The organism is Actinacidiphila epipremni (assembly GCF_012034175.1).
GTDB classification, from domain to species: Bacteria; Actinomycetota; Actinomycetes; order Streptomycetales; family Streptomycetaceae; genus Actinacidiphila; species Actinacidiphila epipremni.
In genome coordinates, this window is record NZ_JAATEJ010000008.1 from 57,393 (window position 1) to 115,063 (window position 57,671).

Annotated in this window: 46 protein-coding genes and 1 pseudogene (2 of these 47 cut by a window edge); 25 read left to right on the forward strand and 22 right to left on the reverse strand. The window is 74.8% G+C overall.

Annotated elements, in window-relative coordinates:
• Window positions 1-569, reverse strand: the 5' portion of a protein-coding gene (locus HCN08_RS12925) for a tyrosine-protein phosphatase (protein WP_322974428.1). Its footprint begins 292 nt before the window's first position; only the first 569 of its 861 coding nucleotides appear in the window; the start codon lies at window positions 567-569; its stop codon lies off the left edge, out of view.
• Between the two features lie 230 nt (window positions 570-799).
• Here HCN08_RS12925 and HCN08_RS12930 point away from each other — a divergent pair, with 230 nt between their 5' ends.
• Window positions 800-3,091, forward strand: coding sequence for an alpha-galactosidase (locus tag HCN08_RS12930; RefSeq protein WP_167983167.1), 2,292 nt, complete (start codon window positions 800-802; stop codon window positions 3,089-3,091).
• 78 nt (window positions 3,092-3,169) lie between these two features.
• On the forward strand, window positions 3,170-4,183 hold the full coding sequence (locus HCN08_RS12935; protein WP_407648759.1) for an SGNH/GDSL hydrolase family protein: 1,014 nt from the start codon (window positions 3,170-3,172) through the stop codon (window positions 4,181-4,183).
• 110 nt (window positions 4,184-4,293) lie between these two features.
• Here HCN08_RS12935 and HCN08_RS12940 read toward each other — a convergent pair whose 3' ends face one another.
• Window positions 4,294-4,752, reverse strand: a complete 459-nt coding sequence (locus HCN08_RS12940) for an ATP-binding protein (RefSeq protein WP_322974414.1) — start codon at window positions 4,750-4,752, stop codon at window positions 4,294-4,296.
• 179 nt (window positions 4,753-4,931) lie between these two features.
• Between HCN08_RS12940 and HCN08_RS12945 the strand changes: the two genes are divergently transcribed.
• The 5 genes from HCN08_RS12945 (at window position 4,932) to HCN08_RS12965 (ending at window position 8,653) form a co-directional block, all read left to right on the forward strand.
• On the forward strand, window positions 4,932-5,756 hold the full coding sequence (locus HCN08_RS12945; protein ID WP_206318735.1) for a helix-turn-helix domain-containing protein: 825 nt from the start codon (window positions 4,932-4,934) through the stop codon (window positions 5,754-5,756).
• Between the two features lie 3 nt (window positions 5,757-5,759).
• Window positions 5,760-6,041 carry a DUF397 domain-containing protein gene (locus HCN08_RS12950; protein ID WP_167983170.1) on the forward strand — a complete coding sequence of 94 codons (282 nt, stop codon included), beginning with the start codon at window positions 5,760-5,762 and terminating at the stop codon, window positions 6,039-6,041.
• Window positions 6,042-6,092: 51 nt separating this feature from the next.
• Entirely contained in the window at window positions 6,093-6,911 is an 819-nt protein-coding gene (locus HCN08_RS12955) for an SAM-dependent methyltransferase (RefSeq protein WP_167983171.1), read from the forward strand.
• Window positions 6,912-6,993: 82 nt separating this feature from the next.
• Window positions 6,994-7,812, forward strand: coding sequence for an SAM-dependent methyltransferase (locus HCN08_RS12960; RefSeq protein WP_240970045.1), 819 nt, complete (start codon window positions 6,994-6,996; stop codon window positions 7,810-7,812).
• A gap of 34 nt (window positions 7,813-7,846) precedes the next feature.
• The gene (locus HCN08_RS12965; protein WP_167983285.1) at window positions 7,847-8,653 is read left to right on the forward strand and encodes an SAM-dependent methyltransferase; all 807 of its coding nucleotides are present in this window, start codon (window positions 7,847-7,849) and stop codon (window positions 8,651-8,653) included.
• A gap of 125 nt (window positions 8,654-8,778) precedes the next feature.
• Here the strand turns inward: HCN08_RS12965 and HCN08_RS12970 are convergent, their stop codons facing one another.
• Complete coding sequence (locus HCN08_RS12970) at window positions 8,779-9,807, reverse strand: saccharopine dehydrogenase family protein (protein ID WP_167983172.1); 1,029 nt, start codon at window positions 9,805-9,807, stop codon at window positions 8,779-8,781.
• Between the two features lie 103 nt (window positions 9,808-9,910).
• Here HCN08_RS12970 and HCN08_RS12975 point away from each other — a divergent pair, with 103 nt between their 5' ends.
• Window positions 9,911-10,162, forward strand: coding sequence for a DUF5302 domain-containing protein (locus HCN08_RS12975; RefSeq protein ID WP_167983173.1), 252 nt, complete (start codon window positions 9,911-9,913; stop codon window positions 10,160-10,162).
• 595 nt (window positions 10,163-10,757) lie between these two features.
• Here HCN08_RS12975 and HCN08_RS12980 read toward each other — a convergent pair.
• The 6 genes from HCN08_RS12980 to HCN08_RS13005 all read right to left on the reverse strand — a co-directional run bounded on the left by HCN08_RS12980 (window position 10,758) and on the right by HCN08_RS13005 (window position 17,892).
• Window positions 10,758-13,469 (reverse strand): fumarate reductase/succinate dehydrogenase flavoprotein subunit, encoded by a 2,712-nt coding sequence (locus HCN08_RS12980; protein WP_167983174.1) that lies wholly within the window; start codon window positions 13,467-13,469, stop codon window positions 10,758-10,760.
• 88 nt (window positions 13,470-13,557) lie between these two features.
• Complete coding sequence (locus HCN08_RS12985; RefSeq protein WP_167983175.1) at window positions 13,558-14,361, reverse strand: ABC transporter ATP-binding protein; 804 nt, start codon at window positions 14,359-14,361, stop codon at window positions 13,558-13,560.
• Window positions 14,362-14,366: 5 nt separating this feature from the next.
• Window positions 14,367-15,356, reverse strand: a complete 990-nt coding sequence (locus HCN08_RS12990; RefSeq protein ID WP_322974416.1) for an ABC transporter permease — start codon at window positions 15,354-15,356, stop codon at window positions 14,367-14,369.
• Window positions 15,353-16,774: an ABC transporter substrate-binding protein gene (locus tag HCN08_RS12995; RefSeq protein ID WP_167983176.1), complete on the reverse strand. Its 1,422-nt coding sequence runs from the start codon at window positions 16,772-16,774 to the stop codon at window positions 15,353-15,355. Before HCN08_RS12995 ends, HCN08_RS12990 begins: the two co-directional genes overlap by 4 nt.
• Window positions 16,775-16,785: 11 nt before the next feature.
• Complete coding sequence (locus HCN08_RS13000; RefSeq protein ID WP_167983177.1) at window positions 16,786-17,013, reverse strand: 4Fe-4S dicluster domain-containing protein; 228 nt, start codon at window positions 17,011-17,013, stop codon at window positions 16,786-16,788.
• Between the two features lie 108 nt (window positions 17,014-17,121).
• Window positions 17,122-17,892 (reverse strand): GntR family transcriptional regulator, encoded by a 771-nt coding sequence (locus tag HCN08_RS13005; protein ID WP_167983178.1) that lies wholly within the window; start codon window positions 17,890-17,892, stop codon window positions 17,122-17,124.
• A gap of 255 nt (window positions 17,893-18,147) precedes the next feature.
• Here HCN08_RS13005 and HCN08_RS13010 point away from each other — a divergent pair, with 255 nt between their 5' ends.
• The gene (locus HCN08_RS13010) at window positions 18,148-19,029 is read left to right on the forward strand and encodes a GNAT family N-acetyltransferase (RefSeq protein ID WP_167983179.1); all 882 of its coding nucleotides are present in this window, start codon (window positions 18,148-18,150) and stop codon (window positions 19,027-19,029) included.
• 51 nt (window positions 19,030-19,080) lie between these two features.
• A complete protein-coding gene (locus tag HCN08_RS13015; protein WP_167983180.1) occupies window positions 19,081-20,304 on the forward strand; it encodes an MBL fold metallo-hydrolase in 1,224 nt (407 codons plus the stop codon).
• A 21-nt stretch (window positions 20,305-20,325) separates the two neighbouring features.
• On the opposite strand, the gene HCN08_RS13020 is transcribed toward HCN08_RS13015, so the two are convergent.
• The 4 genes from HCN08_RS13020 to HCN08_RS13035 form a co-directional block, all read right to left on the reverse strand.
• Window positions 20,326-20,931, reverse strand: a complete 606-nt coding sequence (locus HCN08_RS13020) for a GNAT family N-acetyltransferase (RefSeq protein WP_167983286.1) — start codon at window positions 20,929-20,931, stop codon at window positions 20,326-20,328.
• 74 nt (window positions 20,932-21,005) lie between these two features.
• On the reverse strand, window positions 21,006-23,963 hold the full coding sequence (locus tag HCN08_RS13025) for a glycoside hydrolase family 2 TIM barrel-domain containing protein (RefSeq protein ID WP_167983181.1): 2,958 nt from the start codon (window positions 23,961-23,963) through the stop codon (window positions 21,006-21,008).
• 196 nt (window positions 23,964-24,159) lie between these two features.
• Window positions 24,160-24,783, reverse strand: coding sequence for an RICIN domain-containing protein (locus HCN08_RS36130; RefSeq protein WP_167983182.1), 624 nt, complete (start codon window positions 24,781-24,783; stop codon window positions 24,160-24,162).
• Window positions 24,784-24,871: 88 nt separating this feature from the next.
• On the reverse strand, window positions 24,872-25,531 hold the full coding sequence (locus HCN08_RS13035; protein ID WP_167983183.1) for a hypothetical protein: 660 nt from the start codon (window positions 25,529-25,531) through the stop codon (window positions 24,872-24,874).
• Window positions 25,532-25,705: 174 nt separating this feature from the next.
• Between HCN08_RS13035 and HCN08_RS13040 the strand changes: the two genes are divergently transcribed.
• Together HCN08_RS13040 and HCN08_RS13045 are read left to right on the forward strand one after the other, a co-directional pair.
• Window positions 25,706-26,524 (forward strand): helix-turn-helix domain-containing protein, encoded by an 819-nt coding sequence (locus HCN08_RS13040; RefSeq protein ID WP_167983184.1) that lies wholly within the window; start codon window positions 25,706-25,708, stop codon window positions 26,522-26,524.
• Between the two features lie 58 nt (window positions 26,525-26,582).
• Window positions 26,583-27,149 carry a nitroreductase family protein gene (locus HCN08_RS13045; protein WP_322974417.1) on the forward strand — a complete coding sequence of 189 codons (567 nt, stop codon included), beginning with the start codon at window positions 26,583-26,585 and terminating at the stop codon, window positions 27,147-27,149.
• A 64-nt stretch (window positions 27,150-27,213) separates the two neighbouring features.
• Here HCN08_RS13045 and HCN08_RS13050 read toward each other — a convergent pair whose 3' ends face one another.
• The 3 genes from HCN08_RS13050 to HCN08_RS13060 all read right to left on the reverse strand — a co-directional run bounded on the left by HCN08_RS13050 (window position 27,214) and on the right by HCN08_RS13060 (window position 33,206).
• Window positions 27,214-28,767 carry a discoidin domain-containing protein gene (locus HCN08_RS13050; RefSeq protein WP_167983185.1) on the reverse strand — a complete coding sequence of 518 codons (1,554 nt, stop codon included), beginning with the start codon at window positions 28,765-28,767 and terminating at the stop codon, window positions 27,214-27,216.
• Between the two features lie 345 nt (window positions 28,768-29,112).
• A complete protein-coding gene (locus tag HCN08_RS13055; RefSeq protein WP_167983186.1) occupies window positions 29,113-32,154 on the reverse strand; it encodes a hypothetical protein in 3,042 nt (1,013 codons plus the stop codon).
• Window positions 32,155-32,429: 275 nt separating this feature from the next.
• Window positions 32,430-33,206 carry an esterase/lipase family protein gene (locus HCN08_RS13060; protein ID WP_167983187.1) on the reverse strand — a complete coding sequence of 259 codons (777 nt, stop codon included), beginning with the start codon at window positions 33,204-33,206 and terminating at the stop codon, window positions 32,430-32,432.
• Window positions 33,207-33,537: 331 nt separating this feature from the next.
• Between HCN08_RS13060 and HCN08_RS13065 the strand changes: the two genes are divergently transcribed.
• The 4 genes from HCN08_RS13065 to HCN08_RS13080 all read left to right on the forward strand — a co-directional run bounded on the left by HCN08_RS13065 (window position 33,538) and on the right by HCN08_RS13080 (window position 41,442).
• Window positions 33,538-34,368 (forward strand): DUF1206 domain-containing protein, encoded by an 831-nt coding sequence (locus HCN08_RS13065; protein ID WP_322974418.1) that lies wholly within the window; start codon window positions 33,538-33,540, stop codon window positions 34,366-34,368.
• A gap of 345 nt (window positions 34,369-34,713) precedes the next feature.
• Window positions 34,714-37,485, forward strand: coding sequence for a ricin-type beta-trefoil lectin domain protein (locus HCN08_RS13070; protein WP_322974419.1), 2,772 nt, complete (start codon window positions 34,714-34,716; stop codon window positions 37,483-37,485).
• Between the two features lie 76 nt (window positions 37,486-37,561).
• On the forward strand, window positions 37,562-38,683 hold the full coding sequence (locus HCN08_RS13075; RefSeq protein WP_167983189.1) for an SGNH/GDSL hydrolase family protein: 1,122 nt from the start codon (window positions 37,562-37,564) through the stop codon (window positions 38,681-38,683).
• An 83-nt stretch (window positions 38,684-38,766) separates the two neighbouring features.
• Entirely contained in the window at window positions 38,767-41,442 is a 2,676-nt protein-coding gene (locus tag HCN08_RS13080; protein WP_167983190.1) for a glycoside hydrolase family 97 protein, read from the forward strand.
• Window positions 41,443-41,571: 129 nt separating this feature from the next.
• On the opposite strand, the gene HCN08_RS13085 is transcribed toward HCN08_RS13080, so the two are convergent.
• Both HCN08_RS13085 and HCN08_RS13090 read right to left on the reverse strand, forming a co-directional pair.
• The gene (locus HCN08_RS13085; protein WP_167983191.1) at window positions 41,572-42,054 is read right to left on the reverse strand and encodes a nucleoside deaminase; all 483 of its coding nucleotides are present in this window, start codon (window positions 42,052-42,054) and stop codon (window positions 41,572-41,574) included.
• On the reverse strand, window positions 42,051-42,890 hold the full coding sequence (locus HCN08_RS13090) for an LLM class flavin-dependent oxidoreductase (protein ID WP_167983192.1): 840 nt from the start codon (window positions 42,888-42,890) through the stop codon (window positions 42,051-42,053). Before HCN08_RS13090 ends, HCN08_RS13085 begins: the two co-directional genes overlap by 4 nt.
• Before the next feature lie 92 nt (window positions 42,891-42,982).
• Here HCN08_RS13090 and HCN08_RS13095 point away from each other — a divergent pair.
• Together HCN08_RS13095 and HCN08_RS13100 are read left to right on the forward strand one after the other, a co-directional pair.
• Window positions 42,983-43,435, forward strand: a pseudogene (locus HCN08_RS13095) (Lrp/AsnC family transcriptional regulator); the annotation flags it as partial.
• 167 nt (window positions 43,436-43,602) lie between these two features.
• Window positions 43,603-43,980 carry a DUF2255 family protein gene (locus tag HCN08_RS13100; RefSeq protein WP_167983194.1) on the forward strand — a complete coding sequence of 126 codons (378 nt, stop codon included), beginning with the start codon at window positions 43,603-43,605 and terminating at the stop codon, window positions 43,978-43,980.
• On the opposite strand, the gene HCN08_RS13105 is transcribed toward HCN08_RS13100, so the two are convergent.
• A complete protein-coding gene (locus HCN08_RS13105; protein ID WP_167983195.1) occupies window positions 43,967-44,899 on the reverse strand; it encodes an NAD(P)-dependent oxidoreductase in 933 nt (310 codons plus the stop codon). The two genes, HCN08_RS13100 and HCN08_RS13105, sit on opposite strands and share 14 nt — an antisense overlap.
• Before the next feature lie 58 nt (window positions 44,900-44,957).
• Here HCN08_RS13105 and HCN08_RS13110 point away from each other — a divergent pair, with 58 nt between their 5' ends.
• Window positions 44,958-45,332: a MerR family transcriptional regulator gene (locus HCN08_RS13110; RefSeq protein WP_167983196.1), complete on the forward strand. Its 375-nt coding sequence runs from the start codon at window positions 44,958-44,960 to the stop codon at window positions 45,330-45,332.
• 348 nt (window positions 45,333-45,680) lie between these two features.
• A complete protein-coding gene (locus tag HCN08_RS13115) occupies window positions 45,681-46,721 on the forward strand; it encodes an ABC transporter substrate-binding protein (protein WP_167983197.1) in 1,041 nt (346 codons plus the stop codon).
• 9 nt (window positions 46,722-46,730) lie between these two features.
• Here the strand turns inward: HCN08_RS13115 and HCN08_RS13120 are convergent, their stop codons facing one another.
• Together HCN08_RS13120 and HCN08_RS13125 are read right to left on the reverse strand one after the other, a co-directional pair.
• The gene (locus HCN08_RS13120) at window positions 46,731-47,513 is read right to left on the reverse strand and encodes an AraC family transcriptional regulator (protein ID WP_167983198.1); all 783 of its coding nucleotides are present in this window, start codon (window positions 47,511-47,513) and stop codon (window positions 46,731-46,733) included.
• 284 nt (window positions 47,514-47,797) lie between these two features.
• The gene (locus HCN08_RS13125) at window positions 47,798-50,245 is read right to left on the reverse strand and encodes an ATP-binding protein (RefSeq protein WP_167983199.1); all 2,448 of its coding nucleotides are present in this window, start codon (window positions 50,243-50,245) and stop codon (window positions 47,798-47,800) included.
• Between the two features lie 243 nt (window positions 50,246-50,488).
• Here HCN08_RS13125 and HCN08_RS13130 point away from each other — a divergent pair, with 243 nt between their 5' ends.
• The 5 genes from HCN08_RS13130 (at window position 50,489) to HCN08_RS36135 (ending at window position 55,118) form a co-directional block, all read left to right on the forward strand.
• On the forward strand, window positions 50,489-50,947 hold the full coding sequence (locus HCN08_RS13130) for a hypothetical protein (protein ID WP_167983200.1): 459 nt from the start codon (window positions 50,489-50,491) through the stop codon (window positions 50,945-50,947).
• 130 nt (window positions 50,948-51,077) lie between these two features.
• On the forward strand, window positions 51,078-52,226 hold the full coding sequence (locus HCN08_RS13135; RefSeq protein ID WP_167983201.1) for an inorganic phosphate transporter: 1,149 nt from the start codon (window positions 51,078-51,080) through the stop codon (window positions 52,224-52,226).
• A gap of 70 nt (window positions 52,227-52,296) precedes the next feature.
• On the forward strand, window positions 52,297-52,527 hold the full coding sequence (locus tag HCN08_RS13140; RefSeq protein ID WP_167983202.1) for a hypothetical protein: 231 nt from the start codon (window positions 52,297-52,299) through the stop codon (window positions 52,525-52,527).
• A gap of 109 nt (window positions 52,528-52,636) precedes the next feature.
• The gene (locus tag HCN08_RS13145; RefSeq protein WP_167983203.1) at window positions 52,637-53,431 is read left to right on the forward strand and encodes an SDR family NAD(P)-dependent oxidoreductase; all 795 of its coding nucleotides are present in this window, start codon (window positions 52,637-52,639) and stop codon (window positions 53,429-53,431) included.
• A 127-nt stretch (window positions 53,432-53,558) separates the two neighbouring features.
• A complete protein-coding gene (locus HCN08_RS36135) occupies window positions 53,559-55,118 on the forward strand; it encodes a glycoside hydrolase family 88 protein (RefSeq protein ID WP_167983204.1) in 1,560 nt (519 codons plus the stop codon).
• Between the two features lie 347 nt (window positions 55,119-55,465).
• Here the strand turns inward: HCN08_RS36135 and HCN08_RS13155 are convergent, their stop codons facing one another.
• Window positions 55,466-57,671 carry the 3' portion of a helix-turn-helix transcriptional regulator gene (locus HCN08_RS13155; protein ID WP_265738201.1) on the reverse strand. Its footprint extends 626 nt past the window's final position, so the window shows 2,206 of its 2,832 coding nt (coding positions 627-2,832); the start codon falls outside the window, past its right edge — the gene reads right to left on this strand; it ends in the stop codon at window positions 55,466-55,468.

Genomic DNA, 57,671 nt, shown 5'->3' on the forward strand with positions numbered 1-57,671 from the left:
ATGATCGCGATCGACGTGCCCGCCCGGTCCTTGCCCGCCGCGCAGTGCAGCAGCGCCGGGACGGCCGGCTCCTCGGGGTCGGTGAGCAGCTCCAGCATCCGGGAGTGCTCCTTGGTGCGCTCCAGGATCAGCCGCCGGTAGGAGGCCGTCATCCTGGCCGCGGCATGGCCCTCGCCGAGCAGCTCCCGCAGCGCGGGCACGTCGCCGTCCCGTACGGTCGCCCAGAAGGTGGCGCCCTCGGCCGGGTTGCTCAGCGGCAGGTTCAGGTTGCGGGTGCCCGGGAGAGCGGTGTCCGGGCCCTCCAGAGCGATGTCGTCGGCGTTGCGGAAGTCGAAGACGGTGTGCAGGCCGAGGCTCTCCAGGAACGCGGTGTCCTGCGCCGTGGCGTGCGCGAGATGGCCGCTGCGGAACAGCACGCCGTTCCTGACCCTGCGGCCGTCCGTGGTGGGCAGACCGCCGACGTCGCGGAAGTTGCGCACGCCGGTCAGCCCGGGCTCGGGCAGCGGCACCTGCCCGGTGGCCGGGCCCGGGCTGACCGGCTCGGCATCCGGCTCGGGCTCTGGGGGGATCGTCTGCCGCACGTCCTGCGTCACCGGCGCTCCTTCTCGGTCGGTCCGTCGTCCGCCCGCTTGTGGCTCATGCTGGGGCACTCCCGACGATACGGCAGCCCGGGTAACGGCGTACCGAGCGGTATGTGTCCGCTGGACCACTCCTGGGGGTGCAACCATTGCCCCTCCGCCGGACCTGGCCGATGATGTCCGGACCTGACCGCACCTGGTCGGCAGTGGGGGAGCACATCATGATCGAGACGGGCGGCTCGGGGCGGCTGTGGCTGCTGACCGGACCGGCCGGCGGCTACGCGCTGCACCTGACCGAGCGCGACGAGCTGCTGCATCTGCACTGGGGCGCCCGGATAGCGCTCTCCGACGCCGAGGCGCTGGCCGCCGACCCGCTGCCCGGCGAGCGTCCCGGCGAGTCCGCGCTCGACGGCCACGGCGAATACCCCCTCGACACCGACCCGCGCGCCGTCCGGCCGGCGCTGTCCGTCCGGCCGGGGGACCCGCGCGGCCCGGAGTGGTGCTTCGAGGAGTACGAGATCGTGACCGGCGGGCAGGCGCGGGCCGGCGAGGGCGCTCCTCGGGGCGGCGGGCAGGGTGGCGCGCGGGAGGGCCAGCAGGGCGGCGGGCAGAAGGGTCGGCAGGAGGGCGGGCAGGGCGGCGGGGGCGAGGAGCTGCGGCTGCACTTCCACGACTCGCGCCACCACCTGGACCTGACGCTGCACTACCGGATCCGGCCGGGCAGCGACGTCGTGGAGCGCTGGAGCAGCGTCACGCACGTGCCCGGCGGCCCCGGCGGGCGGCTGGAGCTGCTGCGGGCCGACGCGGCCACCTGGAGCCTGCCCTACCGCGACGGATGGCGGCTCTCCCGGCTGCACGGCCGCTGGGGCGCCGAGTCGCGGCTGGTCCGCGCCCCGCTGCCGCCCGGGGAGCAGCTGCTCGCCGGCCACGGGCACGCGGGCCAGCGGCACCTGCCGTGGTTCGCCCTGGACGCCGGCGACGCGGGGGAGGAGCACGGCGAGGTGTGGACCGGCGCGCTGGGCTGGTCAGGGCCCTGGCGGATAGCGCTCTCCCACCTCCCCGGCGGCCTGCTCCAGGTCGGCGGCGGGGCGGACGGCGGCGACCCGGGCCTGGCCGTGCTGGAACCCGGCGCCCGCTACACCAGCCCCGTCTTCGCCGCCCTGTGGACCGCCGGCGGCTTCGGCGCCGCCAGCCGCGCCTGGCACGCCCACCAGCTCGCCCACATGGTCCCGGACGCCAGGGCGGTCCGCCCGGTCGCCTACCACGCGGGACCGGTGGGCGGCCGAGGCGCGGCCTTCGGCACGCAGGCGCCTGCCGCCGGCGGCTCCTACGGCGGCGGCGCGCCCGCCGGCCCGTACCGCGGGGAGCGGCGGCACCGGGAACTGGCCCGGCGCGCCGCGGCGATGGGCGTCGAGCTCTTCGTCGTCGACGACGGGCCGCCCGGCGCGCGGCTCAACGACGCCGCGGGCCACGGCGACCGCGAGCCCGGCGCGGCGGCCCTGCCCGACGGCCTGAAACCGCTCTCCGACGAGGTGCACGCCCTCGACATGCGCTTCGGCGTCCGCGTCGACGCCGAGACCGTCGGGCCCGACAGCGACCTGTGCCGCGCCCACCCCGAGTGGATCACCCGAGCCCCGGGCGGCCGGGCCGCCGGGCGCCCCGGCCGGCTGCTGCTCGACCTCGCCCGCGCGGACGTCCGCGACCACCTCGCCGGCACCCTCGGCGCCCTGCTGCACGGCGCCCCCGTCGACCACCTGGTCTGGGAGTCCGGCCACCACGGAGCCGGACCGGGCCTGCCCGGCGAGCCGGGAGAGCGCTGTCCCGCGCCGCCGGGCACCGCCCATGTCGCGGGCCTGTACGCGCTGATGGACCGGCTGCGCGCCGACCACCCGGGCGTCACCGTCGAGTCGTCGGCCGGCGGCGGCCGGGTGGACCTCGGCATGCTGGAGCGCACCGGCGTGCTCGCCGCCTCCCGCAACAGCGACGCCCTGGACCGGCTGCACATCCAGCACGGCTTCGGCCAGCTGCTCCCGGCCCGCGCCCTCGCCACCTGGGTGACCGGCGGCCCCGCCCCCGGCCCCAACCACCGCCGCAGCTCGCTGCGCTTCCGCTTCGTCAGCGCGATGTCCGGCGCCCTCGGCATCGGCGGCGACCTGCTGGCGTGGGGCGCCGAGGAGTGCGCCGAGGCCGCGAGCTGGATCGCGCTGCACGCCTCGGTCCGCCCGGTCGTCCAGGCCGGCGCCCTGTACCGCCTGCGCCCGCCCGGCGACGGCGGCCTGACGGCCGTGCAGTACGTCCTCGGCCCCGACACCGTCGTGCTGGCCTGGCTGCCCGCGCAGGGCTTCGGCACGCCCGTGCCGCCGCTGCGGCTGCGCGGCCTGGACCGCGGCGCGAGCTACCGCGACATGGCCACCGGTGTCGTGCAGCGCGGCGCGGTCCTCGCCGAGCGCGGGCTGCGCACGACCCTGGCCGGCGACCTGGACGCCGCCGTATTCCATCTGCGGCGGGTATGACCCGGTGGGATGAATCACGTGCCGTCACCGCCTCCCTACGGTCGCGTAGGTCACAGCCGGAGGAGAAAGATGCTGCGCGTGGCTGACGACGCGCAGGGACGACGGGAACGGCAGGAGCGGCACGCAACGGCAGGCGGGCACGCGGGCGGGCTCGGGTCGTACGCGGCGGTGGGGGACAGCTTCACCGAGGGCGTCGGCGACCCGGCCCCGGACGGTACGTTCATCGGCTGGGCCGACCGCCTCGCCCTGCTGCTGGCCGCACAGCACGAGAGCCGCCGCCGGCCCGCGGCGCACTCCGCCGTCACCCCCGGCCCGGACTTCACCGCGAGGCCCGGTGCGGACTTCACCGCCAGGCCCGGCGCGGACCCGGCCGTCGACCCCGGCGCGGACCCCGCGGAAAGCGCCGTCACCGCCGGGCCGCCGGCGCCCGCCTTCCGTTACGCCAACCTCGCCGTACGCGGCCGGCTGCTGGACAGGATCGTCGCCGAGCAGGTCCCGCGGGCCGTCGAACTCGCCCCGGACCTGGTCACCTTCTGCGCCAGCGGCAACGACATCCTGCGCCCCGGCAGCGACCCCGACGCCATCGCCGAGCGCTTCGAGGCGGCGGTCGCGGAGCTGACCGGCGCGGTCGGCACGGTCCTGGTCTGCACGGGCTTCGACACCCGCGGGGTGCCGGTGCTGCGCCACCTGCGCGGCAAGATCGCCACGTACACCGCTCACGTACGGGCCATCGCCGACCGGCACGGCTGCCCGGTCCTGGACCTGTGGTCGCTGCGGGCGGTGCAGGACCGCAGGGCGTGGAGCGAGGACCGGCTGCACCTGTCGCCCGAGGGCCACACCCGGGTGGCGCTGCGGGCCGCGCAGGTGCTCGGCCTCGACGTGCCCGCCGATCCCGACGAGCCGTGGCCGCCGGAGCAGTTGCGACTGCCCTCGCAGGTGCGGCGGGAGAACATCCAGTGGGCCAGGGCGCATCTGGTGCCGTGGATCGGCCGCCGGCTGCGCGGCGAGTCCTCCGGCGACCACGTCCGCCCCAAGCGCCCCGACCTGCTGCCGCTCGCCGGCACCTGCACCTCGCGCACCCGCGCGTCCTAGGAACGCGGAAACGCACGGAAACGCGCGGGAAAAACGTACGGAAACCGCCCGGAAAACCGTGCGGGAAAAGGGGAGAACCGGCGCCCGCCGGACCCGGCGGAGGCGGTACGTCAGCGGGGCGGGCGGTGCGCGGCGAGTTCCGCCCACACCACCCGCCCCGTACCGTCCTCCGCCGGATCCGACCCCCATGCCAGCGAGAGCACGCTGACCAGCAGCAGCCCCCGCCCGCCTTCTTCGTCGGCCCCGGCGGTCGCGGGCGCCGGCACGCCCGTTCCGCGGCCCTGGTCGGTCACCTCGACGCGGACGACGCTGCCCGAGTCGTACACCACGCAGGTGATCTTCTCGCTGTCGGTGTGCCGTACGGCGTTGGTGAAGAGTTCCGTCACCACCAGGCTCGCGTCCTCGCGCAACTCGGCCCCGGCGCCCCATTCCCTCAGGCGCGCGCGTATCCGCCCGCGGGCGTCCGCCACGGACGCGCTCAACGCGGGCAGCCGGAACACGTCGCGGCGGCCGGAGTCGCCGACACCGTCGCGGCGCTCGCGCCGGAGGGCATCAGGTGAAGGAACCACTCTGTAACTATGAGGCTCGTGTGGGACACCTGGCAAGGTCCGATCTGTAATTTACAGATTCGGGGCTACATGCTGTTGCGTGCGCTGACAACATGACAGACTGTTGCTCAGTCAAGGAAGTTGGAGGAGGAGCCGTCGTGATGGACCCCCGGCCGGGTGGAGCCCCGACAGTCCTGCGCATGGTGCTGGGCAAGCGCCTACAGGACCTCCGGGAGCAGGCCGGTATCACGTATGAGCAGGCCGGCCGCGAACTGGACGTCACCCACGCCACCATCCGCCGGATGGAGAAGGCGGAAGTCGGCTTGAAGATCCCGTACGTGGAGAAGCTGCTGCACGTCTACGGGGTGACCTCGCCCGAGGAGGTCAGCGGCTTCCTCGCGCTCGCCCGCGAGGCCAACCGGCCCGGTTGGTGGCACAGTTTCCGCGATGTGCTGCCCGACTGGTTCAGCGCCTTCGTCAGCCTCGAAGGAGAGGCCGCGGTCATCCGCGCGTACGAGCCGCACTACGTGCCCGGACTGCTGCAGACCCCCGACTACGCCCGCGCCACGCTGCGCGCCGGCCAGCCGCACGCCGCGCCCGCCGAGATCGACCGGCTGGTCACCCTGCGGACGGAGCGCCAGGCCCTGCTGAGCAAGCCCGAGGCGCCGCTGCTGTGGGTCGTCATGGACGAGACCGTGCTGCGCCGCCCCATCGGCGGGCGCAAGGTCATGCGCGAGCAGGTGGACCGGCTCATCGAGGCCACCGAGCTGTCCAACGTCCGGCTGCAGATCATGCCGTTCGCCGTCGGCCCGCACCCGGCGATGTACGGACCGTTCCACATCTTCCGGTTCCAGCTCCAGGAAATCCCCGACATCGCCTACTCCGAGCACCTCGTGGGCGGCGTCTACTTCGACGAGCGCGACGACGTCTCGTCGTTCCTGGAGGCACTCGACCGGATGTGCGCGCAGGCCGCGCCAGCCCAGAGCACCAAAGCCATCCTCGATGGCATGCGCAAGGAGATCTGAACGATGGATCGCGTCGGCAATGACCGCATACGTGGCTACGAGGAACGCTACGACGGCATCTACAACGGGATGCCGGCCAACGAACTCGGTGCCGACGGCTGGCGCAAGCCCTGGAGCGGCGGCAACGGCGGCTCGTGCGTCGAGGCGAAGAAGCTCAACGACGGCCGGGTCGCGATCCGCCAGTCCACCGACCCCGACGGACCGGCGCTGATCTACAGCAACCACGAGATCACCACGTTCATCCTGGGCGCCAAGGCCGGCGAGGCCGACTTCCTGCTCGGCTGAACACCCGCACCACCCGCACCACCCAGCAGCACCATTGACCGGAGGAAGGCGTTGACCGAGCAGGGATTTCCCGTCGTGGAGATCGACACCAGCAGGCCGCACCCGGCCCGCATGTACGACTACTACCTCGGCGGCCGGGACAACTACGAGGTGGACCGGGACGCTGCCCAAAAGGTGATCGACCTCTTCCCGGACATCGTCCCCATGGCGCAGGGCAACCGGCGGTTCATGCACCGGGCCGTGCGGTTCCTGGCGCAGAGCGGTGTGCGGCAGTTCATCGACATAGGCACCGGCATCCCCGCGCCGCCCAACACCCACCAGGTGGCGCAGCAGGTGGCACCGGACGCCCGGATCGCGTACGTCGACAACGACCCCATCGTGGCGACCTACGCGGGCGCGCACCTGCTCGGCTCGGGCAACACCGGCTTCTTCCTGGGCGACCTGCGCGACCCCGAGAGCATCCTGGGCCACCCCACCATCAGCGAGCTCATCGACTTCGACCAGCCGGTCGGGCTGATGCTGGTGGCCATCCTGCACTTCATCAGCGACGACGAGGACCCCGCGGGCCTGGTCGCCGCCTACCGCGACGCGCTGCCCGCCGGCAGCCACCTCATCCTCAGCCACACCACCGGCGACTTCCACCAGCTGGACGGCGACGCGGGGGAGGCGCGGGACGTCTACGAGACCAAGGGCGCCACCGCCACCTTGCACCTGCGGTCCTACGAGCAGGTGCTGGCCTTCTTCGACGGCTTCGAGCTGGTCGACCCGGGCCTGGTCCAGCCGCCGCTGTGGCGCCCGGACGGTCCCGTACCGACGCACCAGGAACTGGCGCACAACGGCTTCTACGGCGGCGTCGGCGTCAAGAGATGACGCACGCCGTCCCGGCGCACCCGCCCGCACCGCACAGCCACAGCCGCAGCCACGACGCCATGAAGCCACCGGAGGACCCACGTTGACCGAGCAGGGATTCCCCGTCGGGGAGATCGACACCAGCCGGCCGCACCCGGCCCGTATGTACGACTTCTACCTCGGCGGCCGGGACAACTACGAGGTGGACCGGGAAGCGGCCCAGCGCGTCATCGACTTCTTCCCGGACATCGTGCCCACCACCCGGGCCAACCGGCAGTTCATGCACCGCGCGGTACGGCACCTGGTGCGGGCCGGGATCCGGCAGATCATCGACATCGGCACCGGCATCCCCACCGCGCCCAACACCCACCAGGTCGCCCAGGAGGTCGCGCCGGACGTCCGGGTGGCGTACATCGACAACGACCCGATCGTGGCCACCCACGCCGGGGCGCACCTGCTCGGCACCGGCAACACCGGGTTCTTCCTGGGCGACATGCGCGACCCCGACGCGATCCTGGGCCACCCCACCATCGGCAAGCTCATCGACTTCGACCAGCCGGTGGGGCTGCTGCTCGTGGCCGTCGTCCACTTCCTCCCGGACGACGCCGAGGCCGCCGCCCTGATCGCCGCCTACCGCGACGCGCTGCCCGCGGGCAGCATGTTCGTCCTCACCCACGCCACCGAGGACTTCCACAGCGTGGAGGCCGGCATGGGCGAGGCCCGGGACGTCTACCGGCAGCGCGGCGCCACCGCGACCGTCACCACCCGCAGGTACGAGCAGATCCTGCCGTTCTTCGACGGCTACGACCTCGTCGACCCCGGCCTGGTGCAGATCCCGCTGTGGCACCCGGACGGCGAGCTGCCCACCGCCGAGGAACTGAGCCACGTCGGCACGTACGGCGGCATCGGCGTCAAGCTGTGACCACGCGCACCACCCAAGGAACCGGAGGACGGTGTTGACCCCACAGGGCTTCGACGTCGAAGAGCTCGACACCAGCAGGCCGCACCCGGCCCGCATGTACGACTTCTACCTCGGCGGCCGGGACAACTACGAGGTCGACCGGGAGGCGGCCCAGCAGGTGATCACCGCCTCGCCCGAGGTCGTCGACAGCGCACGCGCCAACCGCGACTTCCTGCGGCGGGCCGTCGCGCACCTCGCGCGCGGCGGGGTGCGCCAGTTCCTCGACATCGGCACCGGCATACCGACCTCCCCCAACACCCACGAGGTCGCCCAGGCGGTGGCGCCCGACGCCCGGGTGGCGTACGTCGACAACGACCCGATCGTCGCCGTGCACGCCGCGGCGCGGCTGCTCAACACCGGCAACACCGCGTTCGCCCTGGGAGATTTGCGCGACCCGCGGGGCCTGCTGGAGAACCCGGAGATCGCCCGGCTCATCGACTTCGACCGGCCGGTGGCCCTGCTGCTGGTGTCCGTGCTGCACTTCGTCGGCGACGCGGACGACCCGGCCGGCATCGTCGCCGTGCTGCGCGACGCGCTGCCCGCCGGCAGCCACCTGGTGCTCTCGCACGGCACGTACGACTTCCACCCCGAGAAGGTCGGCGAGGCCGTCTCGGTCTACCGCAAGGCCACCGCGGCGCTCAGCCTGCGCTCGCACGAGGCCGTCCTGCCGTTCTTCGACGGCTTCGAGCTGCTCGACCCCGGACTCGTACGGGCGCCGCTGTGGCGCCCCGACGGCCCGGAACCGGAGCCCGAGGAGCTGGAGCCCATCGGCGTCTACGCCGGGGTCGGCCGCAAGGCCTGAGCCCGCCGTACGCCCCGCAGACCAACCATCACCGGGGAAGAGAAAGAGGGAAGACGGCGGCCGGGCGGTATCTCGTGCCACCCGGCCGCCGTCCGACCGGCACCGGCCCCGCTGCGTACGGCCGCTCAGCGCAGCGCGGCGACCGACACCGTCACCCCGTCCAGCGTGCCCGCGAAGTCCGCGCCGAGCGCGCGGGAGGGCGTCTGGAAGCCGGCCGGCAGCGACCGCAGCAGCGGCATGATCCGCAGCACGGAATCCACCGTCAGGCGGTACGGGTTGGGGCCCGTCAGCGTCGCCGTCACGGTGTTCCCCGCGGCGTCCCGGGCCCGGCCGAACACCTCGCAGCCCGAGCCGTTGAGCGCCCGCTCGCCCGGCCCGCGCACCAGCCGGCCCGCCGCCCCGCCCAGCACCCCGCGCAGCGGCCCCACCCGCAGCACCTTCGTCGCCGCCAGCGCGGGGGAGGGCACCGCCGTGTACGTCGTCACGTCCGGGATGCCCGTCGAGTGGTACGCGGTGCTCACGTCGCCCCACGGCACCGACACCACCGTCCGGGCACCCGACGGAAAGGCCGCGCGCAGCCGGCGCGAGCCGAACGGCACGGTGCGGATCTCGCCGCCCGACCTGATCCGGCCGCCGTCCGCCGCGCTCTCCACGACCGTGCGCACCGTGCCGGGGCTCGCGCCGCCCGCCGTCAGGAACGCCAGGTCCAGCTGGGTGGCGTCGGGCAGCCGGGCCGCCAGCAGCGCGGCCACGCAGTCCGTCGGCACGACGTCGAAGCCGGCGCCCGGCAGCAGCGTCACGCCCGCGGCCCGCGCGCGGGCGCCCAGGGCGTGCAGCGCCTCGAAGACGTCGATCTCGCCGGTGATGTCCACATAGCCCGTGCCGGTCTCCACGCAGGCCCGCGCCATCGGCAGCGCGGTGCGGGCGAACGGCCCCGCGCAGTGCGCCACCCCCTCCACCCCGGCCAGTCCGCGGCGCACCGCGCCCGGCTCGTCCAGGCCGAACACCCGGTGCTCCAGGCCCAGTTCCGCGGCCAGCGGCACCACCTTCGCGGCACTGCGGCCGGCCAGCACCGGGCGCACGCCGAGGGCGACGGCGCGGCGGGCGATGAGGCGGCCGGTATAGCCGGTGGCGCCGTACAACAGCCAGGTCATGGATCCGATCCTCCTTGCGAGGGCGTGACCGGAACCGTACACGCGCCGCCTGTCGCGGCGATATCGGGTGGGCTCGGCGGCCCCGGCGTGCCACCCTGGTGGCATGACCGATCAGCAGCAGGCCGCTTCCGCGGCGGAAGACGCGCCCGAGACGCTTCTTGAGGAGCCGTCCTCCGCGGAGGAGGTTCCCGAGGCCGAGGACGACGTGAAGCGGAAGTTCCGCGAAGCGCTCGAACGCAAGCGCGGGGCGAGCCGCTCCGCGGGGGCTTCGGGGGGCGGGCCCGACCAGTCCAAGATCCACGGTGCGCATGGCAGGGCGGGGGGCGCCCGCGAATTCCGCCGCAAATCCGGCTGACCGCCCCCTTACGCCCGGGGGCCCACCCCCCGGGCTTCCGCCCCCCGGACGCCCCGGGCTGCCCCCTGCTGCCGCCCCGCGACCTTCCGCCGGTGGGTGGCTTGTCGCTCCGTTCTCCCCCAGCGCTTCGCCTGGGGGTACCCCCACGCGCCCCTTGCGCTCCGGGGTGCCCCTTGCTGCCGTCCCGCGACCGTCCGCCGGTTTGTGGCTTGTCGCGCCGTTCCCCGCGCCCCTTGCGCCCCGGGGTGCCCCTTGCTGCCGTCGCGCGACCGTCTGCCAGTGGGTGGCTTGTCGCGCAGTTCCCCGCGCCCCTGTTGTGGTGGCGGTTCGTCGCCATGCCGGGGCCGGGGCGTCCGAGGTGGTGGCGGTCCTGGATTGGGCTCACTCCTGGCTCTCGGGTCGGCACTCACCCGCAGAGGTGGACTTTGCGCGTGAGGGTGCTTTTCAGGGGCGCGGGGAACTGCGCGAGAAACCACCCGCCCGCGGAAGATCGCACGGCGGCAGCAAGGGGCAGCCCGGAGCGCAAGGGGGCGCGGGGAACTGCGCGACCAGCCACCCACCGACGGAAGGTCGCGGGACGGGGCAGGGCGGGGCGTTAGTGGGGGAGGGCGTGGCGGGCGGAGGCGCGGACTTCGGGGTCGGGGTCGGTGGTGGCGGTGTGGAGGGCCGCGGTGGTGGCCGGGGTCGCGGGGTGGGAACCCAGCGCGGTGACGGCCGCGCGGCGGACGTCGGGGTGGACGTCGCGGGCCGCGCGCAGGAGCGGAGGGAGAGCGGCCTCCGGAGAGGCCGAACCGAGCGCCATGGCCGCCGCGCGGCGGACCCGCCAGGCCGGATCGGCCGCGGACTCCGCCGCCACCGCGTCGAGCGGCGCCGGGCAGCCGACCGCCGCGGCGGACTCCAGGGCCGCGGCCCTGACCAGGGGGTCGGGGTCCGCCGCCAGGCGGGAGAGCAGCGGGGCCGGGGGGACGGCGAGCGTCGCGAGCCCCTTGGCGAGGGCGACCCGCACCTCGCGGGAGGCGTCCCCGGCGACGGGGGCGAGCTCCGGCAGCGCGTCGAGGGCGACCAGCGCCCGTACCGCCTCGATCCGCACCCTCGGCTCCGCGTCCCCGAGCAGCGCAGCGTACTGCGCTGCTCCGCCCAGCCGCAGCGCCCGCAGCGTGCCCGCGGCAGCCGCCCGCGCGGCGGGGTCCGCCGACCCCGCCGCGACGCCCAGCGCCGCCGCCAGCTCCGCGTCGGCCGGCAGCACCTCGACGAGCTCCAGCAGCCCCGCCCCGGCCGCCGCCCGTACGCCGGGGTCGGGGTCGGCGAGCGCGGCGGCCAGCGCCGGGCCCGTACCGTCCGGCACCGTCTCGGTGAGGACGCCGACCGCCGCCCGCCGCACCGCGGCGTCACCGTCCGCGAGGTAACCGGCGAGCTGCGCCAACCCGGGCGCCTCCTCGGCCAGTTCCAGCAGCGTCACGATCCGCGGCGAACCGCCGCGCACGGCGACCGGCCCCGCGGGCGTACGCGCCGCCACCGCCCCCGGGTCGACCGGCGCGACCTCGCGCGGCCCCGCCGTCGCCACCTGTTCGGGCCGCACCTCCCCGAGCACCCGCACACCCCCGCCGCCCGGCGCGTAACCGTCCACCGGCACCACGTACGGCGTCACCGGCCGGGTCAGGAACTCCATCGAACCCCCCGGCCCCTTACGGAGGTTGAGGTGCCGCAGCCACCCCTCGTCGTCCCGTACGGGGTGGTCGGTGCGCTCGTGGTAGAGGCCCCACCGGCTCTCGGTGCGGGCCAGCGACGACCGCGCCGCCATCTCCGCGCAGTCCCGGATGAAGGCCACCTCCGCGCACCGCATCAGCTCGTGCGGCGTACGCGCCCCCATCGCCGCGATCTCGCCGTGCATCCGCTCGAACGCCTCCACCGCCAGCGACAGCCGGGCCCCGCTCTTGGGCGGCGCCACATAGTCGTTGACGAAGCGCCGCAGCTTGTACTCCACCTGCGGCTGCGGCGGCCCGTCCGGCTGCCGCAGCGGCCGGTAGACCAACTCGTGCGCCTCGGCCACCTGTTCGGCCGGCAGCGGCCCGGCGTACCGCGGCAGCCCCGCCGCGTCCGCGCCGGCCAGCTCGCCGTACACGAACGCCCCGATCATGTAGTTGTGCGGCACGCACGCCAGGTCCCCGGCCGCGTAGAGCCCCGGCACCGTCGTGCGCGCGTGCTCGTCGACCCACACGCCGGAGGCCGAGTGCCCGCCGCACAGCCCGATCTCGGAGATGTGCATCTCCACGTCGTGCGTGCGGTAGTCGTGCCCGCGCCCGGCGTGGAAGGTGCCGCGGGTCGGCCGCTCGGTGGAGTGCAGGATGCCCTCCAGCGCCGCCACCGACTCCTCCGGCAGGTGGCTGAGCTTGAGGTAGACCGGGCCGCGCGGCGAGGCGACCTCCGCCGCGAACTCCGCCATCATCTGCCCCGACCAGTAGTCGGAGTCCACGAACCGCTCGCCGTGCCGGTTGACCTGGTAGCCGCCGAAGGGGTTGGCGACGTAGGCGCACGCGGGCCCGTTGTAGTCCTTGATCAGCGGGTTGATCTGGAAGCACTCGATGCCGCTCAGCTCCGCGCCCGCGTGGTAGGCCATGGCGTGCCCGTCACCGGCGTTGGTGGGGTTCTCGTACGTGCCGTAGAGGTAGCCGCTGGCCGGCAGCCCGAGCCGGCCCGCGGCGCCGGTTGCGAGGACCACCGCGCCGGCCCGTACCGTGACGAACGCCCCCGTGCGGGTGTCGAACCCGGCCGCGCCGACCGCCCGCCCGCCGGCGGTGAGCACCCGCACCGGCATGACCCGGTTCTCGATCCTGATCCGCTCGCGCATCTCACGCCGCCGCAGCACCCGGTAGAGGACCTTCTTGACGTCCTTGCCCTCGGGCATCGGCAGCACATAGCTGCCCGACCGGTGCACCCGCCGTACCGCGTACTGCCCTTGCTCGTCCTTCTCGAACTTCACGCCGTAGCGCTCCAGCCGCCGCACCATGGCGAAGCCGCGGGTCGCGGTCTGCCGCACGGTGCGCTGGTTGACGATGCCGTCGTTGGCGCGGGTGATCTCGGCGACGTAGTCCTCGGGCGTGGCGCGGCCGGGCACGACGGCGTTGTTGACGCCGTCCATGCCCATCGCGAGCGCGCCGGAGTGCCGTACGTGCGCCTTCTCCAGCAGCAGTACGTCCGCGCCGCGTTCGGCCGCGGTGAGGGCGGCCATGGTCCCGGCGGTGCCGCCGCCGATCACCAGCACGTCGCAGGCCCACTCGTCGGCGGCGGTCAGCTCGGGGATGTCCATCGAAGGCCCTTCGGGGTCCAAGGGGGCAGGAAAAGCGGGGGGAGCAGGGGAAGCGCGGGAAGCGGGGGAGACGGAGCGCGCCGGGAGGTCAACCGCCCAGCGATTGCAGGAGGTCACGGCGTACGGCCGCGGTCGCGGGTGTCTCGTGGGCGGCCCGGTCGCGGGGCCGCGGCACGGCGAACAGCCGTACAGGGGCGTCCGGTGCGGCGCCGAGCAGCGCGACCCGGTCGCCGAGGAAGAGCGCCTCGTCCACGTCGTGCGTGACGAAGACGACGGTCGCCCGAGTGGTCGCCAGCACCTCCACGAGCAACTGCTGCATCCCGGCGCGGGTCTGGGCGTCCAGCGCCCCGAACGGCTCGTCCATCAGCAGCGCCCGCGGCTGCCCGGCCAGCGCCCGCGCCAACTGCACGCGCTGCCGCTGCCCGCCGGAGAGCCGATGCGGCAACCGGCCCTCGTAGCCGGCCAGTCCGACCCTCGCGAGCCATTCGGCGGCCCGCCGGCGCCGCTCGGCGCGGCCCACCCTGCCGATGGCGAGCGGGAGTTCGACGTTGGCGCGGGCGGTGCGCCACGGCAGCAGGCCGTCCTCCTGGAAGACCAGCGCCCGTCCGCCGCCCGGCCCGCCGAGCGGTCGCCCGTCCGCGGTCACCTCGCCGCCGAGCGGCGGCAGCAGCCCGGCCAGGGTGCGCAGCAGCGTCGACTTGCCGCACCCCGAGGCGCCGACCACCGTCAGCACCTCGCCGGGCCGTACCTCCAGCCCCACCCCGGAGAGCACCGGGGCGCCGGGCCGCCCCAGCACCGCGTCGCGCAGCGTGAGCCCGGCGCCTTCGGCCGAACCGGGAGGCGCGGCGGCGGAGTTCACGGACGTCGTGGGGGATGTCGGGGAGAGCGTCATGGCGGTCACCTGCCGTGCGTCACGGAGTCGGGTACGGTCACGGGCCCGTCGCCCGCCGCGCTCTCGGCGCCGGGGGCGGAACCGGGGGCGGAACCGGCCACCGGCGTGCCGCCCGCGGGCGTACCCGGCCGTACGGCACCGGCAGGCGCGAGGGCCCGCCCGAAGGGGAGGCCGCCCCGCGTACGGCGGCCCGACGCGCCCCGCTCCGCGGCCTGTTCGGCGCGCGGCAGCCAGCGGGTGGCCCGGCGGCCGGCCAACTCCACGGCGGACGAGGTCAGATGGCCGAGCAGGCCGATCGTCACCATGCCGACCAGCACACCCGGGTAGTCCACCACCGTGTAGTCCTGCCATGTGCGGTAACCGACGCCGTAGTCACCGGAGATCATCTCCGCGGAGATCACGCAGATCCACGCCACCCCGATGCCCACCGAGAGGCCGCCGAAGATCCCCGGCAGCGCGCCGGGCAGCACGACCTGCGCCAGCACCCGCCACCGGCCGCCGCCCATCGTGAGCACCGCCTCCTCCCACACCGGCGTCAGCGCCCGCACCGCGTGCCGGGTGCTGACCAGGACGGGGAAGAAGGCGGCGCAGAAGGTGATGAAGACGATGCCCTGCTCATTGCCGGGGAAGACCAGGATCGCCACCGGCACCAGCGCGATCGCCGGTATGGGCCGCAGCAGTTCGAGCACCGGCCCGAGCAGGTCGGCCGCGAGCCGGGACCGCCCGATCGCGACCCCGGCGGCCACCCCCAGCACCGCGGCGAGGCAGAAGCCGGTGAGGATACGGCCGAGGCTGTCGCCCAGGTCCTGCCAGTAGACGCCGGTGCCGAGCCGCTGCCGGAACTCGCGGGCGACGTCCACGACCGTCGGCAGCTGGTCGAAGTGCACCCACGCCCGCACCCGCAGCGCGGTCAGCAGCTGCCACAGGCCCAGGAAGCCCAGCAGCGACACCGCCCGCAGCAGCCGGCGGTACGCCCGCTCCCACCGCCCGGTCACGCGGCGCCCGCCACGGCCTGCGCGAAGTCCACCAGATGCGCGCCCGGGTGCTTCGCCAGCCAGCTCCTGGCGTTCTCCCGGGTCACGAACGGCTGGTAGCGGGCGTCGGGCGCGGCCGACGGGTCCACCGCCCACACCGCGTGGCCGGCGAACCAGCGGGTGCCGGTGAGCGCGTCCGGCACGTACGCGGCCCCGATCCCGGACGCGGGGTGCGCGGCGAGGTAGCGCAGCAGGCAACTGGGCGTCCGCAGCGGCACGGTGGCGGTCGCGCCCTTCGGCCACACCTCGCTCGCCGTCGCCGGGTCGGTGACCGCGCCGCCGCACACCGGGTCGGTGCCGGCGACCGGTGCCGGGTTGGCCAGCGACGCCACCTGCCGGTCGTAGTCCGCCCCGACCGCACGGCGGATGAAGGTGTCGTTCGCGAAGTGGCTGATGTCGATCTTCCCGACCAGCTTCTCCGAGGCGAGCACCGGCACGTCCTGCGCGAAGGCGGCCAGCAGTTGCGGCTTGAGCGTCGGGTCGAACGTCGCGATGCCGCCAGGCCCGTTGTAGAGGTAGACCACCTCCGGCGGCAGGCCGGTGGCGGAGGCGACCTTCCGCGCGGCCTCCAGCGGGTGGGCGTGCAGGTAGTCGGTGGCCTGGATCTGCGCGGCGAGGAAGGCGTCCACGACCGCGGGCCGCTCGGTGGCGAACGCCGTGCGCACGGTGACGCCGTGGAAGGTCGGCAGGTCCAGCGCCGAACCGTCGTAGAGCGCCGCCGCCTTGCCCTCGAAGACCAACTGGCCGGGCCACGCCACGAACTGCGACAGCGCGTCCACGCTGCCCGCCTGGAGCGCCGAAGCCCCCACCGCGGGCTGCTGGTTGAGCTTGTGCAGGTCCTTGTCCGGGTCGATGCCGCGCTGCTGCAGGGCCCGCACCAGGGTGCCGTCGGCGGCCGAGCCGATGCTGGTGGACACCTTCTTGCCGCGCAGCCCGCCGAGGTCGGTGAGCTGCGAACCGGGCGCGGTCACCACGGTGTTGAGCCCGCCGCGCAGGTTGTAGCCGGTCACCGACACCATCTCGGTGGGCTGCCGCAGCTGCGCGCCGCGCGCGGCGTTGATCAGCAGCGGGTAGTCGCCCATCGAGCCGACGTCGATCTTGCCCGCCACCATCTGCGCGGTGATCGGCGCACCGGTCGCGTAGTCCTGCCAGTCGACCTTGTACGTGTGCCCGTCGCGCCGCCCCAGCGCGTCCAGTTGCCGCTCGAAGTAGCCGAGCGAGCGCAAGAGGGTGCCGGCGGTGACGGTGTTGATGGTCTTGGACTGGTAGCCGACGTGCACGGTGACGGTGCCGCCGCTGCCGCCGTCGGTGCCCGAGCCGCAGCCGGCCAGCGGCAGCAGCAGCGCGGCGGCGCCCGCCGCCACGAGGAACTTGCGCATCACAGGGCCTCTCATCGCAGCAGGTAGGGCATGTTGACGGTCACGGCGCCGGTCGGGCAGCGGGCCGCGCACGGGCCGCAGTACCAGCACTCGTCGACGTGCATGTACGCCTTGCCGCTGTCCTGGTCGATCGCGAGGGAGTCCAGCGGGCACATGTCGACGCACAGCGTGCAGCCGTCGATACACAGGGACTCGTCGATGGTCACGGGAACGTCGGCGCGCTGCGGCACGACGGGCATGGCGGTCTCCTGGGAGGTCGGAAGGACGCGTGGGCGCGGGGGACTTCGGGACGTGCCGGACCCGCGCGGGGCGGGGGAGGAGGGGACTCGGGGTGCGGGGGGTTGCGGTCAGGCGCTCCGGTGCAGCAGGCCGCGCATGGTGATCCGGTCGCCGCGGAAGCGCACGAACTCCAGGTCCACCGGCCGGCCGTCGGACAGATGGCTGAGCCGCTCCAGCATCAGCAGGGCGGCGCCGCGCGGCGCCTCCAGCACCGCGGCGGAGTGCAGGTCGGCGCTGACCGCCTCCAGGGTGATCTCGGCGGTGCCGAGCGGCTGCCCGGAGATCTGCTCCAGCAGCCGGAAGACGTCGGTGTTCTCCAGGTCCGCGGTCAGCAGCTCCACGCCGAGGTCCATCGGGATGTAGGTGAGGTCGAGCGAGAGCGGCAGGCCGTCGAGCCGCCGCAGCCGCTCGACGTAGAGCACGTCGTCGTGCTCCCTGACGCCCAGCCGCGAGGCCACCGCGGCCGGGGCGCGCACCGGGCCGAGGGCGCGCACCTCGTTGCTGACCCTGCCGTGCCCGTGCAGGGTCTCGGCCAGGCCCATCAGCCGGTCCAGCCCGTGCGGGTACTTCTGGCCCACCACGACCGTGCCCAGGCCCGGCACGCGCTCCACCAGCCGCTCGGCCCGCAGCAGGTCCAGCGCCTGCCGCACGGTGTTGCGGGAGACGCCGTATTCGGCGCCGAGCGCGTCCTCGTGCGGCAGCACACCGTCGCCGTAGCCCCGCGCCAGCACCTGCCGGCGCAGCAGGTCCGCCAACTGCCGGGCCTGGTCCGCGCGCAGCCGGCGCCGGCGCGCGGCGGCCACCGGCGCGGTGCGGTCACGCGTGCGCTCGGCTGCCATGACGGTGCTCCTGCGTCGGTTCCGACCCGGTCCGTTCCACGGCGACCTCGCCGCCGCACACGGACCATACCGACGCCCGGCCGGCAATGGTGTTGCCGCATTGTTGCGCCATCTGACGCCCGCTCCGCACCCTCCTGACCAGGCGTTCCGCCGCCGGCGCGGGCAGTTCCGCCACTGCCTGCCGGCGGGGCCCGGCAGCGGCGGGGCCGGAAAGACAGGTGCGCGGCGCACGGCCGGCATGATCAGGTAGGGCGTATGGGATGGACCTTCAGCAGCGACCCGGACGACTTCCTGCGCGCGGCAGAACCGTTCCTGCACCGCCGGCCGGTCGAGAACTCCATCCACCTCACCGTCAGCGCCAAGCTCCGCCGCCGGGGCCTGACCGCGTACGGCCCCACCCCGCCCGCCTTCGGCTGGTGGCGCCCGGCCGAGGGCGGCAGCGTTGAGGCCGCGTTCCTGCACACGCCCCCGCTCCCGCCGCTGCTCACCCGCGCCCCCGCCGCCGCGGCCCGGGAGCTCGCCGAGCAGTGGCCCGGCCGCCCGCCCGGCGGGGCCCGCGGCGACCACGAGGCGGTCGCGGCCTTCGCCGCCGCCTGGACCGCGCGCACCGGCCAGCGCCACCACGTCGCCGTGCGCACCCGCATCCACGCACTCGGCGAGCTGACCCCGCGCCGCCCGGGACCGCCCGGCCGCCACCGCGTCGCCGACTCCGCCGACCGCGCGCTGCTGCTGCGCTGGGAGCAGGCCGCCCGCGCCGAGCTCGGCGACCCGCTGTCCGGCGCCGCCGATGCGGTGGACGACGCGATCGTCGGCGGCCTGCGCACCCTGTGGCTGACCCCGGACGGCACCCCGGTCGCGATGGCCGGCCGCACCACCGAGGCCGCCGGCTCGATACGGGTGGTGGGCGTCTACACCCCGCCCGAACACCGCGGCAAGGGCTACGCGGGCGGCGTGGTCACCGCCGTGTCGCAGGCCGCCCTCGCCACCGGCGCCCGGCACGTCCTGCTGGTCACCGACCTCGCCAACCCGGTCAGCAACGGCCTCTACCACCGGCTCGGCTACCGCCCGGTGCGCGACGGCCTGCACGTCGCCTTCACGCCGGGCGGTGCCCGGCACGACGGGACCGGCCCCGCATAATGGAACGGGCGGATATTCCGCCGACCAAACGATTGTGTGCCTGGAGGACCCGTGACCGGCGCCGCCCGCCAGCCGTCCCGCCTCGTGAAAGCGCGTCCCGCGCCCTTCGGGGCCGACCCGACAGGCGCCCGCCTGGAACGTATCCTCGCCTCCCCGAACTACGCGGACGGCGCGTTCGTGAACCCCACCGCCGCCCGCCAGGGACCCGGCGGTGAATTCTTCAAGTCGCTGCCGGCCGCCCTGCGCAAGGAGGCCCGGCTGCCGCGCAAGCCCGCCCGCCGGGTCCCCGTGCATCCCACCACGCTCGCCGACATCGCCGTCCCGCCCGCCTCGGGGCTGCGGCTGACCTGGACGGGCCACTCCACGGTGCTGGCCGAGATCGGCGGCCGGCGGGTGCTGTTCGACCCGGTGTGGGGCGAGCGCTGCTCACCCTTCTCCTTCGCCGGGCCCAAGCGCGTGCACCCCGCGCCCTTCCCGCTCTCCGCGCTCAACCGCCTCGACATCGACGTCGTCGTGATCTCCCACGACCACTACGACCACCTCGACATGCCCACCATCGTCGAACTGGTCCGCAGCGACGTCGTCTTCGCCGTCCCGCTCGGCGTCGGCGCGCACCTGGAGCACTGGGGCGTGCCCGCCGCCCGGCTGCGCGAACTGGACTGGCACGAGTCCACCGAGGTCGCCGGGCTCACCCTCACCGCCACCCCGGCCCGGCACTTCTGCGGTCGCGGGCTGCGCGGCCGGCAGCAGACGCTGTGGGCGTCCTGGGCCGTCACCGACGGCACCCACCGGGTCTTCCACAGCGGCGACACCGGCTACTTCCCCGGCTTCGCCGACATCGGCGCCCAGCACGGCCCGTTCGACGCCACGATGATCCAGATCGGCGCGTACAGCGAGTTCTGGCCCGACATCCACATGACGCCGGCCGAGGGCATGCAGGCGCACGTCGACCTGTCCGGCGGCACCCCGCGCGGGGTCATGCTGCCCATCCACTGGGGCACCTTCAACCTCGCGCAGCACACCTGGGCCGACCCGGCCGAGGGCACGGTGGCCGCCGCGCGCAAGGCCGGGGCGCGGATCGCGACGCCCCGGGTCGGGGCGCCCTTCGAGCCGGCCGAGCCGCAGCCCGACGACTGGTGGTGGCGTGAGGCCGCGCTCGTCCCGCCCGGCGGCTGGCCCGCTCACCCCGAGCCCGTCCCGGCCGGTGCCGCTCCGGCCGGCCCCGCCGCCGACCCCGTACGCCCCGGGCCCGCGCCGACCGCCGAACCCGCCTGACCGGCAGGCCGGGAGAGCGCTCTACGAGGTCGCCCGGCCGAGGTAGGTGAGGACGCCCGCGTCGGGGACGTCGATCTCGTGGAAGCCGAGGCGGTCGTAGAAGGCGCGGGCGGCGGTGTTCTCGGTGAGCATGCCGAGGTGCACCGCCGGCACGCCGCGGGCGGCGAGCGAGCCGAGGAAGGCGGCCATCAGCGCCCGGCCGAGGCCGCGGCCCTGGTACCGGGGCAGGACGTCGATGTGCAGGTGGGCCGGGTAGCCGGCGACCGCGGGGACGATCATCCGCTCCGGGGTGTGCAGCAGCACCGCCATCACCTCGCTGGGCGTCCGCGGCTCGCCCTGCGGGGCGGGCCAGCGCTCGGCGACCGCCGGCAGCCACTCCTTGCGGAAGCGCTCGACGAAGGCCGGGGTGTCGGCGGTGCCGAGGACGTAGCCGACCGCGCGGCCGTGCCCGTCGTCCACCACGAACGCCGACTCCGGCTCCAGCACCGCGTAGGGCGCGGCGAACAGCGTGCCGAGCAGGTCGCGGTCCTGCTCGGGGTAGTCGCCGGAGGCGTCGCCGCCGGCGGCCCCGGTGAGCAGGCAGATCTCGTAGAGCGCCGGCAGGTCGGCCGGGCGGTAGGGGCGTATCGAGGGCGTGCCCGCGGGCTCGGCGGCGGGCTGCTCGGGCGCGGGCTGCTCGGCGGCGTGGTGCTCGGCGGTGCTCACTGCTGCTCCAGGTCGGTCGGCGCGGTGGGCCCGGCGGTGCCGCCGAGCGGGACGAAGGTGAAGGAGAAGGCGGCCGGCCGCACGTCCAGCCGGTGGGCGGGCAGTACGCCGGGCCCGCAGGAGGCGCTGCCCAGGCCCTGGAGAGCGTGATCCAGGGTGACCCACAGCCGCCCCGAGCGCACCAGGTCGCAGGTGTGCGCGGCGGCGTCCAGCGCCTCGGTGGTCCACGGGCGGGCGGTCAGCCAGAAGGGCTCCCCCTCGATCCGCAGGCCGGAGCCGTCGGGCCGGGTCAGCTCGGCCCAGCGCACACCGGCCCGCGCGCCGTTCTCCTGCGGGCGGACGTACGGGGTCTGGAGTTCGTCCACCGTCGCGCTCCAGCGGCCGATCCGGGCGGCGGCGCGGCTGTCCGGGTAGGCCTCGCCGGGCCCGGCGCCGTACCAGGAGACGCGCTCCAACTGCCCGGGCAGGCCCAGCCGCACGCCGAGCCGGGGCAGCGGGACGGACCATGCGCCCTCGGGGGTGACGGCGACCTCAAGCCGCAGCCGGTCGCCGGTCGCGGTCCAGGTGAAGACGGTGTGCAGCGCGTGGTCCGCGGCGGCCGGCGCGACCCGTACGGCGACGGTCAGCATGTCGCCGCCGACCGCGACCCGCGCCACCCGGTGCCGCATGCGGTGCAGGCCCGCCGTGCGCCACGCGCGGTCCAGCCGGGACTCGGCGAACCAGTCCATGCCGCGGTCGTTGTCGGTCGGCGCCCGCCACACGTCCAGCCGCGGGCCCTCCACCGGGGTGCCGGCCAGGGTGCGCAAGGCGCCGGTGGCGGCGTCGAAGACGGCGGGGCCGAGCGTGATCAGGCCGCCGCCGGCCCGGCGCGGGGAGTGCGGCCGGCCCCGGTGCGCCCGCCCGGCCGGCTGCCGGGGCGCCGCGAACTGCGCCCAGGCCACCTCGTGCCCGGCCGGCGCCCACGCGGTGTCCTCGGCGAGCACCGCCCGCACCGTCCACCACGCCTCGTCGCCCGCGCGGTCTGCGGGCAGCCGCGGCAGCTCCAGGAGAGCGCTCTCCCCGGGGCCGGTCGCGGGCACCTCGAACCGCCCGGAGTCGGCCGGCTCGCCGTCCACCTCGTAGGTCCAGCGGAAGGACAGCCCGCCGAGGTCGGCGACGTCGTAGAGGTTGGTGACGGTCACCTGCCCGCGCTCGGCGTCACCGGTGATCCGCACCGGCTCGATGACCTTCTTGTACTCCACCAGCCCCGGCGAGGGCGTGCGGTCGGGGAAGAGCAGCCCGTCGCACACGAAGTTCCCGTCGTGCAGCTCCTCCCCGAAGTCCCCGCCGTAGGCGAAGTAGTGGCTGCCGTCCGGGGCCGTGCGGCGCAGCCCGTGGTCGATCCACTCCCACACGAAGCCGCCCTGGCAGCGCTCGTAGGTGTCGAAGATCCGCTGGTACTCCGACAGCCCGCCGGGCCCGTTGCCCATCGCGTGCGCGTACTCGCACAGGATGTACGGCATGGCGCGCCGCCGCTCGTCCAGCCCCGCGTCGGCCAGCGGCGCCTCGGTGCGGCGGCCGATCAGCTCGGACTCGGCGTGGTCGGCGTACATCCGCGAGTAGACGTCCGTGTCGGCGCAGCTGAGGTCGCCCTCGTAGTGGATGGGCCGGGCCGGGTCGCGCTCCCTGATCCACGACGCCATCGCCGACAGGCCGGCGCCGGTGCCGCACTCGTTGCCCAGCGACCACATCACCACCGACGGGTGGTTCTTGTCCCGCTCCACCATCCGCGCCGCCCGGTCCAGCAGCGCCGGCGTCCAGCGCGCGTCGTCCACCGGGTTGCCGCGCCAGCCGACCTCCTGGAAGCCGTGCGTCTCCAGGTCGCACTCGTCGATCACCCACATGCCCAGCTCGTCGCACAGGTCCAGGAAGGCCGGGTGCGGCGGATAGTGGCTGGTGCGCACGGCGTTGACGTTGTGCCGCTTCATCAGCAGCAGGTCCTCGCGCATCGTCTCCTGGTCCAGCGCCCGCCCGCGGTCCGGGTCGAACTCGTGCCGGTTCACCCCGCGGAAGACGATCCGCCGCCCGTTGACCTTGAGCACCCCGTCCTCGACGGCGACGCTGCGGAAGCCGATCCGCAGCGGAATGCGCTCTCCCTCGGTCGCCAGCTCCGCGTCGTACAGCCGCGGTCGCTCGGCCGACCACGGCTCGACGGGGACGATCACCGGTTCGCCGGTGGGGATGTCCAGGCCCAGCTCGGGCACGGTGAGGGTGCCGCCGGGCTCGCAGTCCACCCGCAGGGTGCCGGTGCCGGTGACGTGGTCGTAGCCGCAGTGCACGAAGAAGTCGGTGACCGCGCCCTCGGGCCGCTCGATCAGCGTGACCTCGCGGAAGATGCCGGGCATCCACCACATGTCCTGGTCCTCCAGGTAGCTGCCGGACGACCACTGGTGCACCCGCACCGCCAGGACGTTCCCGCGCGGAAGCAGCAGTTCGCCGACCTCGAACTCCACCGGCAGCCGGCTGCCCTTGAACGTCCCCAGCTCCGTGCCGTTCAGCCACACCCGCGCGCAGGACTCCACCCCGTCGAAGCGCAGCACCGCCGCGCCGCCCGGCCAGTCGTCGGGCAGGTCGAAGGCCCGCAGGTGGTCGCCGGTCGGGTTCTCCGTCGGCACGTACGGCGGGTCGACGGGGAAGGGGTAGCGCACATTGGTGTACGCCGGGCTGCCGTGCCCCTGGAGCACCCAGTGCGACGGCACCGGCAGCAGGTCCCAGCCGGAGGCGTCGTAGCCGGGCGCGGCGAAGCCGTCGTCGTAGGTGTCGGCCCGGTCGCCGAGCCGGAACCGCCACTGCCCGCCGAGCGCGACCCGGCGGGCGTCGGAGGCCGCCCACCACGCCCGCGGCGGGAGCGCTCCCGTGCCCGGCCCGGGGTCCTCGTAGTACGCAAGCGCCTCGGCCGGCTCCGCCTCGTGCATCGTCCCTGCTCCTCGCTCCACCCGCTGCTCGCCGCGGACCGCTCCCGGATGGCGGGGCGCGGTGATCCGCACCCCCGATTCAATCCGAGCCGCCCCCTCGAACGCCAGATGTAACGACCACCGATGTCCCGGCGCGCCCGCGCCCGGCCCGCGGGCGTACCCCCGCGGACCGGGCGCGACGACTTCCGCGGCGGGCTCAGGCGGGCGACATGGTGAACACGCCCGCGTGGTCGGCGTACTGCACGAGGTTGGCGCGCGACACGCTGTACTGCCCGAGCACGACCGACACCCACGAGTGGGAGTTGAGGACCTGCATGCCGAAGGAGTTCGTGCCGGGGATGTAGTTCAGCCAGAACATCTGGTCGTTGTAGATCCAGCCGTTGCAGTCGCCCTGGATGAACCAGGCGCCGTCACCGGTGGCCTTGTCCCAGATGGTCAGGCAGTAGCCGTTGATGCGGTTCTTGAAGATGTACGGGCTGGTCGCGGAGGAGTCGGCGCCCCAATGGCACACGCGCCACTGCTGGTTGGCCAGGCCCAGGTACTGGTACTGCACGACGGCGCCCTTGTTGTCGGGGCCCTGGGAGAGGTCGAAGACCATGTTGCGCGAGGTGTTGATGCGGTAGTAGCCGGGGTTGCAGGCCCAGCCGTCCTTGGTCGGGTCGGAGGAGGCGGACGCGGAGGCCGGGGCGAGCGTGAAGGCGGCGAGCGCGAGCGCGGCGCCGGCGGCGGCCGTACGGGCGGTGCGGGCGGTGCGAGCCGTACGGGCGGTGCGGGCGGCGGCGGGCGGGGTGCGGCGGCGGGTGCGCCGGAGGGTGATCACGGGCGGGCTCCTTCTGCGGAATCTGCGAGCTTCACGGGACCTGCGGGATCTGCGCAATCCATGGCGGGCGGTCGGGGGCGCGTGGCGCTCAGCAGGCGCCGAGCCGGTCCTGCGCGGCGCGGCGCACCGTGCCGGCCGGCTCCAGCGCCGCGCAGTTGTGCACGACCGTCCCGATCTCCGGCGTCTCGAACGTCGTGTACGTGCCGTAGCCGCCGGGCAGCGCGTTCATCCACACGCCGGTCGCCGGGCCGGTCTGCGCGCAGATGTACTTCACGTACGTGCCGGTGACCTTCCGGGTGCCGCGATAGAGGCCGTAGTAGCCGGCCTTGGTGAAATTCCAGGTCGTGGTGACGGTGGTGGTGCTGGTGGACGAGGTGGTGTCGGACACCGAGAAGCCGACCTTCGCCTCGACCTTGACGAACACCGGCCCGGCGGACGCGGAGATCTCCAGGCTGTTGTTGACCGTGGTGCTCACGGAGTTGACCTGCGTGAGCGTCTCCGTGCGCTGCCCGGTGGTGCCGTCGCCGACGTTGACCGCGAGGAAGTCGGTGACGACCGGGGTGACGGCGGTCGTGACGTCGTAATAGGCGGAGTCGACGGCCGGGTTGCACGCGCTGCTTGCCGGTGGCGGCGGGACGGCGTCGGCGTGCGCCGACCCCGCGGTGCCGACGCCCACGGCGGTCAGGCCGAGGGTGAGGAGGAGGGCGGCGGGCATGGCGCCGCGCCGCCCGGCGACGGTGAGGTTCACGAAGGCTCCTTCAGCCGCGAGGGGTTGCTCGGGCCACGAGGATCACGTCGCCGGGCACGGCGCCGGGAGTGCAAGCCCTGCACTGGCAACGCCCGCCCCCGCACGGCCGGTTGCGGCCGTACGTGGCCGGTTGCCGCCTGTGCCGCGGTGGGCCCCGCCTCCCACAATCGGGACGTGGACACCACCAGCGCCCTGCGCGACTTCCTGCTCTCCCGTCGCAGCCGGCTGCGGCTGGAGGACGTGGGGCTGCCCGCGCACGGCAGGCGCAGGGTCGCCGGGCTGCGCCGCGAGGAGGTCGCGGACCTGGCGCACGTCAGCCTCGACCACTACATCCGGCTGGAGCGCGGCCAGGCCTCCCGGGTCTCGGACGCCGTCCTGCACGCGGTCGCCGACGCGCTCCGGCTCACCCCCGGCGAGCGCGGCTACCTCTACAACCTGGCCCGCCCCGCCGGCCCCCGGCCGGTGCCGCCCGGGGCCGGAGTGCGCGGCAGCGTGCAGCGGCTGCTCGACACCATGGGCGACACGCCCGCCTATCTCGTCGGCCGCGGCGGCACCGTCCTGGCCTGGAACCGCCTGGCCGCCCTGGTCTTCACCGACTTCTCCCGTGTCCCGCCGCCGCGCCGCACCATCGGCTGGCTCGTCTTCACCCACCCCGAGGCCCGCGCCCGCTACGCCGACTGGGACGTCAAGGCCCGTGAGACGGTGGCCTACCTCCGTACCGAATGGGGCGCCCGCCCCGACGACCCGGCCCTGACCCGGCAGATCGCCGAACTCCGGGCCGCGAGCGAGCCGTTCGGCCGGCTGTGGTCCCAGCAGTCCGTCGTCGACCTCACGCACGGCACGACCCGCGTCAACCCGCCCTGCGGCTCGCCCCTCGACTTCTCCTGGGAGACCTTCCGCCCCGCCGGCGACCCCGACGAGGTGATCATCGCCTACACCGCCGCCACGCCGGCCACCACCGCGGCCCTGCGCGCCCTCGCGACCCCGCTCTGAGGCCGCCGCGCCGCCCGGCGGCGGAATACGGCCGGGCGGCAGGTGGTTGGCCTCCGGCGTGGACCATGATCGCGAGGCCGTGGACAGCCTGCACCCCCTGCTCGCCGGGCGGTTCAGCCCCGCGAGGTTCGACCCGGCCGGGAAGGTGGACGACCGGGCCGTCGAACTGCTGCTGGAAGCCGCCCGTTGGGCGCCGTCGGCGGGCAACTCGCAGCCGTGGGCGTACGTCGTGTGCCGGCCGGGCGAGCCGCGGTACGAGCGGATCGTGCCGCACCTCGCGCCGAGTTCGGCGCGCTGGGCGACGGACGCCGGGCTGCTGGTCGTCACGCTCGCGCACCGCTTCGTCGGCGGCTCCGAGGTGCAGTATTCGGAGTTCGCCGACTACGACCTCGGGCAGTCCGTCGCCCATCTCACCCTGCAGGCCGAGGCGATGGGCCTGGGCGCCCACCAGTTCCGGGCGTTCGACCTGGCGGCGCTCACCGCCGAACTGCGCCCGAACCCGGGCTGGTCGGTCGTGACGATGATCGCGGTCGGCGTCCCCGCCGCGGCCTCGGACCGGCCCCGCACCCGCCGCCCCGCCGCGGACCTGCGCGACGCCCCCTGGGCGCCCGCGGACCAGGAGTAGCGGCGGGGCCGCCGCGCCCTCGCGGGAGGGTGCGGCGGCCCCGCCGGGTGGCGGGCGGACGGTGTCAGGGGGTGACCGCGATGTTGGTCAGGCCCTTGCCGCCGGTGGAGGTGTTGGAGGAGGAGACGACGTTCTTGGTCGCGCAGCCGCTGTTGTCGGTGACGTTGATCGCCCAGCCGGGCGCGGAGCCGAGGCTGAAGGTGTTGGCGGTGAAGGTGTTCCCGCAGCCGTACGGGTCGTAGACGTTGTGCACCTGGAAGCCGTCGGTGTACGGGTCGGACACGGTGTTGTGGTCGATGGCGTAGCCGTCGCCCTTGACGTCGATCGTGGAGTCGCCGGAGTTCTTGTTCTGCTCGCCGGCGCCCTTGAGGGTGTTGCCGCGGACGACGCCGTCGTGGGTGCCCTCCTTGATGTCGATGCCCTCGGCGGCGACGTTCGGGCCGATGGTGTTGTCCAGCACCTGCACGTAGTCGGAGGCGTCCACGCCCGAAGGTCCCGCGTACTGGTCCCAGTTGCTGTTGGCCGAGCCGATGTAGACGCCCTCGCCGTAGTCGGGGTGGGTGGTGCCGGTGTCGTGGATGACGGAGTTCTGGATCAGGCCGTGGTCGCTGCCGGAGCGGAAGTGCACCGCCTCGTAGCCGATGGTGTCGACGGTGACGCCGTCGATCGTGACATGCGGGGAGGCGTCCATGACGATGCCCTTGTTGCTGTCGGTCACCCGGATGCCGCGGACCTGCCAGTAGGGCGCGTGGTCGAGCCACAGGCCGTAGCCGTTGCCGCCGTCGGAGGACAGCACCGCTTGTGAACTGCCGGTGATCACGATGGGTTCGGCCGCGGTCGCCGCGACGGTGGCGGTGAACTGCCCGGCGTAGGAGCCGTCGGCGAGCCTGATGGTGTCGCCCGGCCGGGCGCCGGCCAGGGCCGAGGTGAGCTGGGCGGCGGTGGAGACGTCGACGGTCCGCCCGCCGCCGGAGGTGGGCGGCGTCGTGGGAGGCGTGGTCGGGGGAGTGGTCGGCGGGGTGGTCGGCGGGGTGCTGGGGGGAGTGGTCGGCGGGGTCGTGCCGCCTCCCGGGGTGCCGAAGACCTCGAACTCGTTCACGGTGAAGCCGCTCGCGCCGGCGACGTAGTGCTGGTCGTACAGCTCTATCCAGCGGGTGGTGACGCCGGCCGGCAGCGCGACCGTCGTCGTGCCGCCGGTCGCGCCGCTGACCTGCGTCTGGGTGTGCCAGGACGTGCCGTTGGGCGAGGTGCGCACCTTGAAGGACGTGGCGTAACCGCTGCCCCACACCACGCTGACGTGGTCGACGGCGGTGGTCGCGCCGAGGTCGACCCTCAGCTCCTGCGGGGTGCCGGTGGCGCTCTGCCAGGACGTGGCGGTGTCGCAGTCCACGGCGGCGGCCGGGCTGCCGGCGGCGGTGCTGGTCGCGCTCGCCGCCTTGCCGCACGCGAGGTCGCCGCCGATGCCGGCGGCTGCGGAGGTGCCCGCGGATGCCAGGCCGACCAGGCCCGCGGTGAGCAGGGCGCCGGCCGCGGCGGCGGCGCCCGCCGCGTACCCGCGGCGTCGGGACGTACGGTGCCGGGCGGTGCTGCCGCGGGGCGGTGAGGTGGTGGGGGTCATCTCGGTCCTTGCTCCCTTGGTCCAAGCGCGGGGAGGTCCCGCACTGCGGTGTGTGCGTGCTCGGGGCCGAACTCCGGTGTAGCGAACTGTGCGGTACGGAGCTGTGCTACGGGGGACTGCTACGCAACCGCTGTTCATGTGAATGAACACTGGATATGTGGATGGACGGCGGTGTGCCCCCAGAAGCTAGGTCCGGCCGTACGGAGCGTCAAGGCATCGCGCAGGAATCGGCGGCGAGCTGTGCAGTCGTCAGCCCAGGGGGCGGTCATGGCGGTCGCCGGTCCGCACGGCCCGTCCGCGTACATGAACTGACGGCATGTCGGGTAATCCCCGGCAGGCGCGCTGCTACGCCGCCGCGGCCGTGACCGCCGCGTACTCGTCGGCGAGGACGCCGGCCAGGCGCCACGCGACCGGGCCGCCGTCGGCGAGGACCGAACTCCAGACGTCCAGCCGCAGCGCCTCGGCGCAGTGCCGGCGGGCGCGTACCGGATCGGTGGCGATCCGGGCCAGCACGGTGTGGACGTACCCGCGCTGGACGTCGTCGACGACGGAGCGGACCACGCGCTCGGCGCCGGCCCAATCGCCCACCCGGGCCAGGGCTTCGGCGAGCTGCCGCAGGACCGGGCCGCGCCGCCCCGCGCCCGTCGTGGCCGGCGCCGCACCCTCCGCCTCGGCGGCCAGCCGCAGCACGGCGGCGGTGTCACGGACGGCCGGCGCACGGCGGGCGAGCCCCGCGGCGACCGCGGCAAGGCACCGCGTACGGAGCAGGTCCTGCTCGCCCTCCGCACGGGCCGCGGCCTCCGCGGCGGCGCCGTCACCCTGCTGGGCCCGCTCGCCCAGCAGGCGCGGCAGCAGATGCGCCCGCTGGCCCGGCAGCACGACCCCCTGGGCCGGCTCCCGCGCCTGCGCCAGCAGCCGTTCGGCGAGTTCCGGCAGGCCGCAGGCGACGGCCGTACCCGAGAGGGTGATCCGCAGGTCGCACTGGACGTACGGGTCGACGACCGCGACCACCTCGGCGAGCGCGGCCTCGACCAGCCGCGCCGTCCGGTCCCGGTCGCCGGCCTCCGCGGCGATCTGCGCCCGGCGGGCGAAGCACCGGGCGCGTGCCTCGGGCGGGTCGAGGGCGCGGATCCACCCGTCCGCCTGCTCGTCGAACCCCGCCGCGACCGCGGCGGCCACGACGCCGGGGAGCAGCCAGGCCCGCTGCCGGGGGTCGGCCAGGGCTTCGGACGCCTCGACGGCGTGCAGGGCCAGCTCGCGGGCCCGCCCGGTCGCGCCGGTGAGCGCCAGCGCGAGCGCGAGGCCGGCGGTCAGCCGGACGTGCCCGGGGGCGTCGGCCGCCGAGCGCACCGCGGTCTCCGCGGCCTGCGCCAGCCGTACGGCCGGCTCCGGCTCGCCCGCCGCGGCTGCCGCCGTCGCCACCGCCGCGAGCCCCTTCGCCCTGCGGCCGGCGGCGCTGACGCCCGTCAGCAGGCTCTCGGCCGGGCCGAGCCGGCCCAGCAGGGCCAGGGCGGACGTGACGAGGACTAGCGCCTCCTCCCGCTCCTCCGCACCGTCCGCCGCGCGTGCCGCGCGCTCGACCCCCGGGACCAGGTCCGCGACCCACGCGTTGTCGCCGTCGTCCTGCCCTGCCAGGGCCAGGCCGTGCAGCGCCTCGGCCCGGTGCTTGGCGGAGCCGATCTGCTCCAGCAGCCGGCGCGCCCCGGCGCGGTCGCCGGCCATCGCGAGCGCCTGGGCGAGCGCGGAGCGGGCCTGGTCCCGGTGCTCGGCGCCGGACGGGCCGCGCACGTCCTCGGCGGCCTCCGCGGCGAGGCGGCGCACCTCGTCCGGGCCGACGGCTTTCGCGACCAGCGCGCAGGTCAGGGCGACGAGCCGGATCCGGGCTCCCGGGTGCGGCTCCTCCCGGGCGGCGGCCAGCGCGTCCCGGGCGAGTTCGCGGGCCCGCGCCTCGTCGCCCAGCTTGGCGTGGGCGGCTGCAGCGCCTCCGCGGCAGACCACCCGCTCCTCAGGGCGCGGCAGGACGCGGGCCATCCCCGTCAACTGCCGCGCCAGCCGCCGGGCCCGCTCCTCGTCGCCCATCTCTGCGGCGCCATAGGCCAGCACACCGAGCATCGCCGCCAAGGGCGCGGAGTGCACGAGGGCCTGGGCGGCCTCCTCCGCGACGCGCAGCAACTGCCGCGCCCGGCCGAGGTCTCCGCTCTTCCCGGCGGCGTCGGCCATGAGCGCGAGCCCCTGGCACTGCTCGAAGGGGGACGCCAGCGAGCGGGCCAGGTTCTCGGCGCGTACCGGGTGCCCGAGCCGCTCCCAGACCGCGGGCAGCGTCTCGGGCATGGCGCTGTTGCGTGCCGTCAGATGCTGCCGGTGGACCGCGAGCCGGGCCAGCGCCTCCAGGTCCGGCTCCGGCCGGGCGGCATGGGCCTCCTGCGCGGCGGCGACATCCGCGAGGGCGACCGCGTCCCCGCCGGAGATGTCCAGCAGCCGGTCCTGGCGGGCCCGGTCGGTGGCGAGCGCGGTCAGCCGCTCGGCCTCGCCGGCGGCGGCGAGCATCGCGGTGTAGCCGCGCAGCAGGTATTCCGGGGTGTCGGCCGGCCAGCCGCGGTCCCGGTGCGAATCGGCCCAGGCGTGCAACCGCCGCCGGTACGCGCCGAGCAGGTCCGGGCCGAGACCCTCGCGGGCGGCCTGCTGCAACTCCTCGTGGCCGAGGATGTGCAGGGCCGCCGCACCCTCGCCCTGCGGGGCGAAGTGGCTCGGGCGCAGGCCGAAGGTGCGGCCGGAGACCGCCCTCAGCAGCGCGTCGGTCTCGAAGGGCCGGCTCGACGTCAGCGCGGTGAGGTCGGCGCTGCTCAGGCCGCCGCCGGCCGCGGTGAGCAGGCCCAGCAGGTCCCGTCCCAGGCCGCCGCCCGCGAGCAGGCCGCGCAGCTCGCGGCGGGCCTCGTCGCGGACGACCAGGGCGTGCGGCGAGGCGGCCAGCAGCCGTACGACCCCGGCGGCGCGCAGCGGATGGCCCGCGGGCACGTCCTCGGGGATCGGCGGGTTGGGGCGCCCCGCGACGACGACCCGCATACCGGCCGGCGGACGGGCCGGCAGCAGCGCGGCGATGCTGTGGGCGTCGGCGCCCGCGGTGATGCCGCGGTCCTCGTCCAGCCCGTCGACGACCAGCACCAGCCGCCCGCCCCGGTCCCGTACCGCCAGGGCCGCGTCGCGGTAGAGGGCGAACAACTGCTCCTGCCGGCCGCGCTCGCCGACCGCCGGGGACACCTCCTGGCCGGCGAGCAGGGCGAGTTGGCCGATGGCCTTCTCCATGAACGCCTCGCGGTCGTTCTGGCCGGCGTAACGGGCGGTGATGAAGAAGGCCACCACCTTGACCCGCTCCGGCGGGTGCAGCACGAACCACGACAGGAACGCCGACTTCCCCGCCCACGCCTCGGCGCGCCACCACTGGTAGCAGGCCCCGCCGCCGTCCCCGTCCCCGTCCGCGTCTCCGTCCGCGTCGTCCGGCGGGTCGTCGGCCGCGCAGAAGGCGGTGAGCTCGGCGAGTTCGGCGTCGCGGTCCAGGAGCTCGGCCGGCGCGATCTGCCGTACCTGCTCCAGGTAGAGGTGCCGCGGGAGGCGCGGGTGTACGGCGGCGTGCGGCGGGCCGGGGGAGGGCGCCGGGGTGCCGTTCAGCCCTGTGACGGTCCCGGCGGGCGAGGGTCCGGCAGGCCCTCCGGCTCCGGGATGCCCTCCGGTTCCGGCCGCGCCGCCAGCAGCAGCCGTTTGAGCGTGGTGTACGAGCGGTGGGTGACGCCGTCCGGCTTGATGATCGCGAAGTGGTCGCCGGGCAGCACCCCGATGTCCGGGAAGACCGAACGCGCCGAGGCCGGCGTCACGACGGCGTCGCTCTCCCCGGCGAGCGCGGTGACCGGGATCGGGCAGGTCGAGCCGCCGATCTCCCGCGCGTGCACCACCTGGTTGAGCACGATGCGCTGCGTGTCGGTCACCACCGCGTCCAGCGGCCGGAGTTGGCGCTCCTGCGGGTTCTTCCACGGCCAGCGGCGGCGCAGCGACAGCGCGAACTGCGAGCCGTTGTTGGGGCACGCGAACAGCACGATCCGCCGGATACGGGCCAGGTCCGCACCGCGCCCGGCGGCCAGCATGCGCGCCAGGTGGCGCTGGACGACCAGGCCGCCCTGGCTGTGCGCGACCAGGACCAGGTCGTCGAAGCCGGCCGCCTCGGTCTCCAGGTAGACCTTGAGGCTGTCGGCGATGTCGTCGATCTCCGGCACCCGCCGCCACGCCACGCGGGGCAGCGCCGGCGAGGCGTACCCGAAGGCCAGCGGGTGCGCGAAGGCGAGGTCCTGGTCGTCGGCGAGCAGGCGCAGGAACGGGTCCCAGGTGCCGGGGCCGGACAGGAACCCGTGCACGAACACCGCCCCGAGGCGCCCGCCCGCCGTCACCATCCTGAGCCCGTCCCCCCGGTCGTCCCCGTGCCGCGGCAGCCACCCTACCGCCGATGTCCCGCCGGGCCGGGGCCGTTCGCGGCAGCCGGGGGCGGGCGACGGCCTGCGGACGGCCGCGCGCCGGCCCCGGGCAGGCCCCGCGCAGGCCCCAGGCAGGCCCCGCGCAGGTCGTGCGGTGAAAGCCGGCGGGGCGGGTACGCGGAAGCGCAGAAGGCCAGGTCGCCGCACAGCCCCTGTTCGGCCAACCCAATGAGGCGGGATGTCAGCACACACGTTTGGACGGCGTTCCCCGGCCCCGCCGGCCGGCCCGCGGGTCCGGGACACGCTCAGGGTGGCCGGCCGGACCGGCTTCACCGCGCGCGGGGTGCTCTACTTCCTCGTCGGCTACCTCGCGCTGCGCATCGCCTTCGGCGACGGCGGGAACGAGGCCGACCGGCAGGGCGCCCTGCACCAGATCGGCCGGCAGCCGCTGGGCACCGCGCTGCTGTGGCTGCTGACCGCGGGACTGGCCGGCATGGCGCTGTGGCGCGGCGCGCAGGCCGTCCTCGGCGGCCGGACCGGGAGCGGGCACGGCGGCCAGGGCAGCCAGGACGGGCAGGAAGGCGCAGGCAAGCGGCTGGCGGCGGGCGCCCGGGCGGTGTTCTACGCGGTGGTGTGCTGGGGCACCGCCACCTACGCGGCCGGCGCGGGAAGTTCCGGCGGCTCCGGCGGCTCCGGCGCCGCGGGCGGTTCCGGCGGCAGCAGCGACGAGACGTCGAAGGACATGACGGCCACCCTCCTCAAGCTGCCCGCAGGCCGCTGGCTGGTCGCCGCCGCAGGCGCCGCGCTGTGCGTGGCGGGCGCGGTGATCGCGGTACGGGCACTGCGGCGCGCGTTCCTGAAGAAGCTGGAGACCGGCCGGATGGGCCGCAGGACCCGTACCGCGGTGACGGCCTCGGGCGTCGCGGGCGGCACCGCCCGCGGCGGCGTCTACGCCGGGGCCGGCGCCTTCGCCGTCGTCGCGGCGATCCGCTTTGACCCGCACCAGGCCAAGGGCATGGACGACACCCTGCGGTCCTTCGCCCACACCCCGGCCGGGCCGTGGCTGCTGGTCGCGGTCGCCGTGGGGCTCATCCTCTTCGGCCTGTTCTCCTTCGCCTCGGCGCGCTGGCGCCGGCTGTGAGGGGGGAACGCGGCGCCCGGCGTTGCGTCGTGTTCGCCGATGATCAGGAATCCTGCACGATGACACGTAAGCAAACACCATTCATGTGCGACTCCGTGCGCCGATCGGTCCACCGCCGGGTCGTTTAGTCGTGAACTGCCCGGGCGCGCGGGCCCGGTCCCCGGAAGGCGGCGCGTTTGCGCCGTCTTGCGCGTGCGAACGTGTGTTTTTGAAACGGCGCTTGACGTTCAATCGAACAGGACTCCACACTGTCGCGCAGTCTCCCCGGGACAGCACGGCCGCCTTCCCTGGCTCGGAAAGCACCGCCTGACCCTGTCCCGCCCCCCACCGGCGAAGGACGACGCTGTGCAACGACATCTGAGATTCCTGCTCCCTTTATGGCTGCTCGCCCTGCTGACCACCGCCCTGACGGTCGGCGCGGGCCCCGCTGACGCGGCCACCACCACGACCGTGACCGTCGACGGCGGCCAGGCCGGGCGGGTGTTCGACGGGATCGGCGCGATCAGCGGCGGCGGGGGCAACTCCCGCCTGCTGACCGACTATCCCGCCGCCCAGCAGTCACAGATCCTGGACTACCTCTTCAAGCCCGGATACGGCGCCAACCTGCAACTGCTGAAACTGGAGATCGGCGGCGACGCCAACTCCACCGACGGCTCCGAGCCCTCCATCGAGCACGCCCGCGGGCAGATCAACTGCAACGCCGGCTACGAGTTCTGGCTCGGCGAGCAGGCCAAGGCCCGCAACCCCGACATCAAGCTCTACGGCCTGGCCTGGGCCGCGCCCGGCTGGATCAACGGCGGCTTCTGGTCCACCGACACCATCAACTACCTGATCTCCTGGCTCGGTTGCGCCAAGCAGCACGGCCTGCCCATCAGCTACCTCGGCGGCTGGAACGAACGCGGCCACGACGTCGACTGGTACATCCAGCTGCGCTCCGCCCTGAACGCCGCCGGCTACGGCAGCGTGCAGATCGTCGGCGACGACTCCGGCTGGGGCGTGGCCGACGACATGGCCGCCAACTCCGCCTTCAACAACGCCGTGTCGGTCATCGGCGCCCACTACCCGTGCGCCGGCGGCGACGGCGGCAGCGCCGACACCTGCTCGTCGACCAGCACCGCCAAGAACAACGGCAAGCCGCTGTGGGCCTCGGAGAACGGCTCGCTCGACATGAACGGCGGCGCCCCCGCGCTCATCCGCTCCATCGTGCGCGGATACGTCGACGCGCGCATGACCGCGTATCTGAACTGGCCCTTGGTCGCGGCCCTCTACCCCAACCTGCCGTACGCGACGGTGGGCCTGGCCACCGCGCCCTCGCCGTGGTCCGGCAGCTACACGATCGGCGAGAACACCTGGGCGACCGCCCAGGTCACCCAATTCGCCCAGCCCGGCTGGACGTTCGTGGACTCCGCGTCGGGCTACCTCGGCGGCGCCGAGTCCAACGGCAGCTACGTCACCCTCACGTCCCCGAACCGCACGGACTACTCGACGATCCTGGAGACCACGACGGCCGGCGCGGCGCAGACCGTGAACGTCCACGTCCAGGGCGGGCTGTCCACCGGTCCGGTGCACGTCTGGGCGACCCGGGTCAACAGCCCCAGCGCCGCGACCGACTTCGTGCACACGCAGGACGTCACCCCGCAGGGCGGCTCGTACTCCCTGACGCTGCAGCCCGGTTGGATCTACTCGGTCACCACGACCACCGGTCAGGGCAAGGGCACGGCGACCGGTCCCGCTTCGCACGCGCTCGCACTGCCTTACTCCGACGGCTTTGACAACGATGCCACCGGTACGCAGGCCCGCTACCTGTCCGACATGCAGGGCTCGTTCGAGGCGCGCCCGTGCGCCGACGGCCGCTCCGGCCAGTGCGTCCAGCAGGTCGCGCCGGTCAAGCCCATCGAGTGGCAGGACGACTCCGACGCCTTCACCCTGGCCGGCGACACCACCTGGAGCGACTACACCGTCACCGCCGACGTCGACCTCCAACAAGCCGGCATGGTCGAGCTGTTCGGCCGCGCGGGCACGCAGAACCGCCCGCAGAGCCACCAGGCCGGCTACGAGCTGCGCGTCGCCGACACCGGAGCCTGGTCGCTCGTGCGCAGCTCCGCCGGCGGCGCCCTCAGCACCCTCGCCTCCGGCACGCACACCGCGCTCGGCACCCGCACCTGGCACACCCTCGCCCTCGGCTTCTCCGGCGACCGCATCACCGCGACCCTCGACGGCACCGCCCTCGGCGCCGCCACCGACAGCACCTACGCCGCGGGCCAGATCGGCCTCGGCGTGGTGGGCTACCAGACCGACCTCTTCGACAACCTCTCCGTCACCGCCAACCCGCCCGGCAACCACGGCGGCATCCTCAAGGACCGCAACTCGGGTCTGTGCGCGGACGTGCCCGCCTCCAGCCAGACCGACGGCACCCAACTGGCGCTGTGGGACTGCAACGGCGGCGCCAACCAGTCCTTCACCGCCACCCCGGCCGGCCAGTTGACCGTCTACGGCGGCGCCAAGTGCCTTGACGTCGACGGCAGCGGCACGGCCGACGGCACCAAGGTGCAGATCTGGACCTGCAACAACACCGCCGCCCAGCAGTGGACGGTGGGCGCCGACGGCAGCGTCGTCAACCCGCACTCCGGCAAGTGCCTGGACGCCACCAAGGCCGGCACCGCCCCCGGCACCCTGCTGGAGGTCTGGTCCTGCAACGGCGGCGCCAACCAGCAGTGGGACCGCGGCAGTTCCACCTCGCTGCTGCGCGGCCAGGAGTCCGGCCGCTGCGTCGACGTCCCCGCCCTCAGCCAGGCCGACGGCACCCGCCCGACGCTGTGGGACTGCAACGGCGGCGCCAACCAGACCTGGACCTCCACGCCCACGAACCAGCTGACCGTCTACGACAGCAAGTGCCTGGACGTGGTCGGCGGCGCCACCGCCGACGGCAGCCCGGTCGCGATCGAGAGCTGCGACAACACGCCCGCCCAGCAGTGGCGGGTGCGCGCGGACGGCAGCGTCGTCAACGTCGGCTCCGGCAGCTGCCTCGACGTGGCCGGCCACGGCACCGCGAACAACACCGCCCTGGACATCTGGCCCTGCAACGGCCAGGCCAACCAGATCTGGCGCCGCTCCTAGCACCCTCCCACCCCCGCCGGGTCCCCGTCCCCCTCGCGGGGGCCCGGCGGGCTCTCCCCCCACCAGGAGCAACCCCATGACCATCAACGCCCGTCGCACCGTCCTGCCCGCGCTCACCGCGCTGTGCGCCGCCGCGGCCACCGCCCTCGCGGTCCCGGCCCACGCCCACGCAGCCGCCCCCGCCGCCGTACGGCAGCCGGCCCTGCGGCTCATGCCGCTCGGCGACTCCATCACCTGGGGCGTCGGCAGCAGCACCGGGAACGGCTACCGCGGCCCGCTGTTCGACACCCTCGGCTCCGAGGGGTACGTGCCGGACTTCGTCGGCTCCGGGCGCGGCGGCCCCATGACCGACCCCGACAACGAAGGCCACTCCGGCTGGCGCATCGACCAGATCGACGGCATCACCGACGCGGTGCTCGCGACGTACAAGCCGAACGTCGTCACGCTGTTGATCGGCACCAACGACCTCAACCAGGACTACCAGGTCCCCACCGCCCCCGACCGGCTGCACGCGCTGGTCGACCGGATCACCGCCGACGACCCCGGCGCGACCGTGCTGCTCGCCGACCTCATCGTCTCCACCTCGCCCCAGGTCGTGCAGGCCGAGCCCGCCTACAACACGGCCGTACGGCAGCTCGCGCAGAGCGAGCAGGCCGCCGGCCGGCATGTCGCCTTCGTCGACATGGGCACCCTGACCGCAGCCGACCTCGCCGACTCGCTGCACCCGGACGACACCGGCTACCGGAAGATGGCCGCCGCCTGGAACACCGGCGTCCAGGCCGCCGACGCCGCCGGCTGGCTCCAGCAGCCCGCCCCCGTGACCGGCCCCGTCCGCTCCGGCATCGCCGGCAAGTGCCTGGACGTGGACGGCGGTTCGTCCGCCGACGGCACCGACGTGCAGATCTGGGGCTGCAACTCCACCGCCGCGCAGAGCTGGACGGCCGGCTCGGACGGCACCCTGCGCGCGGTCGGCAAGTGCCTGGACGCGACCGCGCTCGGCACCGCCAACGGCACACCGGTGGAGATCTGGTCCTGCAACGGCGGCGCCAACCAGCAGTGGCAGCCGTACGACGGCGGCTACCGCAACCCTGTCTCCGGCCGCTGCCTGGACGACCCGAACCTGTCGCAGACCGACGGCACCGACCTGGAGCTGTGGGACTGCAACGGCGGCGCCAACCAGCAGTGGTCCCTCGGCTGACCCGGCCGGCCCCCAAGAGACCCGAGAGAACTGAGAGACCGAGAGACCGAGAGACCGAGAGACCCGAGAGAACCGAGGCCCCCATGCCCCGCACCCCGCTGACCCCCCTGCGCCCGAGACACCTCCCGCGCCGCCTCCTCCCGGCGCTGCTGCTCCTGCTCGGCGTCCTGCTCGTCCCCCCGCACACCGCGACCGCCGCTGATGCCGCCGCCGATGCCGCCGCCGCGGCCACCGGCTGGACCGTCGCCGGCCCCTCCGCCGGCTCCCCGACCGCCGCGCAGCTCACCCTCGACGGCGGCACCCTCACCTTCGCGGCCACCAGCCACGGCCAGGGCGTGCTGTCCCCGAGCCCGATCGGCATCCGCACCTCCGCCGCCGACCTGACCCGCAACCTGACCTTCCTCGGGCGCACCGACCGCACCGTCACCGAGTCGTACGCGATGACCACCGGCAAGCAGCGCAGCCGCTCCACCGCCTACACCGAGTCCACGCTGTCCTTCGCCGGCAGCGGCGGCGCCCGGCTCGACGTCGTCGTGCGCGTCTCGGACACCGGCGCCGCCTACCGCTACGTCCTGCCCGGCAGCGGCCAGGTCACGGTCACCGGCGAGGCGTCCTCGTGGACGCTCCCCGCCGCCTCGCCCGCGTGGCTCGTGCCGCCGGACCGCGAGGACCAGGGCCAGTGGTTCGGCACCACCGCGGGCGGCGCGCCGTCCGACACCTACCACCAGCCCGCGCTCTTCCAGGTCGGGAGCGCGTACGCGCTGCTCGCCGAGACCGGCCTCGACGGCCGCTACGCCGCCTCCTACCTGGCGCACACCGCCGGCTCCGGCACCTACACCACCCAGCTCGCGAGCGCCGTCACCGGCACGCTGCCGCTGTCCACGCCGTGGCGCACCGCCGCCCTCGGCAGCCTCGCCGACGTGACGCAGTCCACGATCGTCGACGACCTCGCCGCGCCCTCCAAGGTCTCCGACACCTCCTGGATCGCGCCCGGCACCGTCGCCTGGTCGTGGCTGACCGAGCACGGCAGCCCGTCCAGCGAGGCCCGGCAGAAGCAATATGTCGACTTCGCCCAGCGCCACGGCTGGGGCTACGTCCTGGTCGACGAGGGCTGGTCGTCCTCCTGGGTGCCGGACCTCGTCACGTACGCCGCGGCCCGCGGCGTCCGGGTCATCCTGTGGTTCAACTCCGCCGACCTGCACACCGCGCAGCAGCGCGACCAGCGGCTGCCGCAGGTCAAGAGCTGGGGCGTGGCCGGCGTCAAGATCGACTTCATCGACGAGTACACCCAGCCGACCCTCCAGTGGTACGACGCCGTCCTCGCGCAGACCGCCGACCTGAAGCTCATGGTCAACTTCCACGGCACCGCCATGCCGCGCGGCATGCAGCGCACCTGGCCGCAGGTGGTCACGGCCGAAGCCGTCTACGGCGCCGAGCAGTTCCACGACCGCGCCGCCTTCGACACGATCCTGCCCTTCACCCGCAACGCGGTCTCCAGCATGGACTTCACCCCGGTCGTCCTCAGCATGACCGGGCGCGACACCACGGACGCCCACGAACTGGCCACCTCCGTCGTCTTCGAGTCCGGCTGGCAGCACTTCGCCGACAGCCCGGAGAGCTACGAGGCCCACCCCGAGGCGCTGCGCATCCTCGACCAACTGCCCACCGCCTGGGACCAGACGCGGCTGCTCGGCGGCAGCAGCCCCGGCAAGGCGGCCTACGTCGCCCGGCGCGCGGGCGGCCGGTGGTTCGTCGGCGGCATCTCCGCGCAGGCCGCGACGACGTACACGACCGCGCTGTCCTTCCTCGGCTCGGGCCAGTGGCTCGCCGAGACCGTCCGCGACGGCTCCGGCGCGCTCACCCACGACACCCGCGTCGTGACCGCCGCCGACACCCTCTCGGTGCCCGAGGCCGCGAACGGCGGCTTCGTGACCGCGCTGTGCCCGTACACCGCGGGCCTGGCGACCTGCGCGCCGCACGGCCAGTCCGGCGTGCTCAAGGGCGCGCAGTCCGGCCTGTGCGTGGACGTGCCGGGCGCCGCGCAGGCCGACGGCACCCGGGTCGCGCTGTGGGACTGCAACGGCCAGGCCAACCAGAACTGGACGGCCTCGCCGACCGGCCGGCTGACCGTCTACGGCGGCGCGAAGTGCCTGGACGTCTCCGGCAGCGGCACCGCCGACGGGACGCCGGTGCAGATCTGGGACTGCAACAACACCGCCGCCCAGCAGTGGACGGTGGGCGCCGGCGGCACCGTCGTCAACCCCGCGTCCGGCAAGTGCCTCGACGCGTACGACAACGGCACCGCGCCCGGCACTCTGCTGGAGATCTGGACCTGCAACGGCGGCGCCAACCAGAACTGGGCCCGCGCCGGCACCACCGCCGCCTACACCGGCGCGCAGTCCGGCCGCTGCCTCGACCTGCCCGGCGGCAACCAGGCCAACGGCACCCGGCCGGCCCTGTGGGACTGCAACGGCGGCGCCAACCAGCGCTGGACGTCCACGGTGACCGGCGAGCTGACCGTCTTCGCCAACCGCTGCCTGGAGGCGGCGGGCGGCGCGACCGCCGACGGGACGGCGGTGCAGATCCGGGACTGCGACGGCGGCCCCGGCCAGCAGTGGCGGGTCCGCTCCGACGGCACGATCGTCAACCCGGCCTCCGGCAAGTGCCTGGACGCGTACGACAACGGCACCGCCAACGGCACGCCGCTGGAGCTGTGGACGTGCAGCGGCCAGGCCAACCAGCGCTGGCAGCCCGCCTGACGCGGCCCGTCCCGCGCGTCCCCCACCGCCCGCGCGGTGGCCGGTGCGGCGCCCCGCCCCGTGTCGGGGCGCCGCACCGGATCACTCTCCTACCCCCGCGCGCCGGGCCCCCACCCGCCCGGCGCGCGTTCAGCGGCGGTAGTACGCCTCGACGGGGGCGCGGGCCTCGCCGAGGAGCGCGGGACCCACCCGCGGGACGACCGGCCACGCCCCCGACGCCGGGTGGAGCGCCACGAGCTGGCCGGTGGACAGCGCGTAGACCACGCGCCCGAGCCCGGACCGCACGATGCCGCCGCCGCACATGCCGCACGGCTCGCAGCTGGTGTACATCGTGGTCCGCGCGGCGGTCGGCGCGTCGAGCTCGCGGGCCGCCCAGCGGGCGAGCTTCAGCTCCGGGTGGGCGGTGATGTCGTCGTCCCGCCGTACGGTGTTGTGCGCCTCGGCCAGGACCGTGCCGTCCGGGCCGGCCAGCAGCGAGCCGTAGGGCGCGTCGCCCAGCTCGACGGCGCGCGCGGCCAGCGCGATGGCGCGGCGCAGCAGGTCCTCGTCGGCGGGGGCAAGGAGGGCAGAGGAGTCGGGGGAGAGGGACGGGTCGGTGCCGGGGTCGGTCATGGCGCGGTCCTCCGGTGTGCGGCGACGGCGGCGAGCGCCCGCCAGGCCGTCTGCGGTGTACGGGTCAGCTCCGGGTCCCCGTGGTACGGGTCGAGGACGACGGTGTCGGCGCCCAGGCGTGCGAGCGCGTCGAGGTCGCCGAGCACCTGCTCCAGGCTGCCGACGCCGGCGAGCCGGTCCGGGTCCGGGTCCGGCGCCTCGGTGAGGTCCAGGGCGATCCGGGGCGCGAGCGCCGGCAGCGCCCCGCCGTGGCCGGCGGCGTGCTCGGCGAGCACCGAGCGCAGCCAGGGCAGCGTCATCCGCAGCGGATGCCACGCGTCGCCGTACCGCACCGCCCGGCGGATCGCGGCCCGGCTGCCGCCGCCCACCCACAGCGGCACCGGCGCGCTGCCGTCGGGCCCGCCGCCCGCCGGCCGGGCGGCGTGCAGCGCGGCCAGGTGCTCCTCGGTGAGCCGGCCGCGCTCGGCGTACGGCACCCCGAGCGCGGCGAACTCCTCGCGCGCCCAGCCCGCCCCGACGCCGAGCACGAACCGCCCGCCGCTGAGCCGGTTCAGGCCCTCGGCCATCCGCGCCACCAGCAGCGGATGGCGGTAGGGCAGCACGGCCACGGTCGTGCCGAGCCGGACGGCCGAGGTGATGCCGGCCAGCCACGCCAGGGTGGTGAAGGGCTCGTAGAAGGGCTCCGGATACCGCTCCGCCACATCCGGGGTGACCGTCACATGGTCGGACATCATGAGGATGTCGAAGCCCAGCCCCTCCACGGTCCCGGCCCACTCGCGCAGCACCCCCGGGTCGGTTCCCGGCCCGAAGTTCGGGACGTTGACGCCTAGTCGCATGTCCGCAGGCTATCCCGGCGGCCCCGCGATCCCGAAGGCAATCTCACCGCCACAGCGGCCGATCGCCGGGGATCTGCCGGTAGTATCGAGGGATGGCCGGGAATGCGGGGGAACTCGACGACGTCGACTGGGCGATCGTCCGCCAGTTGCAGCAGGAGGCCCGGGTCTCGCTCAGCGAGCTGGGCCGCCGGGTGGGCCTGAGCGCCTCGGCCACCACCGAGCGGGTGCGGCAGCTGGAGGCGAGCGGCGTCATCACCGGCTACCACGCGGTCGTCGACCTGACCCGGGTCGGCTATCCCGTGCTCGCCGTCGTCCGGCTCAAATACCCCGGCAACCGCCACCAGCCGCTGCACCGGCTGCTCGCCGACCGCCGGGAGATCCTGGAGTGCCTGCGCACCACCGGCGACGACTGCTACACCCTCAAGGTCGCCGCGACCTCCATGGCCCACCTGGAGACCCTGATCGACGAGCTGGCCGCGCTCGGCTCGACCTCCACCAGCGTCGTCTACCGCCAGACCCTCCCCTTCCGCGGCCCGGACCGCCCCGCCGCCCCCGTGCCGGCCGCCCGGCCGGGTCCGCCGCAGGCCCCGGGCCAGGCCCCGGGCCAAGCTCCGGGCCTGCACCACCCGATCGGCCCCCGCTGAGGAGGGGTGGCGGGGCGGACCGGGCAGGAAACCCCCGACCGTTCCGCCGCCGCGAGGGAGACCGCACGATGACCAGCTGGACCGCCGACGACCTGACCCGTATCGCCGACTCCGACGAGCTGCGGGTCGCGCCCGCCCGCCCGGACGGCACGCTGCGTCCGCCGACGCCCATCTGGGTGGTCCGCGACGGCGACGCGCTGTTCGTGCGCTCCTACCGCGGCGGCCAGGGCCGCTGGTTCCGCGCCGCCAGCGCCACCCACCACGGGCACATCACCGCCGACGGCATCGACCGCGACGTGCGCTTCACCGCCGAGACCGACCCGGCGACCAACGCCCGGGTGGACGACGCCTACCGCGCCAAGTACGGCCACTACGGGCCTACCTACCTCGACCCGATGGTCGCCCCCCAGGCCCAGGCCACGACCCTCAGGGTCACCCCGAACTGACCGCCGGCCGCTCCGGTACGGACGGCCCGCCGCGCCGCAGCACCTCGGCCAGCCGCGCCAGCCCGTCCGCCCCGTGGCCCTGCGCGACGGCCCGGTCGACGGTCCGCCGCGCCGCGGTGAGCATCCCGGTGTCGATGCCGTGGCCGGCGGCGGCGTTGACGACATGGCCGATCCCGGCCGCCGCCGAGGCGATCGTGGACCGGTCGCCGGGAAAGCGGCCGGCCGCGAGCTGCTCGCCGAACCGGGTGATCATCTCCGGCAGCAGCCCGCCGATGCCGGTCGCGAACGCCGCGAACCGCTGCGGCGCGATGCCCTCGGCCGACGCCAGGGCGAAGGCGTGCACGACGCCGTTCACCGCGGTGGCGAAGACGTCCAGCAGCGCCACCTCGTAGCCGGCCGCGGTGCCGGGGTCGTCCCCGACGTAGGCGGCGGTGCCGCCGAGTGCCGCCATGGTCTCCCGGACGGCCGCGAAGACCTCGCCGGAGCCGCTGTAGAGGACCGCGGCGGCCGGGGTGCCGATCGTCGGGGTGGGGGTGAGGACGGCGCCGTCCAGGTAGCCGGCGCCCCGCCCGGCGGCCCAGCGCGCCATCTCCCGGGCCTGCGCGGGCTCGCCGCTGGTGAGGTTGACCAGGACGCGGCCCGTCCAGTCCGCGTCCGCCGGGACGACGGCGGCCCGTACGGCCTTGTCGTCCCGCAGGCACACGACGACGACGCGCCCGGCCCGTACCGCCTGCGCTACCGAGCCGGCCGCGGTCGCGCCGCGCGCCACGAGGCCGGCGGCCTTCCCGGGCGTGCGGTTCCACACCGTCACCGGGTGGCCGGCGGCGAGGAAGGCGGCGGACAGGGCGTGGCCCATCGGGCCGAGGCCCAGCAGGGCGACGGGGACGCGCGGGTCGGGGTGCTCGGAAGTGGTGGTCATGCGGCGACGCTAAACCCTGACGTTGACGTGAAGGTCAAGTCGCTGCTGGACTGCCGCCATGAGGATCGGTGAACTGGCCCGCCGTACCGGCGCGAGCGAGCGGGCCCTGCGCTACTACGAGGAGCAGGGGCTGCTGTCCCCGGCGCGGCTGCCCAACGGCTACCGCGACTACGACGAGCGCTGCGCCGTGACCGTCCGGCGGATCCGGATCCTGCTGTCCGCGGGGCTCGGCACGGCGGCGGTCGCGGAGATCCTGCCCTGCGTCGCCGACGACACCGTGGTGCTGGCGGGCACCTGCCCGGAGCTGCGCGAGGGCCTGGCCGCGGAGCGGCGCCGTATCGACGCGGCCATCGGGGACCTCACCGCCGCCCGCGACATCCTCGACTCGCTCGTCGGGCGCCCGCTGTACGGCCCGGCGGCGCCGGCGGCCTGAGCGGCCCGAGCGCCCTGAGCGCCCTGAGCGGACAAGTCATGTCGCCGGACGGACATTCCTCGGCGCCTCCGGGTGGCCGCGGGGACGGGACGCGCGGCGGGCGCCGGAGCCCGAAGTCCGCGAGGGGAAGCGGGACTTCGGCCGCCGCCCGGGACCGGTCCGCCCGGGCCCGGGCGCGGAAGGTGTGGCGCACCGGCGCTATCGGCTGTCCGGGTGGAGCGCCGGGGGCCCGCGGGCAACTTAGGGTGGCCGAAGTTAGGTGAGCCTAAGTTCGGCCGCCGGGGGTGTCTCCCACGGCTCGGAGTGCCGCTCCCCGCCCGTACCGCCCCCCGCACACCGGAGGACCCGATGCCCCTGTCCCCGCTCCCCGCCCCGTCCCGCGCCGCGGGTCCGACCCGCCGCGGCCTGCTCGGCGCGGGCGCCGCCGGCGCCGCCCTGTGGGGCCTGGCCGCCTGCGGCTCCTCCTCCGGCTCCGACTCCGCCGGCGGCAAGGACAAGGGCGCCGGCGGCAAGAGCACCGCCAAGAGCGCCGCCCAGGGGACCCGTACGGTCGACAGCGCCAAGGGCCCGATCACGATACCGGCCGCCCCGAAGCGGGTCGTGGCCATCAACGACTTCCCCATGGCCGCGATGTTCGACCTCGGCCTCACCCCGGCGGGCGTCTTCGACGCCGGCGAGGAGTACGTGCCGCAGCGCGACCTCGCCAAGTGGCGGGCCATCCCCAAGGTCTCCGACGGCGTCGGCGGCGCCATCCAGGTCGAGAAGGTCGCGACGCTGCGGCCCGACCTCATCATCGGCATCGACGCGCAGGCCAACCTGCCCTACAGCCAGCTCAGCGCGCTCGCGCCGACCGTCCTGCTGCCCTTCACCAAGTCCGCCGCGCCCTGGCGGGACATGGCCGACCAGACCGCGGCCGTACTCGGCGTGCCGGCCGCGCTCGACAAGCTCAAGCAGCGCTACACCGAGCGCACCGCCGCGATCAAGCAGGCCCACGCCGCCGTCCTCGCCCGCACCCGCTGGGACCTCCTCCAGGGCGGCTTCGACGAGGGCAACTGGTGGCTGTACGGCCACGGTTCGCCGATCGGCGGCATCCTCGGCGACGCCGGTGCCGTCTTCGCCACCGCCAGCCAGCGGCTGGCCGTGCAGCAGTCGGTCTCCTACGAGCTGATCACGACCAAGCTCGCCGACGCGGACGCGATCTTCTACTACGTCACCAACGACGGCAAGCCCGCCAACCTCGGCCCCAAGCTCTTCGCGCAGCCGTCCTTCCAGCAGCTCGCGGCGGTCAAGGCCAAGCACACCTTCGGCAGCATCTACTTCCTGCCCGGCGGCTACGAGGACGCGCTGTCCGTGCTGGACGACTTCGAGAAGGCGCTCACCGCGCTGTGAGGCCGGGCGCTACGGGCGGCGCTGCTGCGGCACCGCGAAATACGCGCCCGGGGTGCGGCCGGTCTCCTGCCGGAAGGCGGCGATGAACGAGCTGGGGGTGGTGTACCCGACGTGGTGCGCCACCGCCGCGAGCGGCCGGTTGGCCGCCATGTGTTCCAGGCCCGCCCGCAGCCGGGCCCGGGTGCGCCAGCGGCCGAACGACATGCCCGTCTCCGCGGCGAACAGCCGGGCCAGCGTCCGGGCGCTGGCCCCCACCTCGCGCCCCCACGCCTCCAGCGGGCGCGGGTCGGCCGGCCGCGCCAGCAGCGCCTGCGCCACCCGCAGGGCCCGGACGTCCGCCGGCATCGGCAGCTCGATCGTCATCACGCCGACCGGCCGCAGCAGGTCGAACAGCACGGCCTCGGCACGGGACTTGGGATCCGGCGCGAGGTCGGGGTCGGCCAGGTGGATCACCAGCTCGCGCAGCAGCGGCCCGACCGCGACGACGGTCGGCTGCGCCCACCGCACCGGGCAGCGGTCGGGCGCCACGTACACGCTGCGCATCTGCGAGGGCCGGGTCGCCCCGGTCGCGTGCGGGACGCCGGCCGGGATCCACAGGGCGAGCGAGGGCGGCAGCACCCACGAGTGGTCCCCGACGTCCACGGTCAGCACGCCGGCCGGCGTCCACACCAGCTGGTGGACGTCGTGCTCGTGCTCGCCGAAGCGCTCGCCGCGGGCCATGTCGAAGCTGAGCACCCGCAGCGCCTCGGCGGGCGGCGGAGGGGCCGCGGCGGGCTGGCTGTTCGGCGACATGGTCCTGGACGATAGCGCACCCCGGTCACGCGGCCGGTGGCCCGCCCGCACCGGCCTGCCGGTTCACCGACCGCGGCCCGGCGGTGCCGGCCGGCCGGCTGCCATGCGGCTCAGCCGGCCGCGATGCGGCGCCGCGCCGGCCGATACGCGGCCCGACCGCACCAGCGGGCCGGCGACCGCCCGGTTCACCCGGCCACGGCGCGGCGGTGCCGGCCGGCCCGCGGCCCCGCGGTGGTGGCTCGCCCGGAGGCCGGCCGGGGGGCCTGGCCTGCGGTCGGGCGGCGCTATCCGCCCGGCGGCGGGGCGAGCCGGTCCAGCTCCTTGCGGACCCGGCCGGCCTCGGCGAGGCGGTGCTGCGCGGTGAGCAGGGCGTGGGACCGCTCCCACGCGGCGCGTGCCCGAGCGCCGTCACCTTGCGCGAGCCGGGCCTCGGCGATGTGGTCCAGGACGTCCGCTTCGAGGTAGGTGTGGCCCTGCGCGCGGCAGATGGCCAGCGCCCGGTCGAAGTAGGCCAGCGCCCGGCCGTGTTCGCCGAGGCGGTGGGCGATGACGCCCAGGCTGTCCAGGGTGCTGGACTCGCCGAGCCGGCGGTGGTCGGCGGGGTGCCGGCGCAGCAGCGCGAGGGCGGCCTCGCAGTCGGCGCAGGCCTCGGCGTACCGGCCGAGCCGGGTGCGCAGCCAGCCGACGCCGTTGAGGGCGCGGGCCTGCCGGTAGGTGTCGTCGAGGGTGCGGAAGACCTCCAGCGCCCGCAGCGCGTGCTCCAGCGCCCGCCGGTCGTCGCCGTGCCGCTCCCACGCCCCGCCGAGGCTGTGGTGGATCTCGCCCCTGGCGGTGACGTCCCCGGTGCGCTCGGCCGACTCCAGCGCCAGGGCCAGGTGTTCCAGCGCCTCGCCGGTCCTGCCGAGCTGCGCGTACGCGTCCCCGAGCAGCTGCCGCGCCTGCGCCCGTACGGCCGGCTCGGGCAGCTCGTCCGCGCCGGCTGCCGCGAGCTCCCACACCGCGACCTGGTCCTCCAGGTGGCCCCGGCTGCGGTGGTACGGGTCCAGTGCCCACGCCAGCCGCCACACCTGCGCGGCCCACCCGTTCGCGTGGGCGGCCTGCTGCGCGGCCAGCAGGTCGGCGTGCTCGGCCTCGAACCAGCCGGCCGCCGCGGCGGCGTCGGGTAACGGGAGCCGGACTTCCGCCGCTGCCGCTGCCGCTGCCGCCGCCCCCGTCGCCGCCTCGCCGTCCGCCGGCGCCAGGGGCGGGGCGCCGCGGTGCGGGGCCAGCAACCGGGCGCCCGCGCAGGCCGTTTCGGTGTAGAAGCCGACCACCCGGCGCAGTGCCGCCCGGCGTTCGGCAGCCGTGGTGTGCGCGCGGGCGTGCTCGGCCGCGTGCAGCCGCAGCAGGTCGTGCATGCGGTAGCGCTCGGGCCCGCGGCGGTGCACCAGATGCGCGTGGTCCAGCTCGCGCAGCAGCACCCGGGTCCTGGCCGGCGGCAGGCCGAGCAGGCGCGCGGCGGCGGGCGGGGCGACATCGGGTCCCGGCGCGATCCCGAGCAGGCCCAGCGCACGGGCGGCGTCGGGGGAGAGGGCCCGGGTGGACCAGGACAGCACCGCGCGCAGGTCGGCCCGCGGCTCCCCGGCGTCCAGCGCGTCCAACCGGTGGGCCCGGTCGGCCAGTTCGGCGGCCAGCGCGGCCAGCGACAGGTCGGGGTGGGTGGCGGCGCACGCGGCGACGATGCCGAGCGCCAGCGGCAGCCCCGCGCAGCACGCCAGCAGCACGGCCGCCGCCTCCGGCTCCAGGCTCAGCCGCCCGCAGCCGAGGTGGTGCGCGAGCAGGTCGCGCGCCTCGTCCTGCGGCAGCACGTCGAGGGCCACCGCCTGCGCCCCGTGCGCGGTGACCAGCCCGGTCAGCCGGCGGCGGCTGGTGGTGAGCACCGCGCAGGACGTACCGCCCGGCAGCAGCGGTACGACCTGCGCGGTGTCGAGCGCGTTGTCCAGGACCAGCAGCATCCGCCGGCCCGCGGTCAGGCCGCGGTAGAGCGCCCCTTGCGCCTCCTGCTCCGCGGGGATCGCGGCGGGGGAGACACCGAGCGCCTCCAGGAACGCGCGTACCACGACCGCCGGGTCCACCGGGCGGCCGGCCGGGTCGAAGCCGCGCAGGTCGGCGTAGAGCTCGCCGTCCGGGAAGCGCTCGGGGTGAGCGTGCGCCCAGTGCAGCGCCAGCCACGTCTTGCCGACCCCGCCCATGCCGCCGACCGCGCACAGCCGCGGCCCGCCCTCGTCCCCGTCACCGTCCAGCGCGGCGTCCAGCAAAGCCAGTTCGGCCACCCGGCCGGTGAACATCCCCGGCGGCGCGGGCAGTTGGTGCGGCACCGGCCCGGCCCCGGCCTTGGGCGGAGTTGAACGCCCGCCCCTTGCCCGCCGGTTGGCCTCCTCCACCCGGTCCCGTGCGGTCGCCAGCGCCCGCTGCTCGGCGGGCGTCGCGCCCAGCAGCGCCAGCAGCGCGTCCAGCCGGTCGGTCGGGGGCAGGGTGCGGGCGGTGAAGTATTCGGCGATCGCCGTCTGGGACCAGCCGGTCCGCGCGGCCAGCTCGCGGTACGTCAGCGTGCTGTCGCGCCGGCCGCGGGCGTGCCGGCGCCGCAGGTCCCGCAGCAGCCGCGCCAGGTCCTCCACCGACCCGACCGCCGCCGCGGCGGGGGCCGGCGGGTCGGGCGGTTCCGGGGCGGGCCGCCTCGCACCAGGTCCCACAGTCGCACCGTTTCCCGTTGAGTTGCGAACCCGACCACCGGTGGCGCGGGCCGCAGCCTAACAGCCGCCGCCGCGCCACCGAGAGACGTACGCCGGTTTTCGGGGAATTCCGGCGGCGTACGGAACGGCCGCCGGACACCGCGTCCGTCCGTCACCATTTCCGGCCGGGCGGCTCGCCCTTTTCCCGCGCCGCAGTCCCCCCGGCCCGCGGCGCCATGACGTCGGAAAGGACAGTGGTATCCCATGAGCTCCGGTATCCGCACGACCGGAAGAAGCCTCCGCAGGAAGGTGGTCGCGCTGTTGTCGGCGACCGCCGCCGTCGTGCTCCTCGCGGCGGTCGCTCCGCAGTCCGCGTCGGCCGACACCCTGCGCACGTTCAACGTGGCCCTCAGCTGCTCCTACGGCCTGCCGTACGGCCTGAGCGTCGACAACGGCTCGGGCTGGTACTACCCGGACGGGTCGAGCTACGCCTCCGGCGGCGTCAAGTTCTTCACCGTCTCCATCCCGGCGAGCGCCACCTCCCTCGCGATCAACACCGGCTTCTGCGAGACCGACCCGCAGACGCCCATGTGGGAGGGCTACCGCTACAGCATCACCCCGGGCACCTCGACCATCAGTGCGACCGGCTACTGCCTGGACGAGTACGTCTACCCCGGGCCGTTCGTCCGCTACTGCTCCCTCAGCGGCCTGACCTACAGCTGACCCGTCCCCCGGCCGACCGGGCGTCACCGCACGGCACACCGGCGGCGGCGCCCGCAGGCGTCTTTCCGCGCGTACGCCGGCTTCACGTGTCCTTCCCCGGTTGTACGCCTGCCGCTGGTTACCTGGGGTGATGGACCACATCACCTTCCTTGTGGCAATGGTCATCGTCACGGCCCTGGCCTTCGATTTCACGAACGGTTTCCATGACACCGCCAACGCGATGGCCACGTCCATCGCGACCGGCGCCCTGCGCCCCAAGGTCGCCGTCGGCATAAGCGGCGTGCTGAACCTGGCGGGCGCGTTCCTGTCCACCGAGGTGGCCAGGACGATCTCCGGCGGGATCGTCGACGACTCGCTGGTCACGCCCGGCATGATCTTCGCCGGGCTGGTCGGCGCCATCCTATGGAACCTGATGACCTGGCTGCTCGGCCTGCCCTCCAGCTCCTCGCACGCGCTGTTCGGCGGCCTGATCGGCGCGGTGTGGGTCGGCGCGGGCCGCGGCGGCGTGCACTTCGACAAGGTCGTGGAGAAGATCCTCATCCCGGCCGTCGCCTCCCCGGTGGTGGCGGGCCTGGCCGCGCTCGCCGCCACCTACCTGGCCTACCGGATCACCGCCCGCGCCCCCAAGGACGGGGTGTCCAAGGGGTTCAGGACCGGCCAGGTCGCCTCCGCCTCGCTGGTCTCGCTCGCCCACGGCACCAACGACGCGCAGAAGACCATGGGCGTCATCACCCTCGCGCTGATCTCCTGCGGCGCCCTGGGCCACGACGCGGGCCCGCCGGTGTGGGTCGTCCTCACCTCGGGGCTGGCCATCGCGACCGGCACGTACCTGGGCGGCTGGCGCATCATCCGCACCATGGGCAAGGGCATCGTGGACATCGAGTCCCCGCAGGGCTTCGCGGCCGAGTCGGCGGCGACCGCGGTCATCCTCACCTCCGCCAACCTCGGCTTCGCGCTGTCCACCACCCAGGTCTGCTCGGGCGGCATCCTGGGCGCCGGGGTGGGCCGCCGGCTCGCCGAGGTGCGGTGGAGCACCGCCGGCCGGATGGCGCTGGCCTGGCTGGTGACGCTGCCGGCCGCCGCCGCGGTCGGCGCGGTCGCCGCCGGCGCGGTCGTGCACGGCGGCACCCTCGGCACGGTCCTGATCGCGGTGGCCGCCGTCGTCATCGCCGCCGTCATCGTCCTGCTCTCGCGCCGCAACCCGGTGCACGCGGACAACGTGAACAGCGCGCCGACCACCTCCGTACGCCGCTCGGCGACCGCCCACGCCGGGGCGTGAGCCGGATGCCCACGCGGCGGCACCCGCACACACAGCAGGCAGCAGACACGCGACGAACCGGGAGCGGCGTATGGACGTGAAGTGGGGATCGCTGGGCGAGGTCGCCGTGGTGAGCTTCGGCGCCACCGTGGGCGTCGTGCTCTTCTTCGCCCTGGGAGTACGCGCCCTGGCCGGCCGGGACGCGGCCCGTACCGCGGGCCAGGACGGCACGGCGCTGACCGCCGCCGCGGGGGCGTGCTTCGCGGTGTGCGCGGGCGCCGTCCTCTACGGGCTGTACCTGATCATCCCGCAGTTCCACTGACCGCCCGGGCGGATCGCCCGGGTGGCCGAGGGGCGGCGGCGGGCCGGCCGGGAAGGAGAACCGTGGCGGCCCGGCACGCAGGCCGCCGCGGACGGCGGGAGGCAGCGCCATGCTCATCGACCTTTCCGGCAGGACCGCCCTGGTCACCGGCTCCACGCAGGGCATCGGCCGGGCGATCGCGGCCGGCCTCGGGCGCTCCGGCGCCCGGGTGGGGGTCAACGGCCGCAGGCCCGAGGCGGTGGAGCGGGCCGTCGCCGAGCTGCGCGAGGAGACCGGGCGCGACGGCTTCTTCGCCGCGCCGGGCGACCTGGCCGCCGACGAGGGCGTGGCCCTGCTGACCGGCGCGCTCCCGGACCTCGACATCCTGGTCAACAACCTCGGCGTCTTCGGCGCCGCCCCCGCGCTGGAGATCCCCGACGACGAGTGGCGGCGCTACTTCGAGGTGAACGTGCTGGCGGCGGTGCGGATGATCCGTACGTACCTGCCGGGCATGAAGGAGCGCGGCTGGGGGCGGGTGATGAACGTCGCCAGCGACTCCGCCGTGGTCATCCCCGCCGAGATGATCCACTACGGCATGACGAAGACCGCGCTGCTCGCCGTCACCCGCGGCTTCGCCAAGGAGGCGGCCGGCTCCGGGGTGACCGTCAACTCGCTGATCGCCGGGCCCACCCACACCGGCGGCGTCGAGGACTTCGTGTACTCGCTCGTCGACCCCGGCCTGCCGTGGGAGGAGGCGCAGCGCGTCTTCATGGCCGAGCACCGCCCGCAGTCGCTGCTGCGCCGGCTCATCGAGCCCGAGGAGATCGCCCATATGGCCGTCTACCTCGGCTCGGACTTCGCCACGGCGACGACCGGCGCGGCGGTCCGGGTGGACGGCGGCTACGTCGACGCGATCCTCCCCTGAGCCACGGGGGATTGACCCCGGGATTGGTCCAGTCCTATGGTCACGGGCGAGTCACATCGATGTCCCCTGTTCGCAAGGATGAACGACGGCTCGTCCCCCCCACTCACCGTTCGTGAGAGGCATCGCCATGGACCGACGCAGTTTCCTCACCGGCACGCTCGCGCTCACCGCGGCCGGCATACCCGCACTCACCGCACCCGGCGCGTACGCGGCGAGCGCCGCAGCCCCCGCCCCGACCCTGCCGCCGCGCGAGGACATGGTCGCCGTACTGCGCCGGGTCGCCGACCAGTGGATCGGCGCGCACCCGGGCGGCGGTGACAACCTGTGGGCCAACGCCACGCTGATGAGCGGCCTCATGGCCCTCTACCGGCTGACCTCCGACGTCACATATCTGAACTACGTGACCGGCTGGGCCCAGGCCCACTCCTACGGCCTCAACGGCGGCACCGGCACCCGCGACGCCGACAACCAGTGCGCGGGCCAGGCCTACTTCGACCTCTACGACCTCGCGCCCGCCGACAGCAAGATCGCCGCGATCGAGTCGTGCCTGCACACGATGACCTACGTCAACCAGGTGAACAAGGACGACGACTGGTGGTGGGACGACGCCCTGCACATGGCGATGCCGCAGTTCGCCCGGCTCGGCGTCCTGCGCGGCGACAGCGGCTACTTCGGCAAGCTGCACCGGCTCTACACCCACACCAAGAGCGCCGAGGGCGGCCCCGGCCTCTACGACCCGGCGACCGGCCTGTGGTACCGCGACAAGAACTTCCTGCCCGGCGGCATCGTCTCGCCCTCGGGCCGCCCGGTGGTGTGGTCGCGCGGCAACGGCTGGGTCGCCGGCGCCCACACCAAGGTCCTCAAGACGCTGCCGGCCGGCCAGGCCGACGTCCCCGAATACCGCGACACCCTGCGCCGGCTCGTCACCGCGGTCGCCGCCGTGCAGCGCACGGACGGCTTCTGGAACGTCAACCTCGCCGACCCGAACCACTTCCCCGGCCCCGAGACCAGCGGCACCGCCTTCTTCCTCTACGGCACCGCCTACGCCGTCGTGTCCGGCCTGGTGGACTCCGCGACCTACCTGCCGGTCGCCGCCCGCGCCTGGAACGGCCTGGTCGCCACTGCCGTCCACCCCGACGGCGTACTCGGCTACGTCCAGAAGGTCGGCGACCGCCCCGACTCCAGCCAGCCCGTCACGTACGACAGCACCGCCGACTTCGCCGTCGGCGGCTTCCTCCTCGCCGGCACCGAAGCCGCCACCCTCACCACCCCGGGCACCCCCGGCCCCACCCCCGGCACCTACGCCCTCCGCGCCCGCATCAACAACCGCTACGTGACAGCCGAGAACGCCGGCGCCTCCCCCCTCATCGCCAACCGCCCCACCGCCCAAGCCTGGGAAACCTTCACCCTCACCGTGACCTCCAGCACCAACATCACCCTCCGCGCCCACGCCAACAACCTCTACGTCACGGCCGAGAACGCCGGCGCCTCCCCCTTGATCGCCAACCGCACGACGGCCCAAGCCTGGGAGACCTTCCAACTCGTCACCAACCCCAACGGCTCAGTAAGCCTCCGCGCCCAGGCCAACGCCAAATACGTCACAGCAGCCAACGCCGGAGCCTCCCCCCTCATCGCCACCGCCCCGACAATCGGCACCTGGGAGCAGTTCGACCTCATCCCGCTCTAGGACGACCCACGCACGGAAGCCACCGGCGTACAGGCGAGGCCGACAGCCCACTCCCACGCACGGAAAGCCACCGGCACACGGGAGGACGGGACCGACAGCCACGGAAGCCACCAGCGCACGGGAACGATCCAGCTCCCACGTACGGAAAGCCGCCGGCGGACGGGAGGGTGGGGACGATCCGGGGGTGCCCCCGCAGGACTGCGCACGACAGGGCGGGACCGGATCCGCTGCGAGGTCGATGTGCGCAGTCCGAGGAGGTACCCCCGGAGTGGCCCCGCCCGGCACCCCACCGAACAGCAGGCGCACCGCACCGCACCGAACAGCCACGAACAGCAGGCACGCCCCGCCTACGAATCCGCCCGCGGCAGCGCCATCCCGTCCGCCGTCACCAACTGCGGCGCCTCCAACTCGTCCTCCTCCTTCAACCACAGCGGCAGATCCGCCCGCCGCGTGACATTCAACTTCCGGTACACCCGCGTCAGGTGCTGCTCCACCGTGCTCACCGTGATGTACAACCGCCGGCTGATCTGCCGGTTCGTGTGCCCGCGCGCAGCCAACTCCGCCACCCGCCGCTCCGCGTCACTGAGCAGCACCAGCACATCCGTCGGCCGCTCCTCCTCGCCGTCCTCCCCCTCGGCGGAGTCCGGCCCCCCGGCCCACCACCGCCCCGCCTCCTCCGCCCCGCACTCCTTCGCCAGCCGCACAACCCGCGCCTCCAGCATCCGGCTCATGTTCTGATCCCCCAGAGCCCGATGCGCCGCACTCAGATCGGCCAGCGCCAGCAGCAGCTCCAGCGCGTCCCCGGTGGTCTGCAGCAGCTCCACCGCCTCCCGCAGCAGCGGCACCCGCTCCTGCGGCTCATGCGTCTGCGCCAGCACCCGCAGCGACATCCCGCGCACCCGCGGGCCCGCCGCGGCCGGCAGCTCCAGCTGCTCCTGCACCAGCGCCCGCGCCTCCTCGACCTCCCCGAGCTGCACCTGCGTCCACGCGCTGTCACTGCGCCAGGGCGCGAGGACGGGCGAGTCCATCTGCCAGTCGGCCATGAGCGCCCCGCAGGTCCGAAAGTCCGCGAGCGCCGCCTGCAACCGCTTCGTGGCCAGGAAGTACCGCCCCCGCGCGTAGAGGTAGAGCACACCCACCCGCGTGCGGTACATGCTCTCCGGCACCCGCCGCCGCAGCGTCCTGGCCGCCTCGTCGAAGCGGCCCTGCCCGGTCTGCGCGCGCAGCAGCACCGCGAGCGGCAGCCCGAGGAAGATGCCCCAGTTGTGCGCGGGCAGCAGCTCCAGGGCCCGCCGCGACCAGACCTCCGCGTCGGTGAGGTCCCCCTGGTAGAGCGCGGCCTCCGCGCGGATCCCGCTGAGCACCGCCTCCCACGAGGTGGCCCGCCGGGCCCTGGCCTGGCCCAGGAAGATCTGGCACCACGGCTTCGCCTTGTCCGGCCGCTCGGCGAAGATCAGCGCGTACAGCGCCGTGCACACCGTCATGAGGCTGTCGTCGGTGAGCGTGGAGCTCGCGAGCACCTGCTCGGCCTGCTCGACGGGCCGCTCGCCGGAGATCCCCTCCTGCACGGAGGCGAAGGCGGACGAGATGACGACCCCGCCGTGCACCCGCCGGCTGATCTCCGCCTCCGGCCCGGGGGCCGGGTAGGGGAGCACCCCGGACGACGGCCGCCCCGGCTCCAGCCAGGTCCGCATGAGCGCCAGGTTCGCCGCGACGGTCGGGTCCAGGGACGCGCCGGGGCGCGTCATCCACCGGTAGACCTCGCTGGCCTCGGCGTCACGCCCGTGCCAGACCAGATTGCGGATGAGCACCGGGCCGTGGCTCTGGTCCAGGTGCCCGGCGACCAGCGCGTGCCGCAGCGGGGTGTAGTAACGGGCCGCCGCCGACGGCTGGTTGCGCCACTTCAGCCGGGCCAGCGTCATGGTCAGGGCGGCGCGCTGCACGGAGTCCTCGCACTCGCGCAGGGCCAGCTCCAGGCACTCCTGCGCGAACTCCAGCCGGTCCTCGGCCAGTCCGTGCGCGGCGGCCTCCTGGAGCACGGTGACGGCCCAGCTCTCGCCGACCTGCCCGGCGGCGAGCAGGTGCTGCGCGACGTCGGCGGCCGGCTGCCCGCTGTCGTGCAGCAGCCCGGCCGCCGCGAGCCGCAGCCGTACCCGGTGCTCCATGCCGAGCGAGTCCATCACCACGCAGTGCACGGTGGGGTGGCGGAACCACCCGTCGTCCAGCAGGCCGGACTTGGTGAGGGTGTCCACGCTCTGCCGGACCCGCTCGGTCGCCAGCCCCACCAGCCGGCCGACGAGCGGCGGCGTCGCGATGTGGCCGAGCACGGCGAGCCCGCGGGCCACATCGATGGTCGCGTCGTCCCAGCGGTACAGGCACGCGAACACCGCCTGGCGGAAGGATTCGTCGGGCAGCGGCTCGGTGGACAGGGTGGACACCCCGTCCGGCAGGCCGATCGCGCTGTCCTCGATGAGCCCTTGCAGCAGCAGCGGGTTGCCGCCGCTGACCGTGTGGTAACCGGGTGCCAGCCGCGCCGCCGTGGCGGTGTCGAGC

Excerpts from the sequence above, each read along its gene's own strand:
- HCN08_RS12930 (WP_167983167.1), top strand. The coding sequence starts at position 800 with ATGATCGAGACGGGCGGCTCGGGGCGGCTGTGGCTGCTGACCGGACCG.
- HCN08_RS12945 (WP_206318735.1), top strand. The coding sequence starts at position 4,932 with ATGGTGCTGGGCAAGCGCCTACAGGACCTCCGGGAGCAGGCCGGTATC.
- HCN08_RS12950 (WP_167983170.1), top strand. The coding sequence starts at position 5,760 with ATGGATCGCGTCGGCAATGACCGCATACGTGGCTACGAGGAACGCTAC.
- HCN08_RS12970 (WP_167983172.1), bottom strand. The coding sequence starts at position 9,807 with ATGACCTGGCTGTTGTACGGCGCCACCGGCTATACCGGCCGCCTCATC.
- HCN08_RS12975 (WP_167983173.1), top strand. The coding sequence starts at position 9,911 with ATGACCGATCAGCAGCAGGCCGCTTCCGCGGCGGAAGACGCGCCCGAG.
- HCN08_RS12980 (WP_167983174.1), bottom strand. The coding sequence starts at position 13,469 with ATGGACATCCCCGAGCTGACCGCCGCCGACGAGTGGGCCTGCGACGTG.
- HCN08_RS12985 (WP_167983175.1), bottom strand. The coding sequence starts at position 14,361 with ATGACGCTCTCCCCGACATCCCCCACGACGTCCGTGAACTCCGCCGCC.
- HCN08_RS12995 (WP_167983176.1), bottom strand. The coding sequence starts at position 16,774 with ATGCGCAAGTTCCTCGTGGCGGCGGGCGCCGCCGCGCTGCTGCTGCCG.
- HCN08_RS13000 (WP_167983177.1), bottom strand. The coding sequence starts at position 17,013 with ATGCCCGTCGTGCCGCAGCGCGCCGACGTTCCCGTGACCATCGACGAG.
- HCN08_RS13005 (WP_167983178.1), bottom strand. The coding sequence starts at position 17,892 with ATGGCAGCCGAGCGCACGCGTGACCGCACCGCGCCGGTGGCCGCCGCG.
- HCN08_RS13010 (WP_167983179.1), top strand. The coding sequence starts at position 18,148 with ATGGGATGGACCTTCAGCAGCGACCCGGACGACTTCCTGCGCGCGGCA.
- HCN08_RS13025 (WP_167983181.1), bottom strand. The coding sequence starts at position 23,963 with ATGCACGAGGCGGAGCCGGCCGAGGCGCTTGCGTACTACGAGGACCCC.
- HCN08_RS13050 (WP_167983185.1), bottom strand. The coding sequence starts at position 28,767 with ATGACCCCCACCACCTCACCGCCCCGCGGCAGCACCGCCCGGCACCGT.
- HCN08_RS13060 (WP_167983187.1), bottom strand. The coding sequence starts at position 33,206 with ATGGTGACGGCGGGCGGGCGCCTCGGGGCGGTGTTCGTGCACGGGTTC.
- HCN08_RS13075 (WP_167983189.1), top strand. The coding sequence starts at position 37,562 with ATGACCATCAACGCCCGTCGCACCGTCCTGCCCGCGCTCACCGCGCTG.
- HCN08_RS13080 (WP_167983190.1), top strand. The coding sequence starts at position 38,767 with ATGCCCCGCACCCCGCTGACCCCCCTGCGCCCGAGACACCTCCCGCGC.
- HCN08_RS13085 (WP_167983191.1), bottom strand. The coding sequence starts at position 42,054 with ATGACCGACCCCGGCACCGACCCGTCCCTCTCCCCCGACTCCTCTGCC.
- HCN08_RS13090 (WP_167983192.1), bottom strand. The coding sequence starts at position 42,890 with ATGCGACTAGGCGTCAACGTCCCGAACTTCGGGCCGGGAACCGACCCG.
- HCN08_RS13100 (WP_167983194.1), top strand. The coding sequence starts at position 43,603 with ATGACCAGCTGGACCGCCGACGACCTGACCCGTATCGCCGACTCCGAC.
- HCN08_RS13105 (WP_167983195.1), bottom strand. The coding sequence starts at position 44,899 with ATGACCACCACTTCCGAGCACCCCGACCCGCGCGTCCCCGTCGCCCTG.
- HCN08_RS13110 (WP_167983196.1), top strand. The coding sequence starts at position 44,958 with ATGAGGATCGGTGAACTGGCCCGCCGTACCGGCGCGAGCGAGCGGGCC.
- HCN08_RS13115 (WP_167983197.1), top strand. The coding sequence starts at position 45,681 with ATGCCCCTGTCCCCGCTCCCCGCCCCGTCCCGCGCCGCGGGTCCGACC.
- HCN08_RS13120 (WP_167983198.1), bottom strand. The coding sequence starts at position 47,513 with ATGTCGCCGAACAGCCAGCCCGCCGCGGCCCCTCCGCCGCCCGCCGAG.
- HCN08_RS13130 (WP_167983200.1), top strand. The coding sequence starts at position 50,489 with ATGAGCTCCGGTATCCGCACGACCGGAAGAAGCCTCCGCAGGAAGGTG.
- HCN08_RS13135 (WP_167983201.1), top strand. The coding sequence starts at position 51,078 with ATGGACCACATCACCTTCCTTGTGGCAATGGTCATCGTCACGGCCCTG.
- HCN08_RS13140 (WP_167983202.1), top strand. The coding sequence starts at position 52,297 with ATGGACGTGAAGTGGGGATCGCTGGGCGAGGTCGCCGTGGTGAGCTTC.
- HCN08_RS13145 (WP_167983203.1), top strand. The coding sequence starts at position 52,637 with ATGCTCATCGACCTTTCCGGCAGGACCGCCCTGGTCACCGGCTCCACG.
- HCN08_RS36135 (WP_167983204.1), top strand. The coding sequence starts at position 53,559 with ATGGACCGACGCAGTTTCCTCACCGGCACGCTCGCGCTCACCGCGGCC.